Here is a 57,671-nt window from a genome sequence, read left to right as displayed (position 1 = left end):
TCCTCCAAGAGCACATGACCGTCCCCGAGCAGCGCGGCAAGCAGCAGATCGACCACCTCCTCCTTGCCGACGACCACCTCGCCGATATTGCGGCGAATCCGCCCGGTCAAATCCATCGCTTCCCGCAGTTCCATAAGTACCGACACCGCCTTTACCGATTTCTTCCTTTCTCCTTTCCATCTTACCAAAAAGCCCGGCCGCTTTATAGCTGAAGTCCGGGGGCTTCCTAAACCTTCAGCCGCTCCCGCAAATCGACGACCGAGCGCATCGCATACTCCTTTTGTACCGGCTGGCCGTCCCGCAGGACGATCAGGCAGGGAACGCTGGAAATTTCCCATTGATCGCGAAGCCGCGGACTATAGTTAATATTCAGCTTGGATACCGGGATGCTCGGCCCGGCCGCCAAAGCGATATCCAGCATTTTTTCCGCCAGTTTGCAGGTTCCGCACAGCGCCGTGAAGAAAAACAACGCCTCCTTGCCGGAAGCTGGTTCCGCGCGGTCGAGCCACTCCTGTTCCGTAATTTCGCGAATCGCCATAAGCCGCCTCTCCTTCAGGGGGTTAAATTTTCAGCAGGTTAAACAACAATCTAATACCGCGAATTGCCGCGAAAAAACTGCCGCCAATGCGGCCAAGCTTTCGAGAAAACACCGTCGATAGACGTATCTTACCACAAAAAGCGGCCCTGCTCGCATCTGCATGCGAACGGGCCGCTCCTTTCGGCAATCCGGCAGCGGGGATAACCCATCCTTTAAACCGGACGACTCGTGAACAGGTGGAAAGTCACTCCGAACTTGTCGGTAACGACGGCGTAAGCCGGGCTGAAATACATGGACTGCAGCGGAAAATCGACGCGCCCGCCCTCTTTTAGGGCCTCGTAAAGCTGCTGCGTATAATCCGCCGTACTCGACGTGAGGCACACCGTAACCTGGCTGCCCGGTTGATGCGGCTCACCCGGAAAAATATCGCACACATAAAGCTCCGTTTCTCCCAGCTTCAGTATGGAATGCGCTATGCGCTTCTTCATCTCTCCGGTCATCGGCTGCTGGGGTTCGGGCATTTCGCCGAAGGTTTGCTTAAACGCCACCTCGGCCTGCAGCGCCTGCTCATAAAAAGCAATCGCTTCTTCGGCTTGTCCATTCAGGGCAATCAGGGGGGTTGTCAACAGAATCATGTAAACACACTCCTTAAGGATCAAATTGGCGGAACCCGGGAAGCGAAAGAGACGATTTTCGTTTCCGCTTGATTCGATTCTTATTGTAGCCCATAATAGTGACAAGTATTGTCATAAATAAAAAACGCACAACGGCGTTTTTTTATTTTTTATTTTTTATGTCCAATAAAAGAAACGGAGCGCTCCCCCATGTCCAAATCGAAACGCCTGATGGAATTAATGATGACCGTCAACCGCAAGCGAAAATTCACCGTGAAGGAATTGGCCCGGGAATTCGGCGTTTCTCCGCGCACGATCCTCAGGGACCTGCAGGAACTGAGCGAACTGGGTGTACCGCTGTATTCCGAGGTCGGACCGCATGGCGGCTACCAGGTGCTGAACGAAAGAGTGCTGCCCCCCATCGCTTTTACCGAAGAGGAGGCGGTGTCTATCTTTTTCGCCAGCCATGCCTTGCGCCATTACCGCTTTCTCCCGTTTGAAACGGAAGCATCCTCCGCGCTCAGCAAGTTTTATCATTATATGCCCGGAGACGTCCGGGACCGCATCGATCAGATGAAAAACCGGGTCGACTTCGTGACGCCCGAAAGGCAGTCGGCTTTTCCTTATTTGGCGGTTCTGCTGGACGGCGCCGTCCGCCAAAAAGTGCTCCGCATCGGCTACGCCTCGCGTTCCGGCGCAACGAGCACCCGGCACATTCAGCCGATCGGGATCTACGCCAGCCGCGGTTTATGGTATTGCCCGGCCTATTGCTTCGAGCGCGAAGATTTCCGCTTGTTCCGCTGCGACCGCATCGGCTCTGCCGTCATCGAGGAAGCGGACGCCGCGCTAAAGCCGCTTGATTTGAGGCAGGTCCATCTCGGCAATTGGGAATCGTTCATCGGGAGAAAGCCGATGTACGTGGATTGCACCATCGAGCTGACTCCGCTGGGGATTGAGGCCTGCGAGGGCGAGATGCTGCGCCACTTCCGGCTTGAACTTCGCGAGGATGGCACGGGCCTGCTGCGGGGGCAAATTCCGCCGGGGGAAATTCCTTTTATGGCCGCCTTTTTCATCGGCTTGGGGCGGGAAGCGACCGTCATCCGGCCGCCGGAGCTTATCGCGGCGATCAAGCGCAAATTGACCGAACTGCTGGATCAATACAGCTGAGCGCAAAACCCGGGTGAGCCGCTGAACCAGCACGCTGGAGCGTGCTGGTTCATGCTGGATCATGCTGGGCCATACTGGCTCATGCCGGACCATACTGGCTCATGCCGGACCATGCTGGACCATACTGGCTCATGCTGGACCATACTGGATCACGGTGAACCATACTGGATCACGCTGGGCCATACTGGATCTCGCTAGACCAATACTGGATCACGCTAGACCATACTGGCTCATGCTGGACCATGCTGAACTCTCAGAGCTCAAGCAAGAACATAAGGACAAAAAATGGCGTTATTCCGGCGAGATTACCCACTTTAAGTGAAATAAAGGCAATTTATGCCGCTATTTTCTCGAACCGCAGATTGATGGCCGCCTTTTGTACCATTCATAGGAAAATAAGTACAAAAAATGCCGCTAATGGGGACAAGCAGGCCCGTATCCGAATAATAAGTACATAAAGTGCCGCTATTCTTGTGATATGGTGCTCCTCAGGCGGCCTGATCGCACACGATGATCATGCGGAGCCGCGGTTTCACTGCCCGCCCCGGTTCCGGTAGCCGCTGGGGGAATGGCCGGTAATTCTTTTGAACACCCGGGAAAAATAAAACATATCGTGATAGCCGAGCGCTTCCCCGATTTCCTTGATGCTCATTTCCGTATTGAGCAAAATGTTTTTCGCTTCGGCCACCTTCAGCCGGTGTATGAATTCATTTAACGGATACCCCGTGTATTCGTGGACGATCCTGCGCAGCGTCGACACGGAAATATGATGTCTGGCCGCCAGTTCCTCCGGCTCCCGGCGGGCGTACAGCGACCCGGAGATGTCCTCGATCACCTTGAGCACGAACCGCCCCCGGTTGCCCGTTTCGGCCTGGTCGGCCTGGGCGACCAGCTCGTACAGGAACGCTTCGAGCAGCAGCGAGGCGCGGTCCAGATTGCTCGGTACGCCGCTCTCCAGAAGCATGAACATCATTTCCATCCGGTTTACCGCCGAATCGTCGATCGCCGCCTTTTGGACCTGCGCCGGATGCTGCAGCCAGCTGCCCAGCCATTCTCCAACCCGCTCCCCCTCGACGGTAAAATAATACTCGTCCCAATACCCGTCCGCATGAGGGCCATAGTTGAACTCGGCACCGGGGAACAGGCAAAACCAGGAGCCCGCGGGAACCTCCTGCTTCTCCCCGCCGTCAACCTGGTAATACCCGCCCCCGCCGGTAATCACCACAAAAGCCCAATAGCTGAACTTCGCCTGAACGCGCCGCATCGTTCTGCCGGGTAAATGGCCGGCATTGACCACCGTCAGCGAGCGGATTTTCCGCTTGCTGGCGTCGACGACCGGGTTGAACACGCGGATCGGATGCGGACTGATCATATAATCCAGATATTTTGTCATCCTGCACATTCTCCCTTTAGAATTCCTGTGCTAAATTAAGGGTGCCTGAACAAATAAAACAAACTCGCGGCGAATTTTGCTTCATTGTAGCAAATTCGCGCCGCTGACGAAAGGGAGCGAAGTGCGGAATATGAGCGAACTCAAAATCGGACTGATCGGCGCCGGATCGATCTCGGAATCCCACCTGCTGGCCTATCAGGCCAACCCGAAAGCCGCGCTGTGGGCCATCTGCGACCTCAATGAAAGCAGAGCCCGGGCCATGGCGCGGAAGTACAACATTCCTCATGTGTACACTGACTATCGCGACCTGCTCGCGAACCCCGATGTACAGGCGGTCAGCATCTGCACCTGGAACAACAGCCACGCCGAAATCAGCATCGCCGCCCTCGAAGCGGGCAAAAACGTCCTTTGCGAGAAGCCGCTCTGCATTACCGTAGACGAAGCGCTCCAGGTACAGGCAGCGGTGGAGCGGACCGGCAAGCTGCTGCAGGTCGGCTACGTGCGGCGTTATGCCTCGAACATCGCCGTGCTCAAAAAATTCATCGCTGCCGGGGACCTCGGGGAGATCTATTTTGCCAAAGCGAGCCTGGTCCGGCGCCTCGGCAATCCCGGCGGCTGGTTTGCCGACAAAGCCCGCTCCGGCGGCGGCCCGCTGATCGATATCGGCGTGCACGTGATCGACCTGTGCTGGTATCTGATGGGCCGGCCCAAAGTGAAATCGGTTAGCGGCAACACCTATTACAAGCTCGGCAACCGCTCCAACATCGAGAATTACGCGTTTTACCAAGCAGCGGACTACGACGCATCCCTCAACACGGTGGAGGATATGGCCAATGCGCTGATCCGCTTCGAAAACGGGGCCTCCCTGCTGGTGGACGTCAGCTTTTCGCTGCATGCCAAGCAGAATGCCGCCCTGGTCAACATTTACGGAGAAAAAGGCGGCGCCGAGATTGAACCGGAGCTGTCGATCGTTACGGAACGCCATAATACGATCATCAATATCGATCCGCAAATCAGCACGCCCGCATTCGATTTCCAAGGCAGCTTCCAGAACGAAATCAACCATTTTGTGGACAGCTGTCTGGACGGCGTGCCGCCGATCAGCCCGGTGGAGGACGGTGTGGAGATCATCAAAATATTAAACGCGATTTACCAATCGGCCGAGGAAGGCCGAGAAATCCGGTTTTAGGAGGGCGCTGGCATATGAAGCTGAACAATAAGATCGGTATCATCGTCGACAGTTTGGGCCTGGGCGTCACGGAAGGCCTGAAAAAAGCGAAGGAACTGGGCGCCGAAGGCGTGCAAATCTACGCCGTGTCCGGCGAAATGGACCCGGCCGCGCTGACCGCGGCCAAACGCAAAGAGCTGCGAAGCTATATCGAAGGGCTGGGCCTGGAAATATCCGCCCTCTGCGGCGATCTGGGCGGCCACGGATTCCAGGACGCCGCCGCCAATCCGGCCAAAATCGAAAAGTCGAAGCGCATACTCGATTTGGCCGTTGAGCTCGGCACGAACATCGTGACGACCCATATCGGCATCGTGCCGGAGGACCTAAGCAGCCCGATCTACGCTGCTATGCAGCAGGCCTGCGAGGAGCTAGGCGTCTACGCCAAAAGCTTGAACGCCTATTTTGCCATCGAAACGGGGCCGGAACCGGCCGCTCATTTGAAAAGCTTCCTGGACACGCTGAGCACAAACGGCGTTTCCGTCAATTTCGACCCGGCCAATATGGTCATGGTGACGGGCGACGATCCGGTGCAGGGCGTCAAGACGCTGCGGGACTATATCGTGCATACGCATGTGAAGGACGGGGTGCGCCTGCGCCCGGTCGATCCCCGGGACGTATACGGCTTCCTCGGCTACGAGGCGATGGATCACGAAAAGATCGCCGACATGGCTTCCTCCGGCGGCGCCGGGTTTGCGGAGGTTCCGCTGGGCGAAGGCCGGGTGGATTTCCCGGCTTATTTTGCCGCCCTGCAGGAGATCGGCTACACCGGCTATCTGACGATCGAGCGGGAAGTCGGCGACAAGCCGGAGGAAGACATCAGAAAAGCGGTCGAGTTCATCCGGTCTTTCCGGGGATGACCCGAGGGCAAAGCGGATGTGATTCGCAAGAGCAGCAAGAGCCGTGAGCCGCAAGAGCCGAGCCGCGCACAGCGGCCTTAAGCCGGAACGATCTTAGGATGGAAGGAGACGCGCTGTAAAACATGAAACTCGGAATAAGCTCTTATAGTCTTTATCAGGCCATGCAGATGGACGGCATGACTATTCTGGAGGCGATCGACTGGATCGCCGGCATCGGCGGGGAGCATGTCGAAATCGTGCCGCTGGGTTTCGATTTGAAGCAAACCCCCGAACTCATCGGGCAAATCCGCGAGCGGGCCGCCAAAGCGGGAATCGCCGTTTCCAACTATGCCATCGGCGCCAACTTCATTACGGACACGGAAGAAGCTTACGAGTCGGAAATCCGCCGGGTCATGCGGGAAGTCGACATTGCCCATGCCCTCGGCGTCAAGCTGATGCGCCATGACGTCGCTTCCCGGCAGGACACCTCGATCATACGCTTTCAGGAGGATCTTCCACGCATCGCCGAAGCCTGCCGGCGGATCGCCGATTACGCTGCGCAGTACGGCATTACGACCAGCCTGGAGAACCACGGCTATTACGTTCAGGCCAGCGACCGGGTACAGGCGGTGCTCCACGCGGTCGGCCGGCCGAATTACAAGACGACGCTGGACGTCGGCAACTTTGTGTGCGTGGACGAACAGCCCGTGATCGCGGTGAAGAAAAACATCGCTTACGCGTCGATGGTTCACGTCAAAGACTTCTACATCCGTCCGGCGGACCGCAACCCTGGAGAAGGCTGGTTCCGCAGCGCGGGCGGCGGGTATTTGCGCGGCGCGATCGCCGGCCAGGGCGACCTCGATCTGCGGGAGATTCTCCGCATCGTCAAGCGCTCCGGCTATGACGGCTTCCTGTCCATCGAATACGAAGGCATGGAGGAGTGCCGCAAAGGAACCAAAATCGCCTTCGAGAATGTGCGGCGAATTTGGGAGGAAGTGTAGCCGCCCGCTTGGTCCGTGTTCGGCGGATTAAAGCGCAAACTTCATTGGAACTTGCGTTTATACGGACGAGGTATACTTTAGTATACCTCGTTTTTTGGGCGGTACATGGCCGCCGGGATGGCGGCTCCGGACTTCAGAAATTCGGCCCACAGCCGCCACATCACCTGGTCATAAGAGCGTTTGTCCTTTTTCCTATCTTGTGCATTTCGGGAAGAACCACTCCAATTAGAATCAGTATAACACCGCACCATTGTACCGGGCTGACGTTTTCATGAAGCACTATCGAAGAAAGCATTACGGCAACCGGCAATTCGGCAGCGCCCAAAATCCCTCCCATCGCCTCTCCGATATGAGGTATTCCGATGGCGAAGAGCAGCGGCGGAATAAACGCTCCAAATAAGCCTAACAGAAATCCGTACATTAGCAGCGGTCCGAACAGCAACCCGTTAAACAAGAAATAAGGCGGGAATAACACGATAAGTAAAATAAATCCGCCGGTAACCATCCAAGCGCTCCGGTATGCCGGATGAACGGAAGGAACCGCTTTTCCGCTGAACAGAAGAAACATGGAATAGCTCACTGCCGAAAATAAACCGAAAATAATGCCGGTTCGCTCGATGTTTGCCGAACCTTGCGCGTTTAGGCCGGCCGCCAGCAAAGTACCCACAAACAACACGAACAGGGTCGCCACCATCATCTTTCCGGGACGCCGCCGCTTGCTTACCGCTTGGATCAGTGCGCTGATCCACGTGAATTGAAACAATAAAATAATCGCCAGCGAAGCGGGGATATACTGAAGGGAATGATAGTAAAGCAATCCCGTAACAACTGTTGGGGCCCCCGCCAACATAAGCAGCAATCTTTGCTTCCACGTTAACCCTTTATCCGCAATGACGGCGGAAAAAGTCTCCGGTTGCCTCCGCTTTTTACGCAACGCCTTGCGTTTCGTGTACAAGGCCATCAACCAGGATAAAATTAAACCGATCAATAGCTGCGCTCCTACCACTTCCCCTAGTTTAAAACCTTCGCCGTAAGCCAACACGACAATGGTCGATAACACACCGTAACTCATGGCTCCTGCTAAAACGGAAATCCAATACTTCATAAAAACCCGATCCTCCTGCACCAAATTGTATCGATTTATGAACAACGCAAAAAATCCTAACCACGCGATAAGGAAGAAGTTCTGAATTCCTTGTCATCGTAGTTAGGAAGTAAAGGCTCCCTGTAGAAACCCCCGCCCTGTCGGCATTGGCCGATTACGGGGTTATACGAGAAAGTATGATTTTTTTCGCAACAGATTAGATATTAAACGAATATAAAATTACTGTCAACCGTGATGTCCGTGACGACTAAGTCCGGCTTGGGGCGGTTGAGCCTGTCCAAAGCTGTGAAACGGTTAACGCCGGGGCGATTACGGAATCAGGTCCAGCGCCTGCTGCGGCACAAAAGCTTCAACCCCGTTGTACACGACCACACCTTCCAGTTGCGTTTTCTTGCCGTTCAGGACAGCGATACTTTGGTGCAGCGGCAGTTCCAGCTTGTCGCTGCCTTTAGTAACGATGATCTTGCCGTTTTTGTCATCCAGTGTGTAAGTTGCGCCCTTGGCCGTGAAGGCCGGCTTGGCTTTAACAAACAATCTGTCCGTCGCTGCGTCCAAATCAAGCCCCATCACGCGCGCCATGTACTTGGCCACGTCGGTGTTTTCGATCACGCCCGTCGGACGGTCGCCGTTCGGCGCGTAGGTGTACAGAACCACATCGCCGCCCGTATGTCCGCCCGTCGTCCAGCCGATCCCCGACCGCTTGCTGATCATCGGACCTACCGTATAATTCAGGCTGCCGGCTTCGGCCTCTTTTATGGCTTTAATTTCTTCCGCCGTCAGGTCGGTAATGCCGAAATATCGGGCCATCACTTCTTTGATGTTGGTCCGCTTCGCGTTCAGCTTGGCTTCCAGTCCTTCGCCGGTCAGCTTCGCTTTTTTGAGCGGGCCGATGAACGTGGACAGCGGTTCCTTGTCATAGCTTCCGGTTGTCGACGAGTTGCCGATCGTCAATCCGCCGTTGCCATGGTCGGTTACGGCCACAATCGCGGTCTGCCCGTCGTCTTTGGCGAAATCGAGCGCAACTTTGACCGCCTCGTCAAAAGCCAGTACATCGCTAATGACTCCGATCGGATCGTTGGCGTGGGCGGCCCAATCGACTTTGCTGCCTTCCACCATGAGGAAGAAACCGTCTTCGTCTTTGGACAGAACTTCAATCGCTTTGGCGGTCATCTCGGCCAGACTCGGCTCCTTGGAAGGATCGCGGTCCATGTCGTAGGCCATCCCGGCAGGCGCAAAAGCTCCCCATATCTTGTTTGATTTGGAAGCCTTCAGCGCGGCCGGAGTCGTTACATAATCGTAACCGAGAGCTTTGATGGATGCAATCAGGTCGGCCCCGTCTTTGCGGCCTTGGGGGCTCAGATATTCGGCGCCCCCGCCCAGCACAACGTCCATTCCGTTATATACCTGCTGCATGCTTAGCGCGTCATAATTTTTACGGTCCGGATAATGGGCGGAAAAGTCCGCCGGAGTGGCGTGCATAATTTCAGACGTTGCGATAATCCCCGTGGCTTTGCCGGACAGCTTCGCCGCCTCGAGCACCGAAGCCACCGGCTTTTTCTCGTCCCCCGGTTGGATTTTTGCTTGTCCCGGCATCGTCGCTTTGTCCGGCAGCACGCCAACATAACCTGTATGCGATTTATGCCCGGTCGCAAAAGCGGTTCCCGCCGGAGCCGAATCCGCAATCGCCGCGTCGGCCGAATGGGTTCGTACGAGACCGCTCGCCATTTGATCCAGCGTCAGTCCGCTGCCTTTATACCATCTGGACAACGCCGTAGCGTCATTCGCCATTCCGTCCGGAATGAGAATAATGACATTTTTGATAGCCGTCCCCGTCTCCTGCGCTGCGGCGGAACCGCTTCCACCCGTCGAAACCGTCAAAACAAACGCCGAGGCGATTAACAAACTTGCCATCCTTTTCAAACCTTGTCCAAGCATGAACCATCCTCCATCCTATGAAATTCGTATGTTTTACATTTTTCAGTATAGAGGACGTATATTAGAATAACGTAAATTTATTCCCATATTCATGTAAAAATGCAAATTCCCTCCCGGATGATCTGACTAACGCCCATATCCAAAGCGGGCAAGATGAAGCGGACCGGATCGCATGATAATAAGCGCGGCAGTTATGAACGCGGCTATCTCTTAAGCGCAGAAATGTTAATAAAATAGTCAATGTTTTTAATGCAATTGTATTATTTTTCCACCCGCCTTAGACGATAAATACGGTGTCAGTACCACAATCATCAGGCAGTAAGGGGGTGAAATCAATGAATATACTTACGCCGGGAGTGATCAGCGGATTGTTGGGAGCTTCAAATTACATGCATGCGTCCAATACGCCTATGGCGATTTATAACAAGGAAGCCGCGAAAGTTAATCCGGATTTGGAAAAAATGGGCCGGGCTTTAGGCGTTGCCGGCAGCGCTCTCAACTCGGCCAGAAGCGAAAGCGATACTGCGGCGGAGGAACTGGAAAAGGCACAGGAACAAGCCAAAAAGCAAGAAAAAGCCGAGCAGGAAGCAAAACTGCAAAAGGATATGGAAGAGAAAATAAAGGTGCAGCAAGAGTATGCAAACCAACCTGCCGACACGGTAGAGATCAGCAAAGAAGGGCAGTTAGCACTCAATGGCAACGATCCGGCCGGCGCGCAACAAAATCCGGATGCTGTTGAGATCAAGAGCCAACCCGCAGTTGAGCCCAAAATATACACATCCGACGGTACGGCCTTCACAGTATCCGCAGACATAAATGTATCGCCGGCTATTTCGGTAAGGGTATAGCTTGGAGAAAAAAGAGGCTACGTCCCAATTCGGCGCCTGACCGATGGGACCGTAGCCCGTATTGTTTGTCCGCTAAAAACCTTCGTCCGGCAGCGTCAGCGCCGAATCCCGATCGTAACGATTTCGCAAGGTCCTGTCATCAGGGACAGACAACCGACGGCGTCTTTGCTCAGCGGAGTTCCCTCCTCTTCCAGAATCGTCGTTTTGTAAAAATGCTCATGTTCGAAATCCGCGCAAAATGTCAGCTCTCCCGGCTGCCGGCTCATATTGTACCAGCGGAACATCAGGTCGCCGGTTTCTTCGTTTATTTTCAGCGAAGAAAAGGCCAGCTCTTTGCTTTCCCAGCGGAACGGCGCTGAACTTGGAGCGAGCGTTCCTTCATGTATGCCGGTTTGGCACACGGTCCAAGGCACCTGGAACTGGTACGCCTCCGCAAATGCGCCGGAAACGATGCCGTCGCCTGTATGCGGGATCAGCTCCATACGCATCGTATGGGTACCGAGGCACTGGGCTTCCGGCGTCGGGAACAAGCCCCAGTCGCCAAGCTCGCCTACGCAGCGCAGCAGCGTGACCGCGATTGTGTTCCGGCCATCAAGCAGCACTTCGTATTCGTTCAGGCCGAGATTGGCGACCGTTAAACCGGCCTTCTCCCCGCTTACGTCCACAAAAGCTTGCTGATGCTGGGTATTGCTCGGATTTTCCCACTCCGGCGCCGGAACGTTGCCGCGCTCCGCGATTTCGAACATCGAATCGGCGCGATGCACGGAAGCTTCCAGGTCCGTAGGGAACAGCACCCGAATGCGGTGGTCTTTCGCCGTGTTGTCGATCGTCGTTTCGATCTCTACACCTCTGCTGCCGGCTTCAAGCGAAATGACCGTGCGCAGCTTCAGCGTCGTCAGCTTGCCGCTGCGCTGCGCCTTGCGCTGCGGATAATACACCAGCTCGCGCATCTCCTCGTCCAGCTTGTCGTCGGCGGAAGCCGGGATCTCCCATGCGTGGCACACTTCCACCGCGGCCCGGTACGGCGTATCCTCCAGCACGCGGATCTGCGCCGGCAGACCTTTGGTGGTTAGCGGCTGTTCGCCTTCCGGCTGCTTGTACATGTATTCGTTGCCGATATCGCCGGTATCCTCATAGATGCCGAGGTCGCGGTAGATTTGGCCGGTCGCTTTATCGGTCAGCGCAAACGATCCGTCGCCGGCGATCTCCACTTTCAGCCCGGCGTTTTCCATGACCAGGCCGCCGGTAAACAGCGAGGCAGGTGCTGCTGCGGCCGGTGCTGTGACGGCCGGTTGGCGGCGCACCCAGGCGTACGCGCGGTGCCCCAGCGCCGGTACCTGCTCCGCCTGGAACGTCAGCTTCACCCGGCGGCACATGTACGGCTGCCGGAACTTGTCGTCCGGCAGGTCGTAGCCGAACAGCAAGCCGAGGTCTTCCACCGTGCAAGGCACGGCGTTCCCCGCCTCGTCCACCAGCTCGCGGCCGGACAAGTCGACCGCCTTCATGCGGCGGGCGTTTTCCTCAAGGCCGAGCCCCTCGCGCAGATACAGGCGGGCGGCGTCCAGCTCCACGGTCACCGTGCCGGTGCGGTTCCAACCGGTCGTGTTCATGACGACCAGCGGCAGCGGATCCTTGCCGTACCCGGCGAAGATCGACGTGTTCACCGCCTCGGCGACGGCCCGCTTGCTGTCGTCGATGATCGCCTCGGCAACGTGGCGGCTTTTGGCGAAGCGGGTGACCATCTCGCGGTGCACCTCGTCCACGCTGCAGCCGCAGATGCTGTCATGCGGATGGTTTTGCATCAGCGTTTTCCAAGCATAGGTGAACAGATGATGCGGGTAGTTTTTGCCCAGCATATTCGCCACCGCAGCGAGCGGCTCGGCGACTTTTTCCAGCAAGGTCTGGCCTTCCTGGTTCATCTGCTTCAAATACACGCGCGAAGAAGCGGTGTTAACCAGCGTACCCCAGCCGTCGGTGCGCTGACTGCGCAGCTCGCCTTTGACGGTGGACAGCTCGCGGCCGCCCAGCGCCCCCTCCAGCGCCTGCAGATAGTCCGGCAGGGTCGAATGCACGAACTTCGTGTCCGGGTACAGCTTCTCGGCCGTGCGGATCGCCTCCGGCAAATCAAGCTGCAGCGGTTGGTGGTCGCAGCCGTTCATGAACAGCAGTTCGTCCGTCGCCGCGTATTTTTCCGCGTCCGCCAGCTTGCGGTCCCAGAACGCCTTCGCTTCCGCTTCGTCCACCGGCACCTCGTTGCCGTTGGAGTACCAGTTGGCGAACAAAATGCCCAGCACTTTCGAGCCGTCCGGCCCTTCCCAAATCAGCTCGGAGAAGGAGGACTCATACCCGCCGTCGGAAACGGTGTTGTTGAAGCCGGTCGGCTTCACGCCGCGGCCGAAAAAGGCGTTGTCGATGCCGGATTGCCGCATCAGCTGCGGCGTTTGGCCGACGAGCCCGAACGTGTCGGGGAAATAGCCGATTTTCGCCGGTGCGCCGTATTTTTTCGCGTCCTGATGGCCGATCTGCATGTTGCGGATATTCGCTTCCCCGCTCGTCAAAAAAGCGTCCTGCAAAATGTACCACGGCCCGATCAAAATGCGCCCTTTGCGGATATACTTCTCCAGCCGCTCCTTGTTTTCGGGGCGTACCTGCAGGTAATCCTCCAAAATGATCGTTTGCCCGTCGAGGTAAAAGCTTTTAAACGCCGTATCGCCGTCCAGCTTGTCGAGCAGCGCGTCCACCAGCTGAACGAGCCGGACATGGTGCTTCTCGTAAGGCAGATACCATTCTCGGTCCCAGTGCGTATGGGAAATGATATGCGCCGTTCTTTTCTTTTTCATTCCGTTGCCCCTCTTCCTCTCCATCGGTAATCCGTTGCAACCTGTTGAAAATCGGATGGGCAGCCGTCCGAAATGACACTGACTTTTTCGCACGCCTGCCCCTTGTTGCTGTTAAATTCAGTTCAACTTTTCGATTAAGCTTCTTCCAAAGGATACTCTTCCATGTAGCTCAGCAGTTCGTCCACGGTCGTGAACGCCAGGCCGGTCACCGTATCGGCGCAGCCGTAGTAAATGGCGATCCGGCCGGTTTCGGCGTCGGTCAAAGCCGCGCACGGGAACGTCACGTTCGGCACGTCGCCCACGCATTCATACAGCGTTTCCGGGCCGAGGATGTAATTGCGCGACCGCGCTTTAACGATCCAGGGCTTGTCGATGTCCAGCAAGGCGCAGCCCATGCGGTAAACGAATCCGTTGCACGTATTGATAACGCCGTGGTAGATCAGCAGCCAGCCTTTGTCCGTTTCGATCGGAACCGGCCCCGGGCCGATTTTTTTGGACTGCCATGCGGACGCGTCGCCGTTAATCGTCCCCATCACATAGCGGTGTTTGCCCCAGAACGTAAGGTCCGGGCTTTCGCTGTAAAAAATATCGCCGAACGGCGTGTGCCCGGTATCGCTTGGGCGGCTGAGCATGGCGTAACGCTCGCCGATCTTGCGCGGGAACAGCACGCCGTTGCGGTTATACGGCAAAAAGGCGTTTTCCAGCTGGTGGAACGTTTTGAAATCGGTCGTATACGCGATGCCGATCGTTGGACCGTGGTAGCCGTTGCACCAGGTGATGTAATAGCGGTCGCCGATTTTGCAGACGCGCGGATCGTAGCGGTATTCCCGCTTGGTCACTTCCTCGTCCCCTTCGAACTGAATCGGCGCGTGGTTGATTTTCCAGTTGATCCCGTCGTCGCTGAATCCGGCAAAAATGTCCATGCTCACCGAACGGGAATCGCAGCGGAACACGCCGGCAAATCCCCCTTCAAAAGGCACGACCGCCGAATTGAACACGCTGTTCGAATTCGGGATCGCGTGGCGTTCGATAATCGGGTTTTGCGAGTAACGCCAGACCGGGGCATTCAGGCCGGCCGGTTTGTCCTGCCATGGAATATTTTTAAGAGCTTCGCCAATAATTTTGCTCATCGTCGTCAGGTCTCCTTCTTGTATAAAAGGTAATTTATCAGATATGATGCCAGTTCCGGTCTGATCGAGTCCGATCGAGTCCGATCGAGTCTGATCAAGTCTGAACGAGTCTAATCGAGTCTAATCGAGTCTGATCGAGTCTGATCGGGTCTGATCGAGTCTGATCAGAGTCCGGTCGATCCGGTCCGCCGGCTTGCGTCTCTTCCTAGCAACGGAACCTAGCACCGGGTTTTCCGCACTAGCGTTGCGTTGCATTAACTTTTGCTCAGATTTCCTTAAAAGCTTAGGCTTTCGAATCGATACGGACGCCCTTCGGAAATCTAACGGTTGCAGCAGCGGCTATTTCGCAAAAAAAGCCCTTTTCCAAATTTTAACGGTTGTCAGCGTCGTTAATTGCCTGAATCCAAGCAAAAATGGCCGTTTTAAGCGAAATAAGCGCCATGGCAACCGTTACAATTTGAAATCAACGTTTTTTGAACAAATAGCGCTTGTGGCAACCGTTAGAATATTTGTTCCAACACGTTCCCCCCGATGCGCCCTATAGATATGGCTACAGATATGGCTACAGATATGTCCTACAGATATTTCCTACTGATATGTCTACAGACATCCCCTACTGACATCCCCTACTGACATCCCCTACTGACATGCCCAGCGGACACGCCCCTACAAAATGCCTTCCTGCATCGCCTTATACACAAGCTGCGAGAACAGGCTGTTCGACCAGGCGAACCATTTGCGCGTGAACGTGTTCGGATCGTCGGCGTGGAAGCCTTCGTGCATGTAGCCCGTGCCGGCGTCGGTCGCTTCCAGCATCGCGATCATCTCCAGCTTTTCTTCCTTCGTCCGCGCCGTCAGGCCCTGCATCGACAAGGCCATATGCCAGATATAATCCTTCGGCGTGTGCGGGCTGCCGATGCCTTTCGCCGCTTTGCCTTCGAAGTAAAACGGGTTTTCCTTGCTCAGGGCAAAGCGTCTCGTGTTCTGATAAACCGGGTCGTCCGCGCCGACATAACCGAGATACGGAATGGACATCAGGCCCGGCGTGCCGGCATCGTCCATCAGGCAGTAGTTGCCGAAGCCGTCGGTTTCGTACGCATAAATCGGGCCGAATTCCGGGTGGCGGTAAATACCGTACAGCTTAATCCCGTGATCGACTTCGAATTCCAACTCCTTGAGCTCGGCCAGGAAATCCATGTCGCGGAACACCCATTCGGCGAATTCCTGCATCTGGCGCAGCGCGACGACGGCGAACATGTTGCCCGGGATGTTGTAATGGAAATCGCAGGCATCGTCGCTGGAGCGGAAGCCCGACCAGATCATCCCGGTGTAATTGACCGGCATGCCGAGACCGCCGTTCCGCAAGGAATCGGCCGGTATCCCGTTGTTCCGGGTGAACCGGTATGGCGACTGCTCAAAATGGCGCTGCTCGGTTTTGAACAGCTCGTAGATTTTCCGCATCGCCGCTTTAAAGCCGGCATCGAAAATGTCGGTCAGCTCGGTTTCTTTCCAGTAAGCATACGCGAGCCGGACGACGAAGCAGAGGGAGTCGATTTCAAATTTCCGCTCCCACACCCAAGGCGACATTTCCGTTTCGTCCGTCGTATTCCAGTGCCAATCGTTGGCCGATTCGTTAAACGCGTTGGCGTACGGGTCGATATGGACGTATTGGATATGACGCTTGATCAATCCGCCGATGATCCTCTGCAGGTCGGGGTCGTTTTTGGCCAGCGGCACGTAGTGGATGACCTGTTCCACCGAATCGCGCAGCCAGGAGGCCGGAATATCCCCGGTGATGACGAAAGTCGTGCCGTCGTCCATCAGCTTGGTCGTCGTTTCCAGGGTGTTCGGGAAGCAGTTTTTGAACAGCTGCAAAAGCTTCGGACGAAACGCAAGCTTCACTTCGGCTTCGGCCAGCACATCCTGAACGGCCTGCGGCAGCTCCAGCTTCGGCATCGGGATTTTCGGGAGTCTAAATTGTTCCATGAACACTCTCGCTCCTTTAATGGTCTGGTTTATTCATCCGTTGATTTTAATCGTCTTGATCTCGTACGGAGCAAAATCGAGCCGGATCCGGCCTTTATCAACTGCCAGCGGCTCAAGCTCCCGTTCGAGCGCATTCGATACGTACACGCTGCTGTACGGCTGGTTCCAGCTCAGCTCCACGCGTTCGCGGCCGCCGGCGGATTCGTAGAACCGCAGGATAACGCCGCTTCCGTCCTCGGCCGGTTTCACCGTATCGAGCACGACATGCTCGCCGGTAAAGCCGATCAGCGATTGCGCGGGCGGCAGTGTTCCCGGATGCGCCTCTTCGGCAAGGGCCGCCGGGACAACGTTCAGCTCAGCCGCAGCACGTACCGTATGCGCTGTCTGCCAATCGCCGAGGTGGGGGTACAGTGAATACGTGAACTCGTGTTCGCCCAAATCCGCCGTGACGTCCGGCCATTTCGGCGCGCGCAGCAGGGACAGGCGGATGATGCTGCCCTGAACGTCATAGCCGTATTTGCAGTCGTTCAGCAGGCTCACGCCGTAGCCCCGTTCCGATACGTCCACAAAACGGTGCCCGCATACTTCGTACTGCGCCTGCTCCCAGCTCGTATTGCGGTGCGTGACGCGCTCAAGCGCGCCGAACGGAATTTCGTAGGTCGCTTTGTCGGTCACCACATCGATCGGGAAACCGACCTTCAGCAACTTATGGGCTTCATTCCAGTTCACCTTCGTCTTGAAATCGATCCGCCGGTCATGATGATACAGGATCAGCTCCTGCGTGATGTCCGACTGGCCGATCCGCCAGCGGAACTGCAGCACATCCTTGACCTTGCCGCGGGCTACGAGCCGGCTTTCCAGCAATTTCGCCTGCCCGGCCGGCTGCTGCTCGTAGCGGCTGTCGATGTCCCAGGCGTCCCACAGCGTTGGGCGGTCATGGAAAAAGTGGAAGCGGTTCGCCGCTTCGCCCGGTTTTACGATTTCACGGTCCGCCGCTTTGTCCCATAGGCTAACAATCTCGCCGCGCTCATTAAACGTTAAGCGGTAGTGGTCCGTTTCCCAACGGTCGGTGAACATCCGTTCCTTGGCGGCCAGGCCCTTCTCCTGCAGGATCTGGCCGACGGCAGCGAGGATATCCGCCTTATCTGCTTTATCCGCCTTATCCACTTTATCCGCCTTATCCGCCCCTCCGTCTGCCGCTCTTCCAGCCGGCGCCCCTGCCAACGTGTCCGCTTCACTTCTCAGCCAAATCGTCTTGTAGCCGAACGCCGGAACCTCCGGCACGCGCACCCAAGCCGCCTCGGCATTTCCGCCCGCTCCCGGCTGCAAGTCAAGCGCAAGCCGCGCGCCGTTTTCGTCATAGGTGGCGACGGAGCGGCCGAAGCCGTGCCCGGAAATCTCGATCACCGCGTCGCGGGTCCAGCCGAGGCTGTTAAACACGACGTAGGGCTTGCCTTCCCCCGCCGTGGCGATCTGCCCGGCCAGCGCTCTCAGGCCTTGCCGCAAACCGGAATTCCCTTTGGCGAAAATTTCCGCGTATTCTTTTTCCGACGTTTCGTACGCTTCCGTAATTGCCGAACCGGGGATGATGTCATGGAACTGATTCAGCAAAATCAGCTTCCAGCCATCATGCAGCACGCTTTGCACCTCGCGCTGACGTTCCGCCGCCAGCGACGAGGGCGCCAGTGACGAAGCCGCCAGCGTGTTCCAGACCTCCGCTTCGCGGTACAAAATCTCCGCTTTCCGGTTGTTCCGCTTGTTGCGGCCATGGGTCGTGTACGTTCCGCGGTGCAGCTCCAGGTACAAGTCTCCGTGCCATGACGGAAGCTGCGGCTCCGCCGCTTCAATCCCGGCAAAAAACGCCGCCGCCGTGCTGTATTCGCCGGCCGGCTGGCCGACCATCAGCCCGGAGCGGTCGATGTACTCCAGCATTTCGCGGGTAACGCCGCCTCCGCCGTCGCCGTGCCCGTACAGCAGCATCTGCTCGGGATGCACGGCTTTTTGCCGGTAAGACTGCCAGTGATCGTGCACGTCTTTCGGCAGCGTATTTTCGTTAACGCCGTGGTTCAAATATGACAACATCGGCGTGCCGTCGATCCCGACCCAATGGAACAGGTCGTACGGGAACACGTTCGTATCGTTCCAGCCCAGCTTCGTCGTCATAAAATAGCGGATGCCGCCATGCCGCAAAATCTGCGGTAAAGAAGCGCAGTAGCCAAACGTGTCCGGCAGCCATTCGATGTGCGAGGTTTGGCCGAACTCCTCCAGGTAGAAGCGCTGCCCGTACAGCATTTGCCGCATCAGCGACTCGCCGCTCGGCAGGTTGAGGTCGGGCTCGACCCACATGCCGCCGACCAGTTCCCAACGCCCTTCCTTGATTCTCGCCTTGACCCGCTCGTACAGCTCGGGGTCGTTGTCCTTCAAGTAAGCAAACAGCTGCGGCTGGCTTTGCGCGTACCGGTACTGCGGGTATTCGCGCATCAAAGCGTCGACCGTCGCGAACGTGCGGCTCGCTTTCCGCACCGTCTCGCGCGCCGGCCACAGCCAGGCGATATCGATGTGCGACTGGCCGATCATATGGATCAGGCCTTCGGCGTTGCCGCCGATCGCCTTGACCCGCTCCGCCAGCCGCCGCTCGATTTCGGCGATCCCCCCGCCATCTTGAATCGCATCAGGATCAAGCGCCGCAAACTCGTCCATCGCGGCGTGCAGCGCCTCGATCAGCCGCGTGCGCCGCATATCCTGCTCCGGCAGCAGCACAGCGGAATCGCGGATCACGGTCGCCGTGTACATCAGACTCTGCACCGGACGGTTGACCAACACCAGCTTGCTCTGGATCGAAGAAATCGGCGGCTGAATGACCGCCTGCCGGTTCAGCGGATCGACCGGCTCCGGAATCGGATCAAACAGTTCGATTTCAAGCTGAAGCGGACGATTCCCCCGCTCCCGGGGCAAAGTCACAAAAGTATGGTTCCGGTCGAGACCTTGATACGACTTTCCGTCGATTCTCAGCAGCCCTTCGCCCCCGGAAGCAAATACGAGGCCGGCATGGCCGCCCTGCCAGCGGTCCGGGATCGTTAACTCGTTCCTAAAAAAATACGTTGTTCCCTGCGTGCTCGGAAACCGTTCCAGCCCTTGGCCTTCCGGATAGCCGGTTTCCTCGGTGTATTTTCCGGGAACCAAATAGGCCGACTTCGTGATCTTCCAATTGCGCAATTCGATTTGCTCCAGCCATGCCGCGTCCGACAGTTCCCGAATAAAACGTCTGATCCGTTCCATCTAACATGAACCCTCCCGCACAAAAAACTTGGCGCCCAGCGTATCGTTTACGTTTTTGCCCACATGAACATGGAATTCTCCTGGTTCGACCACCGGCTTGTAGTCAGGACCGATATATTGCAGTTCCTCCGCGCCGAGCGTAAACTCGACCCTCCGGGTTTCCCCCGGAGCAAGCCACACCTTGCGGAATCCCTTCAGCTCCTTCGCCGGTCTGGTCACAGTGCTGGCCACATCGGTGATGTACAGCTGCACGACCTCCGCCCCGGCGCGCGCACCGGTATTCGTGACATCCACCGTCACTTTGACCGTTTCACCCGGCAAAATCGCCTCCGGCTGAACGGTCAATCCGGCATAGCTGAATTCCGTGTAGCTTAACCCGTACCCAAACGGGTAGCGCGGCTGCGAATCGTCCTCGAGGTATCTTTTGCCCCGTGAACGTTTGCCGTTGTAATACACCGGAAGCTGCCCGACATGCTTCGGAATCGAGATTGTCAGGCGTCCGGACGGGTTCACATCGCCAAACAAAATGTCGGCCACGGCGTGTCCGCCCTCCTGCCCCGGATACCACGCCTCCAAAATGGCTTCGGCATGCTCGTCGACCCACGGCTCGGCGATCGGCCGCCCGTTAAAGTAAACCACTACCAGCGGTTTACCCATTTTGTGGATTTCCTGAATCAACTCGAGCTGCACCCCGGACAATGCCAGCGACATGCGGTCGATGCCTTCGCCGCAGTCCATGTCGCTCCAGGAGTTCCCGGTCACCTTCGAGGCTCCCGTTTTCAAGTCGATGCTGCCTTCGCCGAAATCGCGCGCGCTGGAGCCCCCGACGACCATGACTATGGTGTCCGCCTGCTCCGCGCAGGCCAAGGCGGTTTCGAAGCCTTCCCGGGCATCGCCTCTAATCCGGCAGCCCGGGGCGTACAGCACTCGCTCCGGCGCAGCCGCCAGCTTGCCACGGATGCCGCCGAGCACGGTGGTCACCTTGGACTGCGGCTGCGGCGAGGTGTAGTCACCGAGCTGGTTGTAGCCGGCATCGGCGTTGGGGCCGATCACGGCGATTTTCCCGGCGTCCGGGGATAGCGGCAGCACGCCGTTGTTTTTCAACAGCACGATGCCTTCGCCCGCCAGCTTGCGCGCCAACGCCATATGCTCCGCGCTGCCGATCACCCGCTCCGCCCGGTCCGGGTCGCCGTACGGGTTCTCGAACAAGCCCAGCCGGAATTTCAGCGCCAGCACGCGGCGAACCGCCCCATCGAGCACCGCTTCCTCCAGCTCGCCGGAACGCACCGCTTCCAGCAGATGTTTGCCGAACATTTCGCCGGACATTTCCATATCGATGCCCGCGCGAATCGCCTGAACGGCTGCGTCCCGGCCGTCCGCGGCCACATCGTGGCCGGAAGCCAGCATGTCGATCGCGCCGCAGTCGGTGATGACCATGCCGTCAAACCCCCACTCGCCGCGCAGCACGCCGTCCAGCAGTTCCTTATTGGTCGTGCAAGGCACGCCGTCGATTTCGTTGTAGGCCGGCATGATCGATGCCGCTCCCGCCTGCACCGCCTTGCGGAACGGCAGCATATCCACCTCCAGCAGCTCGCGCCGCCCCATATGCACCGGGCCCGCGTTGCGGCCGCCCTCGGAGCTGCCGTAGCCGACGAAATGCTTGAGCGTCGCGGCCACGCTGTCGGCGCCGTCCAGGCTTTCGCCCTGCAGCCCTTCCACCGCAGCCACGGCCATCTCGCCGATCAAATAAGCGTCTTCGCCGAAGCATTCCTCGGTCCGGCCCCAGCGCGGATCGCGCACGACGTCAAGGACCGGCGAGTACGTGACCGCGCCACCTTGGCTGCGCGTCTCCCGGGCCACCGCCCGGCACATCTCCCGGTACAGGTCCACGTTCCAGGTGCTGCCGAGCGACAGCGGCACCGGGAACACGGTCGCGCCGATCGCCATATGGCCGTGCGAGCATTCCTCCCCGATCAGGATCGGGATGCCGAGCCGCGAGTGCTCGATCGCGTAACGCTGGATCGCGTTCACGGCCTCCGCGCCCTCGCGTGGCGACAGGCCGGTTTCGAGCGTGACGCCCGTCCACGGGTCGGCCCGCAGCACGCCGTACAGCGAGCCGATGCCGCCGTTTTTTACCTGCTCTTTAAACGACTCCGTCAGCCGGATCTCGCCGTTCACATGCTCGTAGGTTTGCCAGCCAAACGGCTGAACCAATTGCCCAACCTTCTCTTCCACGGTCATCAGCCCAAGCAGATGTTCGACCCGTTCCGGGATCGGCTTCGTGCTGTCTTTGTAAAGCAAACGCTCCACCTCGCTTAATTTTAAATGTGTGTTAAGAACAAAAAATGTCGCTATATCGGCAATATCAGTCCATTTGCGATAAATAGGGGACATTTATGCCGCTATTTTCCTCCATCGCAAGAAAATGACTGCGTTCTGGCCCATTCATAGGAAAATAAGTACATAAAATGCCGCTAATGGACCTGAGCACGCTAGGCTCCGCATAATAAGCACATAAAGTGTCGCTATTTTGATGTCCGATGGTCAGTCGTTCCGGCAGCCATTCTAGCTCTAGCCGGCTATCAAGCACCGATTTCTATATAAGCTGAACTATTGATTGTACGGATCAGGGCAGCCGTGTGAAATGTTCTTACGATCGCTGTTGTTCGCGGATTTCTATTGATTTTATAGATTCCAACAAGGAAGAAATCCGCTCACAAAGGCGACCACTGCCGTTTCTTCAGAATCATTTCACACTCTTGCCTAACTTCCGTATTTCTTTAGTTCAACATGTATAGGTCGGGCCGGTTCCTGGCCTCTATTTGTCTTATTCTTTAACGGCCCCAACCGTAAGCCCCTGTACGAAATAGCGCTGGAAGAACGGATAGGCGAAAATAATCGGCAGCGTCGCCAGCACGACCATCGCCATGCGCGCCGTGTCCTGCGGAATCGACGACAGCGCCTGCAAGCTCAGCGAGCTGTTTTGCGAGTTTTGCTGAATGAACTGGATGCTCGATTCGATCCGCATCAGCATCGATTGCAGCGGCACAAGGTTCGGATTGTCGATGTACAGCAGGGCGTTAAACCAGTCGTTCCAGTAGCCCAAGGTGCTGAACAGGCCGATCGTGGCCAGGCCCGGCAGCGACAGCGGCAATACGATGCGCAGGAAAATGTAGAAATCGCCCGCCCCGTCGATCCGCGCCGATTCGATGACCGCTTCAGGCACGCTGGTGCTGTAGAACGTGCGAAGAATCATGATATAGAAAGCGTTCATCGCCAGCGGCAAAATGAGCGCCCATAGCGTATCCTTCAGGCCCATGAGTTGGGACACGACCATATAAGTCGGAATCATCCCGCCGTTAAACAGCATGGTCACGATCGCAAACACGGAGAAAAACCGCCGGTAGCGGAAGCTTTTCCGCGAAATCGCGTAAGCGTACAGCGCGATCAGCACCAAGCTGAGGATCGTGCCCGCCACGGTAATCAAAATCGTCACCCCGTAAGAGCGGAGCAGCGAGTCCCCGCTTTCGAACACGAAACGGTAAGCCTCCAGGCTCCATTTGGCCGGAAACAACCGGTACCCGTCCGTGGCCAGCGTTTTTTCATCGGTAAACGAAATAATGACGACGAACAAAAACGGAAATACGCACATGAAAGAAAATAGGCCCGCAATCAGGTGCAAAACCGCGTTCCATCCGCGCGAGACATGATGAAAATCCTTGTGTTTTCTAACAACCTCCGCCATAACCTGACACTCCTTTCAGCTTGATTTAGAATAGGGCGCTGTCTTTGTCGATTTTGCGCACAATGAAGTTGGAAACGAGGACGAGCACAAAACCGACGACCGATTGATACAGCCCCGCCGCCGTACTCATGCCGATTTCCCCGGTCGTTTTCAAACCGCGGTACACGTAAGTGTCGATGACGTTGGTCACGGCGTAGAGCGTCCCGGAATCCCTCGGCACCTGATAGAACAAACCGAAGTCCGCGTAAAAGATCTTGCCGACCGCGAGCAGCGTCATAATAATGATGATCGGAGAAAGCAGCGGAATCGTGATGTTGCGGACCTGCTGCCATTTGCTCGCCCCGTCGATCATGGCCGCTTCGTACAGCGATTTGTCGATGCCCATAATGGAAGCCAGGTACACAACGCTGTTGTAGCCGACCATTTTCCACAAATTGACGAACACCAATATATACGGCCAATACTTCGCCTCCGAATACCAATTGATCGGTTCGGCGCCGAACCAGCCGAGGATTTGATTGAGCATCCCCCGGTCCATGCTCAAGAAGCTGAATGCAAAGTAGCCGACGATAACCCAGGACAGGAAATACGGCAGAAACATCCCGGTTTGATACACTTTGGCCATCACTTTGCCGGCCAGCTCGGAGAGGATGATCGCCATCGCCACGGACAGCACCAGTCCGATAAAAATAAAAGCAAGATTGTACAGCAGCGTGTTGCGCGTAATGGTAAAAGCGTCGTCCGTCATGAACAGGAACTTGAAGTTGTCCCAGCCGACCCATTCGCTTTTGGCCAGGCTGGCCCAGAAGCCTTCGCGGCTGAAACGGTACTGCTTGAAGGCGGCCACGGTGCCGACCAGGGGGAGATATGAGAAAAAGAAAAACCAAACGGCCCCCGGCAACACCATAAATAACATGACTTTGTTTTTTAGCACGTTTTTGAAAAATGCGGCCATCTTTGTGTTCCCCTCCTGTCTACATCATGAAAAAAGATCGGGCGCAACGTTCACCCGCCCGATCCTCAAATGTTCAGTTTCTGGAATGTTACTTGTTGCCCGCAGCTCTCCAGGCGTCTAGCTGCGCTTGGGCTTCGGCCATAACCTTGTCAAGACCCGCCTCTTTGAATTTTTGAATCGCTTTCGGAAGATATTCTTCCGGATCGACGGTCCCGGTCATCAGCGATGCCCAGAACTGCTCCTTCACGTTTTGCACGGCGGTCATTTCGGTAGCCACTTTCGTGCTGTCGAAGTTGAAGCTAAGGATCGGCGAATTGACGCCGGATGCGTTAAACTGCTTGAATTGCTCCCATTTGTCGTCGGGATCGTTCGGGTTCAAATAGAGCAGCATATTGTTGCCCAAGGAATAAGACGGCATATCGTAGTTTTTCGATTCGTCCAGGTTTTCAATATGCTTGTCGTCGACTTTCTTGTAGTGCACGCCTTCGATCCCGGAGTCGATCATGTTGCGCAGCACCGGATCGGTATTCAGCAGGTTCAGGAACTCCATCGCTTTCTCCGGATATTCGGAGTTGGCGGAAATGGCCATGATCGAGCCTTGCACCGACGTATTCGTAACGATAGCGTCGCTCGCCGGCGTGGATACGACAGGGTATCCGTAGCTCGCCGACCAAAGGTTGTCGGCCAGCGGCTGGGTTTGCGCGCGGTCCATAAACCATTTGCCGGAAGTCATCAGATCGCTGGTCGAACCGGTCGTGGCCGCTTCAGGCGCCACATAACCCGCTTTATAATATTTGTGCATCGTTTTCAGGGCTTCCTGCATTTCCGGAGTTTCCAAAATGTTCACGATTTTATAATCCGTGGTGTCGAGTTTCACGGCCATCGGCAGATTTTGAATTACATAATCGTATGGAACATAAGGAACATAGTTTTTATCCATCGCGAACGGGGTTACGCCCGGCTCGTTTTCCTTAATCGTTTTCAAAAGCGGCTCGATGCTGTCCAAGGAACGCATATTGGAGATGTCCAGCTTGTATTTGTCCAGCAGGTTTTTGTTAAAGCGCCATACTTCTTGCTGCGGAAGCTCTTTGTTGGCCGGAATGCCGTAGTTGTGGCCGTCGACCTTGGAGCCTTCCAGGAACGCCGGATCGATCGTGTTTTTCAGGTCCTTTCCGTATTGCTCAAGCAGATCGTCGAGCTCCATGAACGCGCCTTTTCTGGCATTTTGCACATAATCGAAGCCGCCGGCGGCGGTGAAAATAATGTCCATCGGCTCCCCGGAAGCGACGTTAACCTGCATCTTTTGCTTATAGTCGCCCCAGTCGATCATTTTCATCGTAACCGTGGCATTGATTTTTTCCTTCGTGTACTTGCTGACTTCTTCCATAACTTTGTCCACGTCTTTTTGCGGAGTGCCGATCGTGTACCAAATGAGGTTTACGGTTTTGCCCGAGTCCCCGCCGGCTGCCGGCGAGCCGCCCTCGGCGCTGTTTTTGCCTCCTCCGCAAGCGCTTAACACAAACACCAGAGCCATTAGCATCGCCAGTGCGAAGGAAAAGCTTTTTTTGCTGTTGCTCATGCTGGATCCTCCCTTTTGAATGATTTCTGTAATCTATCTAATACAACCTTACCGAATGAAAGCCGTTTCAAAAAGAAGCTAAATTTAATAAATCAGGGTACAAATTAAAGAAAAGATCCGCCGCAAAAAATACCCCGGGATAAAGAATGGAATCCCTTACATAAGGAGTTAGTTCCTTTTCTTTACCCCGGGTGTTTTCCCGTTGTATCACATGTTAATGAAGGGCTTTGAAATCGGTGGGCGAGATGCCGACATATTTCCGAAACTGTTTGTAAAAATAACCGATCTCCCAATATCCCACATTGCGGGCGATTTCATGCACCTTCAAATGGGTGTTTTTCAGCTGCTGCTTCGCTTTTTCGATCCGGTATTTATTGATATATTCCGCAAAAGAACCCCCCGTCTCCTTATGAAACAGCTGGCCTAAATAAACGGGGTGGATATGGTATTGCGCGCCCAGCGTTTTCAAGGAAAGCTCGTCGGCATAATGACTGTGGATGTACTCCAGCACCTGGCTCACCACCGGGTTTTTGGCATCCTGCAGCAGCGAGCCGACCGTTTCCTCCGCCACGCCCTGAAGATGCCGCACCAGTTCGGAGAACGCGGCGCTGCCCTGCACCCGGTCCAGCCCTTTGCGAAAAATGTCCGTCTCGTCGGTATGCTTGATTTCTTTTAGCTCCATTTTAAATCTGACGACGAGTTCAAGCGCGGCGTTGTGCAGGTCCTCCGGGCGGATGCCCGGCGTTTGCTGCAGCTCCTCGAAGCCGGTTTGGATCCGCCGCTTTAACCCTTCCGCGTCCCGGGCCAGCATAAGCTTGGCATACTCGTCCCAAGGCAGGGATACGGCGGCGCCGCCCTTATCTGCTTCCAGCGACTTATATTCCATGATCGGCCGCTCCGGATAGATCATAAAATACTCCAACGCCCGTTTGGCCTCTTTATAGCTTGCGGCGCCTTCTTCACACGGCGGAGACCCCTCTGGCCGCAATGGGCAGACTCCGCCGACGCCGATTTGCACCGGTATATTCCGGGCGGCAAGCGCTTCCTTGAGCTCCCGCAGCTTGGCGAGAAAATCCCGCTTCCCTTCGTCTTCGGTCCCCAGCATGCCGATCAGCACGATATCGCCGTCAACGTCGCGGAAAGGCGTAATGTCATTACCCGCTTCCAGAAGCTTGGCCGTTTCCTCAAAAGCTTCATTTTGGCCGCTGCCCGTTCGCAGCACAGCTACGGCGATGAACGGGCCGATTAACGAAAGGTTCAGCAGTTCGGCGCGCTCGGCAAATTCCCTGGCCGCGATCTGTCCGGTCAGCCAGCGGTATAACGTATTGTCTTTGAGAATCTGCACGTCATAAGCGTCGTACAATTCCTCGGACCGCTGGCTGTCCAGTTTTTCCACCGTGTTGCGCAGCGTGGATTCCAGTTCCTCCACGTTGATCGGCTTCAGCAAATAGTTTTCGATGCCCAGCCGCATGCCTTCTTTCAGGTAATCGAACTCATTGAACCCGCTCAGAATGATCGCCTTGAGATCCTTATGCCGCTTGCGCGCCTCGGAAATCAAGGTCAAGCCGTTCATCACCGGCATCGAAATGTCGGTGATCAGCACGTCGGCGGGGGTGGTTTGCAGCGCGTCCAGCGCCTGCCGCCCGTTTTCCGCGTGCCCGACAATCTCCAGGCCGAACGCCGGCCAATCCAAAATATCGTACAGCCCTTCTATGATAAAAGGCTCGTCATCGACAATAAACACTTTATACATTTTCAGCATCCGATCCTTCCCGATTTGGATAACGTACTACAATCGTCGTCCCTTCTCCAGGCCGGCTTTCGATTTCAATCCCGTATGCAGGCCCGTACAAAAACCTTAGCCGGCTGTGAACGCTGCGCAGCCCGAACATTTCCCCCGGCTCTTCCTTGCTCTCCAGCGCTGCGCGGATTTCGGCCAGCCTGCTTTGCTCAATGCCTTTCCCGTTATCTTGAATCACGGCTGTGATAATATCGCCCTCATCCTGAACTCTGACCGTCAAGCGGTTATCGTCCCGGTCGGTTCTGATGCCGTGGACGATGTAATTTTCAATGATCGGCTGCAGCGAAAGCTTCATCGCCGATTTGCCGAATAGGGCGGGATCGGCTACGATCTTGTAATTGAATCTATCTTTATAGCGGATTCTGAACAGCTCCAAGTAAAGCCGGCAGGCCTCCAGTTCGTCTTTCAGGGTGTAGATTTTTTTCTGCTGTACCAGGCTTTTGAACAGCACGGACAAGCTGTAGATCATCTCGCCGACGTCCCTCGCCCCCTGGGAGACGGCCCGCATGCGGATCACTTCCAGCGTGTTGTACAGGAAATGCGGGTTGATCCTGGCCTGAAGCGCCACCAGTTCGGTCTGCTGCTGCTTGATTTCGGCCTTGTACACCCTTTCGATGTATTGATTCAGCTCATCGAGCATCTCGTTGAAGCTGCGGGAGATTTGCCCCAGCTCGTCCTCCCGCGGATCGGCGATCCGCGCCGCCAAATCCCCGCCGCGCACCTTGCGGGTAAACCGGATGATCCCGTACATCCGTTTGGCGAAATTACTGATGAACAGCGAAGGAATCATAATCGCAAAAAAGATGCAGATGATGCTGATGGTGAGAATCGTATTTCTTAGCCCAACGTACGTATCGGCGAGTTCCTGTTTCGGCACGGCGCTCAGCACCGTAAATCCGCCCTGGCTTTGCGTCAGCTTGGTGACGATCGTCTTCCCGCCCAATACGCCGCTGTCGTAAATCGAGTTCAATTGCTCATTGTACGGGTACTTCCGGCCGTAGTAGGTGCCGGAGGAATCGAACAGCACGTCCCCGTTGGCCGAGATGACCAAAATGGAACCTTTCAATTCTTGTTTGTAAAAAGCCATGCTGTTCCAAATCTTGTCCGTATCGAAATAAACGACCAGCTGCCCGATATTCCGCAGCGACTGATTGTTGTTGATCGGCACGCGCACGGAATACATTGGCGTATCCGGCAAGCCCGCCGCTTTGCGCACCCAAATGTTGGCCGCCGCCACGTTTGCGCTGTCCTGCTGATACATGACGTCCGGAACGTACGAGCGGGCGGCGTTGGTGGGGATGATTTTGAACTGCTTGTCGTTGCCAAAGGCATACAGTTGCTGCTGGTCCGCGCTGTACAGCAGCAGGCTGCGGATATCCGGATTATCCTCCACCTGGTTGCGGAAATATATCACCGTATCCGTCAAAGAACTATTCTCCGTATAATAACGATCCAGCCGGTACCGCACGTAATCCTGATACGGGTGCTCCAGGAAATAGGACGTGTTGGAGGCGAGCTCGCTATCCCGGTAAATGTCCCGCACCATCGCCTGCACCGAATTGTATTTCCCGCCGATATAATTGCTTACGCTTTCAATCGCCCGTTTCTGAATATCCAGCTGTCTTTGCACCGCGGACTCCGACATGAATTTGAACATCAGGTAGGAGAACGTAATGATCGTAACGATCGTAATGACCGAAAAAACCAGAATGATTTTCATGAACAAATTGTTTTTGAAATAATTGCGGTAAATGCTGCGGATCATCATGACGCCCCTCCTCCCGCATAGGTCAATTATATCATGCCGAACGGAGCATGTGATTTGCATAACCTGGGAGCGGGCCTGGCCCGGGAGGAGCTTGGCCTGGGAGAGCCTGGCCTGGGAGAGCCTGGCCTGGGAGAGCCTGGACTAGGAGAGCCTGGACTAGGAGAGCCTGGACTAGGAGAGCCTGGACTAGGAGAGTCTGGACTAGGAGAGCCTGGACTAGGAGAGTCTGGACTAGGAGAGCCTGGACTAGGAGAGCCTGGACTAGGAGAGCCTGGACTAGGAGAGTCTGGCCTTGGCGGCTCTAGGCTGCCATCGGCGGACGAGAGGCGCGAGGCCGAGACTGAAATTTAAAGTACATATCGGCGTTGGCGTGATTTTCACGCACCATACACCTGATGAGCTCCCCGCTACCCAGTTGCCCCTTTACCTCTCATTGGAAATATCCAATAGATTGCCGGGGCATCGAGCGTAATTGGGGACTCTCATTGGAAAAATCCAATAGATCTCGACCAAATGGCATTTTCTGCGCCCTGCCACGCTTGATCTATTGGAAATATCCAATCAAACCGCTGTGTCTGCCACTGAATGTCCGTTCAATTGGATATTTCCAATCTGAACAGTCCATCAGGCGCGGAAACCCGCGTCCGGCTTACCCACGGTTAGAAAAACTCCTGACGGCGCACTAGCGTTGCATTAATTCCGACAAGATCCACAAGATACACCTCTAGCCACAACTAATCTAACGGTTGCCACAACCGCTATTCGCTCAAAAAACGTTGATTTCAAATTGTAACGGTTGCCATAGCGATTATTTCACTGAAACCCGGCTCATTTTGCTTAGATTCAGGCAAATAACGCTTCTCACAACCGTTAAAATTTTGAACAGGGCTTTTTTCGTAAAATAGCCGCTGCTACAACCGTTAGATTTCCTTCCTGCAAGCTCAATTTTATTTAGACACCTAAGCCTTTGCGGAAAACCTGAAATGTATCAAGGCAACAAGTTGTCTTGTGCAAGAGTTTGAGTTTATACAACGCCAGTGCTGACGGTGTCCTTTAATGGCGCTGACTTCTATTTTGGAGCGATTGGAGGCTCTTCCTAAACATTGGACGTTGCTCTAACGGACTCCAGCGGCCTTATACACCCATTTCCCGAGAATTTCCCAGCCTAACGGACCCACATGACCCTATTTCGTTCTAAACTCGTTCATCCACGCCGATTTGAGGTAAATAAGGTCATCTGTTTCCGTTACAATTTGCAAACCTCCGTTTTTCCGAAAATAACGGCACTGGTGTCCCTTAGCCCCCCAGATTCTCTTCTCTCCCCCTCTACCTGCGCTTCGCCCCCTACCACATCCGAAATTTTATAAGGTTGAATCAGAACCACCCGTATAACGGGTGGTTTGCTCTGCGGCTGAAAGCCTTTGTTACTGGCCAGCCCTAAAAGGGCATTGAATGGTTCGCCAACCGCACTACTTTTTCGGCTCCCCCTAAAGGGGTTTTTCTATTTCTTCTTTCGATTACCTTTGGTTTCTTCTCCTGTAAATGGATTGATGTATTCCTCCATCGTTATTTGTTCCGCGACGATATCTTCTTGCAGTTGATTGCGGATATATTCTTCTATCACTTTCTTGTTTCTTCCCACCGTATCCACGTAAAATCCTTTGCACCAAAATTTCCGATTCCCATACCGATATTTCAGGTTGGCATGTCGATCAAAAATCATTAAGCTACTTTTTCCTTTTAAATATCCTATAAATCCGGATACACTTAACTTCGGAGGGATACTCACGAGCATGTGTATATGATCCTTACACGCTTCTGCTCCTATAATTTCTACGTTCTTTCTTTCGCATAATTGTCGCAATATTTTTCCGGTATCTTGCTTCAATTTCCCATAAATCACCTGTCGTCTATACTTGGGGGCAAATACTATGTGGTACTTACAATTCCATTTTGTATGTGCTAAACTGTTCACATCAGATGACATCTGTATTCCTCCTATTGTCGATAAATTCGGTTGGCGAACCAAATTTATTGTAACATTAGGAGGAATTTTTTTTGATACATCGCTGTAAGCTCTCCCGAACCATACGCATAGCGTATGGTTTTCTTTTGACAAAAAAACGCCCGTTCCCGAAGGAACAGGCGCCGCTGCAAGCAGACGGGAGGTAAAAACACATATGCACTTTACCCCCGGAATTCCTGCAGCCCTTCATTCAGCGACCGGGTGGCCGCGTAAACTTGCTGGTACAGCTTAAAGAGCCGGGCGTACTTTTCCACGTTGGCCGGGATCGGCTCGTACGTGGCGGCGTAGCCGATAAACGCGTCGGCGCATTCCTTCAGGCTGGCGAACCAGCCGCTACCGACGGCGGCCATCATCGCCGCGCCCATCGCCGGGCCTTGCTCGTTCTTCAGCGCGACGACCGGCTTGCCGAAAATATCGGCCTGCATCTGCAGCCAGACCGGATTTTTCGCGCCGCCGCCGATGGAAATGACGCGCTCAACCGCGATGCCGGCTTGGCGGATCAGATCCAACGACTCCTGCAGGGAGAACGTGATCCCCTCCATGACGGCGCGGGCCAGATGCTCGCGGCGGTGCGTGCCGGACAAGCCGATGAAGCTGGCGCGAATGACGCTGTCCGCGTGCGGCGTACGTTCCCCAACCAGGTAAGGGGTGAACAGCAGCCCCTCCGAGCCCGGAGCGATGCCGCCCACCGGCTTCAGCAGCTCGTCGAAGCTCAGCTCCGGTGCCAGCGACTCCTTAAACCAGCTCAGGGAGTACCCCGCGCCCAGCGTCACGCCCATCGCGTAAAACGCCCCCGGATGGGCATGGTTAAAGAAATGCACCTTGCCGCCGAAGTCTTTGCTTTTGTCCTCTTCGTAAGTTAGGACAACGCCGGAGGTTCCCACGCTGCACAGCGCGTCGCCCTTGCGGACGATCCCCGCGCCAACCGCGCCGCAGGCGTTGTCCGCGCCGCCGCCGAACACCTTCGTCGCCGGGGACAGGCCGGTTTGCGCCGCAAACTCCGGCAGCAGCGTCCCCGTCTCCTCGGTGCTGCCGACGAGCGGCGGGCAAAAGCCTTCCGGAAGGCCAAACGCGGCGGCGATTTCATCGCTCCACTTTCCTTCCGGCACGTTCAGCATCAGCGTTCCGGCGGCGTCGGAGATTTCCATCTGCACCTTGCCGGTCATCCGGTACCGCAAATAATCCTTCGGCAGCACGAAACGCGCCGCTTTGGCGAACAATTCCGGTTCATGCTCCTGCACCCATAAAACCTTCGGCAGCGTAAATCCTTCCAGTGCCGCATTGCGCGTAATTTCTAGCAACCGATCGCCCAGCTTCGCCTCGATTTCCCGGCATTGCTTGGTCGTGCGCGTATCGTTCCACAAAATCGCGTTGCGCAGCACGTTGTTTTGCTCGTCCAGCAGCACCAGTCCGTGCATTTGACCCGAGAACGACACGCCCTCGATGTCCGCCGCCGAAACGCCGCTCTCCTGCAGCAGCCGCTGCAAACAATCAACCGTGCCGTTTACCCATTCCTCGGGATTTTGCTCGCTGTACCCGGGACGCTCCTGAATGAGCGGGTAAGCCGCGGAGGCTTCCCCTTTGATTTCCCCGTCTTGGCCGACGAGCAGCGTTTTGACCGAACTTGTGCCAAGATCGATGCCGATCACATATTTCATCCGTTCGATTCTCCTTTCATATTTCCCCGGCAGGCAGGGGCGTACGACCACAAAAAGGGACGGCAAGCGTCCCTTTTCATACATACTAAGACGGACAAGGCGTCCGGCCACCCTGATTACTTCGCGCTGAAAATATATTCGTTCAGGCGGGCTTTGATCAGTTCAAGATGGTTGGATTTGTTGACGATTTTGCTGTTTTGCAGCGCGTAAGCTTCCAGCGTTTTGAAGTTGGCTTTGCCGGATACGATCTCGGCGCCGATGCCGGTTTTGAAGCTGGCGTAACGCTCATCGAGCAGCTTGTCGAAGAATTTGTCCTCGATCAGCTTGCCGGCCACCTTCAAGCCTTTGGCGAAGCTGTCCATACCGGCGATATGCGCATAGAACAAATCTTCCGGCTCAAAAGATCCGCGTCTTACTTTGGCGTCGAAGTTCACGCCGCCGGAGCCGAGTCCGCCGTTTTGCAAAATTTCGTACATCGCCAGGGTAACGGCATAGAGATCGGTCGGGAATTCGTCCGTATCCCAACCGAGCAGCGGATCGCCCTGGTTGGCGTCGATCGAACCGAGCATGTTGTTGATGCGGGCTACGCGCAGCTCATGCTCGAACGTATGGCCGGCCAGCGTCGCATGGTTCGCTTCCAGGTTCAGTTTGAAATGATCCTGCAGGCCGTATTTTTGCAGGAAGGCAATCGTCGTGGCCGCGTCGAAATCGTATTGGTGTTTGGTCGGCTCTTTCGGCTTCGGCTCGATCAGGAATTGGCCTTTAAAGCCGATTTCTTTGGCGTAATCAACCGCCATGTTGAAAAATCTTGCCAGGTTATCGAGCTCCAAGCCCATATCCGTGTTCAGCAGAGACTCGTAACCTTCGCGCCCGCCCCAGAACACGTAGTTTTCCGCGCCCAGCTCAAGCGCCGTTTCCAGGCCTTTTTTCACTTGCGCCGCGGCGTAAGCGAACACGTCGGCATTGGAGGTCGTTGCCGCGCCGTGGACGTAACGCGGGTTGGAGAACATGTTGGCCGTGTTCCACAGCAGCTTCACGCCGGTCGCTTTCATGCCTTCCTTGATTTTTGCGACGATCACGTCGAGGTTTTCGTTCGATTCCTTCAGCGTTTCGCCTTCCGGTGCAATGTCCACGTCATGGAAGCAGAAGTACGGTGCGCCGAGTTTTTCGAGGAATTCGAAGTTGACTTCCACGCGCACCTTGGCCAGGTCCAGTCCGCTTACGGTTTCCCACGGACGGATCATGTTGCCTTGGCCAAACGGGTCGCTGCCGTTCATCGTCAGCGTGTGCCAATAAGCCACCGCGAAACGCAGATGGTCTTTCATCGATTTGCCAAGCACGACTTCGTTTTCGTTATAATGTTTGAATGCCAGCGGATTTGTGGATTCTGCGCCTTCATACTGGATTTTGTTCACGTTTTTAAAATAACTCACAATAAAGTCCTCCCAACCGGTTTGGTTTTTAAGTAAGCCTTTACATCCATTGGTTTATAAGGAGCATGCTCGCCGTTTCCAGGCGGCATGCCCTGCACAACTAGATCGTATCACGTTCAACTTAGTTTGTCTAGCCAATAAACTAAGTTGTTGTTTTTTGTTGATTTTTCGGGGGACTGTTGTGTATGATGCGTATAAAGTACGTAAATAAGGTATACGGAATATACGCAACGTGACTGTGGAGGAAAAAGATGAAAATAACAGGCGACCAGCAGCTGATTAAAAAAATGAACAAAACGATCGTCCTCGACACGATCCGGCAGCGCCAGCCCTTGTCCCGGGCGGATATTTCCACCGCGATCGGTCTCAACAAGGCGACGGTGTCGTCCCTCGTGTCCGAGCTGATCGACAGCCGGCTCGTCGCCGAAATCGGCCCCGGCGAATCGAGCGGCGGCCGCAAGCCGACCCTGCTGCTGTTCAACCGCAGCGCCGGATACGCGATCGGCATCGATATTCGCGTAAACGATCTGCTGGCCGTGCTCGTCGATTTGGAGGGCAACGTCCTGCAGGAGAAAACCGCCACCCTGGCCGACTCTTCCCCGGACAGCGTGCTGGAGCAAATCCGCAAAGCGATCCGCCAGCTGGCCAAAAAACTGCCCGATTCCGCCTACGGCATCGTCGGGATCGGCATCGGAGTTCCCGGGCTCGTCGACGAGAACAGCCGCGTTGTGTCCGCCCCCAATCTGGGCTGGAACCAGGTCGACTTGCTCGGCCCCCTCGCCGCCGAATTCGGCGCCAACATCCATATCGATAACGAGGCGAACGCCGGCGCGATCGGGGAGAAACTGTACGGGGCCGGCCGGGACGCCCTCAACCTGATCTACTTGAGCATCGGGATCGGCATCGGCTCGGGGATCATCGTGGGCGGGGAGCTGTACCGCGGCACCTCGAATTTCTCCGGCGAGGTCGGCCATATGACCGTGGCCGAAGACGGGCCCCTCTGCCGCTGCGGCAACCGCGGCTGCTGGGAGACCTTGGCCTCCGAAAAAGCGCTGCTGGACCGGGCCGGCAAGCTGTGGGGCCGCGCGGTTCCCGACCTGGAGCAGATCGTCCGGCTGGCCCGCGAGGGCGACCCGAAAGCGGTCCGGCTCCTGAACGAAACCGGCGCCCAGCTTGGCGTCGGTTTGGCCAACCTTGTCAACATCCTGAACCCCGAGCTGATCGTCATCGGCAACCGGCTGTCGCTGGCCGGCGATCTGCTGCAGGAAGCAATGCTCGAAACGCTGGAAAACCGCAGCCTTTCCTATCATCGCAAAAAATCGCATGTCGCCTTCGCCAATCTCGGCATCCGCTCGACCGCTTTGGGCGCCGCATCCATGCCGATCACCGCTTTTTTGGCGGACCCGCATATCGAACCGGCGGATGCCTAGGCACAGGCTTAACATAATCCGGAGGATCCATCATCCTCCGGAGCAAAATTATCTTGAATCACGTATTCTCCGGAGCCTAATAACCTTGAATCACGTTGTCCTTCGCCCGCCTCAAATGCCGCGGCGGCTCCACGGTTTCACGCCTCCCCCGCACCTGCAACCTCCTTTTGCGCTTCGAACCAAATTATTTTCTAGGCAACGAAATCAATGTTTGTCTTGCGGAAGATCGCCTGCCTCCTGGGCATCCAAATAAGGCTTGTTCGCGAAGTAATACATAAAGCCCATCAACATCACCCCGCCGATCAAATTGCCTATTGTCACCGGGATTAAATTGTGAACCACGCCGGCAAAAGAAATCGTCCCCGGATGGTTCAGCACCAGCGCGATGGCGAAGGTGCACATATTCGCGATGCTGTGCTCGTATCCGGAAATGAAAAAACAGAAAACAAACAGCATCATGGCGAACATCTTGGCGCCGTCGCCCTGCAGCGACATCGGGATGAAGAAGGCCAGGCAAACAAGCCAATTGCACAGGATGGCGCGAAAAAACAGCTCAAGGGTAGGCGTGGCCATTTTATGCTCCACAACGCTCAACAGAAAACTGTTGACCGAGGCATCGGTAAACAGGCCCGTCAAATAAATCAGTAAAGCAAAAGCGGCGGCTCCCATGATATTTCCGATATAGCTAAGCCCCCAGAGCCGGCCGACATCCGACCATTTCAGCTTCTTCCTTAACGCGGCAAAGGTATAATAAAACGTATTCCCGGTAAAAAGATCCCCTCCGCCGTAAGCGATCAGAATGATGGCCGCGCCGAACGTAATGGCCGCCATCGGGTATGTAAGCGGAGAATGCTCAAGATAGAAATAGTTGCCGCTTTTGAAGGCGACGATAACGCCAAACCCGATAAACATGCTGGCCAGCATCGCCCTGGCGATATAACGGATTTGACTTTGGCGAAAAATTTTGTACTTCTTGAGTGCCAGCTCTTCCACTTTTAATAACGATTCGGTCTCCATAGCGCCTCCAGTCGATTTCCTTCAATTTTTATATATCTTAATATTTTGTCCGGTGCCGGTCAAAACAAAATCTTAACTACCTAACGCTCCGGGGAATTGTTCCCAGCCGATAGCGTATTTACAACCGGCCGGCAAATATGCATAATGATATCAGGATATGTGATAATGATTATCATTATTAGATAATAGATGGAGGAGCTGAAGGCCGCGATGAGATTATCCGCTCGGAGAAAAACAGCGCTGTGCACCGACGATTACCTCGATTTGCTGAATCTCGCCATTCAACTAGGCGACAAGCAATGGCAAAAGGAAATCATCCGGAAGCTGGAAATGATGCAGGCAGAGACCTGCGACGTTGCGATATAAGGAGTGGTCGTCCGCCGTCGGCGTCATGCAGCGCGACACCGCGCTAAGGGGAAGCCCACGAAATGCAAAAGTGCAGGCGGTTTTCGTCGAAATTCCTCGAAACAGGTGGTTCAGATGTAAAAGTGCATTTCATTTCGGGTCAAAAGCTACTTTTTTATCAGATAGCCCTGAACGAGATGTATTTTTGCATTTCAACCGCTCTAAAACGCAAATTCACGGAAAATAAAATGCATTTTTGCAGTTGATCCCATCGGATCGCCCTTCTTCCTAGTGAAAAACGGCCAACTGCTGGAACTGATCAACGAAGGTAGGTATAAAAAGGAATTAGCCCATCAAAGCAAGAAGCCCCTTTGATCAAGGGGCTTCTTGCTTTGATGATCCTCCGCTACGCCTTGATGGTCTCACCCGCAGTCTCTTCCACCAAGCCGGAAATCACCAGATCGGTTTTGCGCATTAAATCCACTTCGTAGGGGGCGCTTACGAGGCTGCCGTCGGCTTCGCGGATAATTTTGACGACGGGCCGGTGCACCAGACTCGTTTCCAGGGAGGTTACGACCCCCAACTGGCCGCTGCTCAGCCTGACTACGCTGGAGAGAGGATAAATGCTGATATGCTTTAAGTAGGTTTGAATCAGATCGAGGCTGAAATACCGGTCTCCGGCGGCCAGCAAGTATTCGACCGCTTCTCCGGGCGTATAAGCCAGCCGGTAATTTCTGCGGGAGATCAGCGCGTGGTACGTATCGGCGATCGCCACGATTTCCGCATATTCATCGATCTCCCCGTGTTTAAGCCGCGAAGGATACCCCGTGCCGTTAAACCGTTCGTGATGCTGCAGCGCGCATAATGCCGAGCGCGGGGAGACCCCTTCCATCCGGCTGATGATGCGGTGACCTGCCTCCGGATGCAGCCTGACCGCGGCCCGCTCGGCTCCGGTCAGACTGCCGGTGCTGCTAAAAGTATGGGCCGGCAGCTCCGTCATCCCGATGTCGAACAGCAGCGATCCGACGCATAGCTCGAGCATTTCGGCGCCGGCATAGCCATTTGCCAGACCGAGAATAGCCGTATACGCCGTGACGTGAAAAGAATGCTCCAGCAAGTAAGGGTCGGCTCTCTCCAGGCGGAGCAAACCGTCAACCACCTCGTCATGGCGCGTAATCTCATATAAAGTGTTGCGGAACATCCGGCGAAACGGCTCCTCCATCTGCGGGCTCGACGGCCGGCCGATCCCCAGCTCCGCGTCGGCCAGCCGGATCAAGGCCTGCCTCATTTCCTGGCGCTTTTCCCACTTATCTCTGATTTCCTGAACAGGCACGGGAGTGAGCGAGCCTTCGGCGGCTGGCGCAAATTGGAGCTCGGCTTTGGCTGCGGGCCGTTTCTCCTGCGGCTCTTTATTGACGATAAACGCGTCTTTGATCCCCAGTTTTTTTAAACGGTTGATATGGACTTCGTTCAGCGCCGTTCCCGGGCCCAACATGACGATTCCGCGTTGATTCAAAATCGGCTCGGCCAAAACGTCCCCCGGCTCAAGCATGGCGATATGAACCTGTTTCATGGCAACACCTCTTTATTAAACAAGCTAAGCCGGCCAGCAAGCGGCGAAATCCAGCCTCCCTTCAGGTTTCGCTAAATGCAGTCCAGACCACAGAAACTTCCTATTCGACAGATTCAAATTTATCATGGTCATAACAGCCGAGAACATTACCCCAAAGTATACTTTCAGAGCCCGAGTTTTCGACAAGACTATACAAAAAGTCACTATTCCTTTACATAATTCAACGATATCCTTAAAGATAAATGGAAAATATCTACGAAATTTGAGGGTGAATAGCCATGAGTATGCAAATGCATGAGAGGGCGGACACAGCGCGAGGCTCCCGTTTGCTTGGCAGGGAATGGGAGCTGGAGACTTTTTCCGTTTATTTGAGCCACTATTTGAAAATGGAACGGATCATAAGCATCTATGGGGCCGCCGGAGTCGGCAAAAGCGCCCTGGCCGAAGAATTCCAAAAACAGGCCATCCGGCAAGGCGCCGCTACCGTTGCCCTGGATGCCGCGCGTTTTAAGGCAAAGCCCGCTGATTTCTGCCGGCAAATACTGAAGCAGCTCGGGCTTCTGGGTACGCTTCCTCCCTCTTCCGATCCCGCTTTTGTCGTCAGAGCCGCCATCGAAGCCATTCAGCGGAGAGCGGAAACGGGTCCGACCATTCTCTTTCTCGATTCGTACGAACTGCTGGAGGATCTGGACGACTGGTTGCGCGATTTCTTTTTTCCGCAGATTAAAGCCGGCTGTCTTACCGTCATCTCCGGGAGGAATCCGCTATCCGAGCATTGGCTGAACTCCATGGTCTGGAAACGCAGCATTTACCGGATGCCCTTGGGGAATTTGGACTACTGCAGCGTTGTTGCTTATTTGCGCGGATACGGTATCACCGACCAGGAACTGATCTTCCGGCTCTGGAAACAGACCGACGGACACCCGATGGCGCTGACGGCTTTATACGGCGGCCGGGAAAACGGCGGTGAACCGGAAGCCGGACAAGGGGAACCGTCTGCCGCAGACCTCCTCCTTTCTCCGGGATCTTCCCTGGAGCACCTGCCCAAAGCGAAGCCCGAGGAGGTCATTTACGCCCGCACCGATTTAACCCGCCGGGAGAAGGAGGTTGCAGCGCTGGCCGCCGAAGGATTGACCAATCGGGATATCGCTTCCAAGTTGTTTTTGAGCGAGGTCACGATCAAAAAACATATGCGCTCGATTTTCCAAAAAGTCGGGGCCAGCAACCGGACACAGCTGCTAAAGCTGCTTATGGACTGAACTTCCGTAACTAAAGAAATCCATTGCTTTCCTCCTTATGACGCATGTATGATGAGTATATAAGTTTTGTTACGGATATTCTCCCGTATGCCGGACATCGTCAGAGTTCTTGTTAACACCATTTGCGGTTCATTTCGAGGAGGCTTTTAAAAGTGGACGACCAGCTAGCCTTTCAATCCAGTTTTGAGTCAATCATCGACGCCTCGGCGCTGCTGCGCGCCATCGATTTGATGGGTGTGGGGCTTGCGATAACCGATCCTCGTTTGCAGGACAACCCTCTCGTATACGTAAATCGGGGCTTCGAGGAAATCACCGGTTATTCCCGCGAGGAAGTTTTGCTGCGGAATCCCCGGTTTCTTCAGGGTGCGGAAACGAACAAAGAGCAGTTGGAGGTTATACGCCAAGCAATCTTAAGCGGCCGATCGTCAACCGTCACGATCAAAAATTACAAGAAAGACGGCAGTACCTTTTGGAACCAATTTACCATTAGCCCCATTTTTGATTCGGATGGGCAACCCCTCTATTTTATTGGGCTTCAGTTAGACGTCACCCAGGAGATAGAAGAACGAAGAGCCTCTACGGAGCAGATCCGCCAACTCTCGAATTTGGATCCTATCACCCATTTGTTGAATATGAGCCGCTTCCGGGAATTGATGCACGCTGAACTCCTCAAGGCGGAAGCCGAGAAGAAAACCGCGGCCGTGTTTCACGTCAACCTGAACCGGTTCCGGTATATCAATGAAAGCTACGGGGAAAGCACGGGAAACGAACTGCTCCGGCAGGTCGCCGACCGGCTGCGGAGCTCCTTCGCCGAAGAAACGTTGATGTGCCGCAGCTTTGCCGACGAATTTATCGTGCTTGTTTCCGACATATCCGATCCTTTGTTTATACATACTTTAGCGCTCGGTCTGAGCGATGCGCTGCATGAGCCTTACGTTTTGGCCGGGGAAGAAATTCAAATCGGTTTCGGCATGGGCATCAGCCTTTTCCCGGACGACGGTCCCGATGTTACCCAATTGTTAAAGCATGCCGAGCTTGCTCTTAAGGAAGCTAAGGAGGAAGCGCTTAACGGACCGCACTATTTTGACTACTACTTAATGGACAAGCTGCTGGAACGGGTTTCTTTAGAGCAAAAAATGGCCCGGGCGCTTGCGGAAGGGCAGTTTGAGCTGCATTTCCAGCCCAAGGTGGACTCCGCCACCGTGAACCTTACCGGTTACGAAGCGTTGATCCGCTGGAATGACCCGGTTCAGGGCTATATCCCGCCGAATACGTTTATTCCGATCGCCGAAGATACCGGGTTTATCGTCGAGTTGGGAGAATGGGTGCTGCGCGAGGCCTGCCGGGCCAACAAGCAATGGCAGGACAATGGCTTTCCGAAGCTGCCGATCTCCGTAAATGTATCCGCTGTCCAATTCAGGCATCCCCAGTTTTTGCGCACCGTCGAGAACGTGCTGAAGGAAACGGGGCTGAAGCCGCAGTATCTGGAACTGGAGGTCACGGAGTCGCTGCTGAACAATCCGGTGATCATCAAAGAAACGCTGGTCGCCTTGCAGGAGCGGGGAATTTCCCTCTCCGTCGACGATTTCGGCACAGGTTATTCCTCCATCAACTATTTGAAGTCCCTGCCGCTGCAGGTGCTGAAAATCGACCGGGCGTTCATCCAGGAAACCCCTTGCTCCGAACGGGACAGCCTGCTGCTGCTCTCGATCATTCAATTGGGGAAGTCGCTGGGCATGACGGTTTTGGCCGAAGGGGTGGAAACGAAGGAACAATTCGATTTTTTGCAAAAGCATGGCTGCGACCAAATTCAGGGGTTTTATTACAGCCGCCCTTTAAACGTTTCCGATATGGAAAAATTGTTGAAGGAGCGAAAAATAAAGCCGCTGGATCACATGGATTCGGCTTAGATTAAAAAGATAACGGCAAGGCGGGCGGAATGAAGTTCCTCTCGGCCTTGCCGTTTTTTATACTTCGGCGTTATTTGGACAACAAATTCACGGCCGGATTGCCTGATCTGTAGGCCACCTTCCGCAGCTCCGGCTTGGATGCCTGAGCCTTAAACCGCCTTATCCGTTCCCCTCCCCCGTTGGGTGATCCGCCTGGCCTGTTGTTCCTTTCGTTTGGGTAATCCCCCTGGCACGTTCCTTTCGTTGGATAATCCGCCTGGCACGTTCCTTTCCGTTGGCTAACTCCGCTTCACCCCATCTTCCCGCTGAGTAACGCGCTTCATCGATTTCCTCTCCGTTGGCCGTTCATGTACATTACCGGTGCTGCTGCAGCTTCCGCAAATCCCGCCACCGGATCATGACGATGCCTTCCGAGCTGATGGTTTCCCGCACTTCCGGATCGCGGAACAAGTCAAAATCCCACTGCCGCTTCTCCCATTCCCCGTGAATAGCCTTCAATTCCTCCGACGCCAAAGCCGGATGAATAATGATCTCGGAGACGCCGGGCCGCAGGGACCGCAGCACGCGGATCATGTCCCGTTTATAGCTTTCGTACGTTTCCCCCGGCTGCTTGCCGAAGGGAAGGCCGATCAAATGGTCGAGGATCACGACGCCCATCCGGTCGGCGAGTTCGGCGGCTTGCCGAGCCATTGCGGCGGCTTCCGCCGGCAGCTTGCCGAGATCGGGCAGCGTCCGCGGCATGCGGAACGGCAGCTCATAGCGGGCGCAAACCTCAAACGCTGCATCAAGGAAATGATGTCCGGTCGCAAGGCCGTACAAACTGCCCATATGGTTGTCGAGGTGGGTTGGCGCAAGCCCCAGCGCCAGCGCCGTTTCAACCTGGTTGACCATCTCCAGGCGCACGTGATGGCGTGCGGCCTGCCGTTCAAACGCGGCGATATCGGCGGGAAAATACCCCTCCTCCGTCACAAGCGTGCTGACATCGCCGTTCCTCGTGACCGGTCCCCATTTATAGCCGCTCCATTCGCTGGTAAACGTCAAATGCACGCCGACATCGTGTTCGGGACGCGCGGCGCTCCAGGCCGCCGCCTCCTTGGCCCAGCCGCAAGGAATCATCACGGTGGCCGAGGATACGGCCCCTTCCTTAAGCAGCTGCATGATAGCCGCGTTTTCGGCATGGCACATGCCGAAGTCATCGGCGTTAACGATCAGCAGCTTCGCTCCCGGTTCATATCCCAACTGCTCGGCCAATGTCATCGCAAAGCCTCCGTTTCGTCAGTGGATTTTGTCGAAGCGCTTACATTGTTAGTGGAAATCACGGTTGCCGTTCCAGGATACCCTTAGATCAAGTCTGCTCTTCCTGAAAATGTATTCGTCCGCCAATGCGAACATTCCTGCTTGCGCCCATCAAGCTTTTTTCGGGTGAAGGATTTCAGGCAGAAGCAAGGAGGTTACAGGTTAGGAGGTTAGGAGGTTAGCAGGTTAGCAGGTTAGCAGGTTAGCAGGTTAGCAGATTAGCAGATTAGCAGGTTAGCAGGTTAGCAGATTAGCAGGTAACTAGTGTAAGGAGCACGGAGTCGCAAGTAAGGCAGATAAACAGGTGTGGAGGTATAGTTGCAGGCAGTCCACCTCACATTGGAAATATCCAATAGATTGCGGGAAATCGAACACCCTTTGAGCTCTCATTGGAAATATCCAATAGATTTCGCTCAAAGCTCCCTTTTTCGCCGTGCCGTGTCTAATCTATTGGAAATATCCAATAAAACGCTGTATCTGATCACTCAACTACCAGTTCTATTGGATATTTCCAATGAGCGGGCGACTTGGGCCGATCTTAGCTGATCTAGTCCAGTACTTACGGGCCAGTCCCCCTCCCTGCTATTTGCCAATCCGGTAATGATATCCCGACACGGCGGCAAAACCAAGTTTCCCGTAGAGCTCCAGCGCCGGGGCGTTCTTCTCAAGCACCTGGAGGTACATGCCTTCCGCCCCCGCTTCGGCCGACCAGGCCGCGAGGGCGAGCAGCATCCGGGCGGCCGCTCTCTTGCGGCGGTGGCGCGGATCGACGACAACATTGCTGATTCCGGCCCAGCCGGCCTCGACCACCGCCGTGGCCACCCCTATGGGCTCCCCTTGATCTACGATCGCAACAAACGCTTTAGGGGAAGGCATAGCGGCAAAGATCGACCTGTAGCCTTCACGCCGTAATTCGGGAAACCCTTCCATCCGTAAAAAATCGTCCAACCACGGCTCGCTCACCTCCGGCGCAAGGATGACCCCGGTTCCAGGGAAACGGAATTCCTCTGTCCCTTCCTCCGCGGCCATAGCGGAGCAAACAAGCCCAAAGTCTGCGGCGCGGTTTATGATTTCCCGGCAGGAAGCCGCCAGCATCAGGCAGTGCATCGCCTCTTCATAGTCCGCAGCCGCGAGCAGACTATCCAACTCCGGAGGCGAAAAATCGCTCACATGAAAGCAAGGCGGCAGCCCCCGGTCGCGATAGAAACGCTCCGCCTCCTCCAGCCAATCCCCTTCCGGGAACGGGCCAGCGGCAAGCACGCTGTTGGCCCGCCTCGTTACGCCGCCATTGGCTCGAAGCTGCCAGGAGCCTAGACGCCGCGATTCGCGCGGCGGCCAGCCGCTCGCAGCCAACTCCTCAAGCCGGTGACCCAGGGCGCTATCCGCCATCCGTCCGCTCATTTCAACCACCCCGCAAAAAAGTCCCGGTAGCCCCGCTTCATCACCGTGGCCGAAAACTTCGCAAAGGCGTACTCGCGGTTGTCGGCGGAGAATCTCTGCGGCGCGGCCGCCGCCATATTGACCAGCTCGAACCAGTTTTGCTCGTTGCCCGCAAAGGCGTGGCGGGAGCTGATATGGTCGTAGCAGGGATGTTCGGGTTTGACGACGATTTTCCCCATCGCCAGCGCTTCCGTCAGCGGCATGGCAAAGGTATCGAATTTCGAGCAGCTCCAATACACCTTGGCTGAATTCATCAAGGCGAAAACCTCTTCCTGGGACAAAGCGAACCGCAGGGTTACGTTGCCGGGGATGTCGTATTTTTTCACGCTCTCCCGGTAACGCGCCCCGCCGAAAACCATGACGACATCTTTGTCCGGGTTCTGCCGCGCATACTCCAGCACCAGATCCGGGCGCCGGTTCTCCTCGTCCCGGCCGATCCAAAGCACCCGGTTGTCCACGATGGCCGCCGGATCAAAATGCTTCCGCGCCAGCGTCTCGTCAAAGCCGATCGGGATCACGTCGACGTCCGTCACCCCGAACACGTCACGAAGCTGCCGCCGCAAAAACTCCGTCTGCACGACCGCCTTGTCCACGATCCCGTAAAACGGCTTCATCATTTCGTAGCCGGTCAGCGCCGGATCGGGAAAGCTGTGCGGGAACAGCACGCTGTTTTTGATGAACATTTTGAGAAACGTAAACCCGGAGACCGTATAGATCACGTGCTCGATCCCCTCCGCGTAAATTTGGTCCAGCACGATGTCGTAGTTGACCAAATCCCCTTTTTCATGCTCGTAACCCGGAATCCAGTCATGTCCGCTGACATGGCGCTCCGGAGAAATAAACACGATCTCGACGCCAAGCTCCGCCGCAATGTTGCGCAGCCGTTCCGCAAACACGCGAGGCCCCTGCGCCTCCGTAAACTGGATTTTCCGCATGACCAAACCGACTTTTTTCATATGATCCCGCCTTATTTTCTGTGTCAAATACCTTGTGTTGTGATGCTTGCAAACTTCCATCTATCCAAGCTTGCGCTAACTGCCCATAAGAACCATGCAGCCGGCCAAATTGGCCGCCGTTTCCTCCCGCTGGGCCAGCAGCCGTTCCCGGGGCCAAACGCATTCCGCCCGCTTAAGATCGCTTTGAATCAGCAGCAGCATCCAAAGGGCGAAAAGCACGGCAAAACTCCCGTATTCGCGGACGAACGCCCTCCGCTCCCACTCGGCCCCGTAAAGCCGGGCTTGTCCCAGGTACTCGCCAAGAATCCGCTCCCGGTCGGAAGCGGTCATACGCTTGGCAAACATCGGATGCGACATATCGATCAGGTGAAAGAGATCCCCAAACGGAGAGCTCAGGTGGGCGTGTTCCCAATCCAAAATATACAGCCGCCCCTCGTCCGTGACGGCGTAATTCCCTTGGTGGAGATCGCCGTGCGACAACACCCGCGGCCCGCCAAACCGCTCCCCCGCGCGAGCCGCGCGGGCCGCGGCGAATATTCCCGCCGGCTGGCCAAGCCCAAGCTCGCTTAAAACCGCGGCGGCCTCGTTTTGCCGGTCCAAAAGCTCGGCGGCGATGGCCTCGATGCCGGGCTTGGGCCCCTGCATGGACAAACCGCTCCATTCGGCCGCCGGAAGGCTATGCCACCACGCCATCCGCTGTGCAACCTTCAAAGCATTCTCCAAGCGATACGCGTGTCCCAGGGCGCCGAGATCCTCAAAAATCGCCCAGCCGGCCGCTCCCTTGCCCTCCCCGGAGGTCGCCAGCATCTGCGGATAAATCGGCGGGAAAAAGGGCAGCACATGTCTATACACCCAAATTTCACGATCGATCGACTCGCCGTTCGTTAACGGCTTAAAAATGCAGCTTTGCCCCTTCGCCGGATAAAAGCGCTCCACAAACCTGCCGTTCATCCCCCGGTAAAGCGGCTCTCTTCTCCATATTTTGCTGTCGTCGAGCGTTCCTTCCGCCCGAACATATTCACACAAATTCCCCATCATGCGGCTCCCGTTTTTTTCCCTGCGTGTCCTTAAAATACATATCGCAAACTATCGCCGAACGCAGTCTGTCTTCTTTGAAGGTATAGCGATAGATGTTTTTCTTACTAGGGTACATAAAATTTGAAAAGAATGTCAAACGGTTGCCGCAAATTCCGTAAGTTTAATCCAACGCACGAAGAGCGGCCCAACATATTGGGCCGCTCTTCGGTCTTGTTTATTATCCTGCCTGGCACGGCATCACTTCGCTTGCGGGGTCGGCTTCGCCGTTCTCGCAGGCTGGGCTGCCTGGACCTTCGGATAGGCAAAAGATGCGGATAAATTATATTGCTTCGCATTTGTCATATCGGGTACCGACAAAATATAGATGCTGTAGGCCGACTGACTGTTAATCGCTTGACCTGCGAAATCCTGAGTAAGCTTAATGTTGGTAAGCGGCCCTGCTTTGAGTACCTTAGTGCCTTTATCCACAGACGCCTTAGCCGACGCAAGATCGATGGAACCGCCGGATGGAACGGCGAAAATAACGTAGGAAGCGATATATTCATCGCCTTGCGGCGCAGTGAAGCTCACCGATATCTCGGAACCATTGGCTTGTACCGACGCCTGGCTTACTTTCGGAACCGTTACCTCCTCCGGACTTGCTGGTAACGTAAATTGATTTGACGCGGCGGACAAAGCATTTTCGTATCCGGAGCCCGCTTTCGTTACCGTGAGCACGAACAACTGATAATTCGTCCCTGCTTTGATTGGATCGCCGAATGCGTCTTTGTCTTTCTGCAGTGTGATCTGGACATTGGACCCGTTCGGTTTTACCTGGGTGTAATTGTCCGTAGGCGTTACGTCGTTGGCGTTCGCCACTTTAAAGTTCGCGGCTTTGGCTGCCGGCACGACCATAATTCGGTACTCCTCCACTTTGCTTTCGTCGTTCAGCTTATTGAATCCAACGGAGATATCGTTAACTGTGCCCTTATTCCCGATGATGTCGAAATGCAATCCGGTCACGGCCTCTATGACTTTAACTTCAGTCTTCAAAGTAATCGCGCTGGATGGCGAAGACAAGGCGTTCGGGCCCGAGTAATTGCCGCTGCCTACCGTCAGGACGAACACATTATAGCTTACGCCTTCTTTAATCAGATCCCCGTCAACGTCATGGGCGCTTGCGCTCAGTTCTTCCGTCAGTGTATTTCCGCTTTTGATGACACGCGTATAGTTATTACTGGAAACGTCATTCGCTTTGGACAAAGTAAAGCTGCCCGCCTTCGATGATTTGACGACCATAATCCGGTAATGATCGACGTACGACTCATCCGAGGCCCGGGTAAACGATACCTGCAGGTCACTGCCGTTCCCCTTATCTCCCACATCGCTGACCTTCAGGTCCGAAACAGCCTCAATATTGGCTTTCTTAGGTAACGTGATCTCGCCGGATGCTGCGGACAGCGCGTTTGTGCCTGAGTAATTGCCGCCGCCTGCCGTCAGGACGAATACCTTATAGCTTACGTCTTCTTTAATCAGATCCCCGTCAACGTCACGAGCATTCGAATCCAACACTTTGGTTAACGTATTTCCGCCTTTGTTGACAAGCGTATAGTTATTGCTGGAAACGTTATTCGCATTGGACAAAGTAAAGCTGCCCGCCTTCGATGATTTGACGACCATAATCCGGTAATGGTCGACGTACGACTCATCCGAGGCCCGGGTAAACTCGACACGCAGGTCACTGCCGTTGCCATTATTGCCCACGTCGCTTACCGTCAGGTTCGAAACGGCCCCAATGGTAACTTGCTTCGTCAGCGTAATGTCGCTCGATGCACTCGACAGCGCGTTCGTTCCCGAGCTGCCTTTGCCTACCGACAGGACAAACACCTTGTAGCTTACGCCTTCTTTAATCAGATCCCCGTCAACGTCACGGGCGCTTGCGCTTAGTACTTCCGTCAGTGTAGTTCCGCTTTTGTTGACACGCGTATAGTTATTGCTGGAAACGTTATTCGCATCGGACAAAGTAAAGCTGCCCGCCTTCGACGATTTGACAACCATAATCCGGTATTGGTCGATGTACGATTCATCCGAAGCCCGGGTGAACTCGACGCGCAGGTCACTGCCGTTGCCGTTATCCGCCACATCGCTGACCTTCAGATTCGAAACGGTCCCCGCTCTTTTGTCATTCTTCAGCGTAATCTCGCTGGATGCATAGGACAGCGCGTTGGAGTAACCGCTTTTGCCTACCGACAGGACAAACACCTTGTAACTTACATCCTGTTTAATCAGATCTCCGTTGACGTCACGGGCGCTTGAGCTCAGCACCTGCGACAACGTTTTTCCGTCCTTGTAGACGCGCGTATAGTTATTGCTGGAAACATCATTCGCTTTGGACAAAGTAAAGCTGCTCGCATTCGACGATTTGACGACCATAATCCGGTATTGGTCGATGTACGACTCATCCGAAGCCCGGGAGAACTCTACCCGCAGATCGCGGCCATCCCCATAATTGTCCACGTCACTGACCGTCAGATTCGAAACGATATCAACCTTACCGTTTTTGCCGCTGCCGTTATTGCCTCCGCTGTAGCCGTTAACCAGCGTTATCGAGCTTGATGCCGAGGACAGGACGTTGGCATTTGACCCGTTTCCTACCGCCATGACGAACACCCGGTAATTTACATCATTGCGGATATAATCTCCGTCGACGTCCCTGGCGCTGGAGGACAAGCGGTAATCGTTAATGTTGTACCCTGTTTTGCTGACCTGGGTATAATTGGAGCTCGATACGTTATTCGCCTTCGACAGGGTAAAGTCGCTGTAGTTTTTGCTTTTCACGACAAAAATCCGGTAAGAGCCGATTTTGGCCTCATCGTTCACTTTTGAAAAGCTCACTTGCAAATCCCGGCCGTCCCCATAATCGTTCACGTCCTCCACTTCGGTGACTACGGGGTAATTCAAGGAGCCGCTATCCAGCCTGATTGAAGACGATGCCGCCGACAGCCTGTTGGCTTTAACGCCCGTATTGTTGCTGACCGACATCACAAATACGGTGTACGCTGTTCCGTTTTTGATATAATCCCCGGACGTGTCGCGGGAAGACGACGTAAGATCCACGCTAAGCGTTTGGCTGCTCCCGGACTTGTATACGACCGTTGAATAAGAATTTGACACGTTGTTTGCCGTGTTCAGGTCAAATTTGTTCGCGTCCGCAGTCTTCACGACGAACACACGGTAGTTCGCAATGTCGCTCTCATTTTGCGCCCGGGTAAACTCGACGCGCAGATCGCGGCCGTCACCGTAATCGCCGATATCGGAGACTCTGACATTCGTAGGCGCCGCTACCGACGAGTCACGCTGCAGCGTAACGACCTGTGAAGCGCTCGACATGGCAATTTGGCCGCTCGTTTTTCCTACCGACAACACGATCGCGACATAAGATTGGTCTTCCCGGATATAATCACCGTCCACATCCCGCGAGTTGGACGTAAGCGTGAGCACCTGATCCGAACCGTTAGGATACAGGGTCGTATAGTTTCCTGAAGTCACGTTTCGCGCCGCAGCCAGACCGAATTGAGACGAATTGGCCGATTTAACGATCAGAACACGGTAATGGTCTATATTCGATTCGTTGTAGGCTTTGGAGAAACGGACTTCCAAGTCGCGGCCGTCCCCGTTGTCCCCGATGTCACGCGCTGAAACGTTGGCTACCGGGCTCGGCAAGGTCACGTTGCCGTCGCCTCCGACGTTACCACCGTTACCACCGTTGCCGCCACTTCCGCGGGAGCCCGACGTGGTGATTGTGACGATTTTCGTTTTGTTGGTATAACCCACTTTTTCACCCAGCGCCTCGGTGACGAAACGTACGGGAACCATCGTTGTGCCCCTTAAGTTTTGCGCCGGAACATCAAGTTTCACGGTTTTGTTGCCGATGGTCGCCGTTTTTGCTTTGATTTTGAGCTTGATCGTCTTTCCGTTCTTTTTCGCCGTTACCGTTTGCGATTTCTGGTTCCAATTGATCGATGCGCCCAGCGCTTCGAAAATAGCGCGCATTGGCAGCATTACCCGGCCTTTAATGGCAATCGGCGCCTGCTTTGTCGCCAGCCGGCTGCCGTCAATATAGACGGAGATCGGTTTGGCCGCCTGAGCAGGCGGCGGTTGCAGCAGCGGAACCGCTATTATCGCAGCAAAAATTCCAGTCCAGATTTTTTTCACGAACTCATCCTCCAAACTCCTAATCATCATATGGAAAATCATTCCTCACTAATCAAAGACGAACCGGAACGGAAAAAAGTTTCCGTTTTTGGGTTTTTGCCAAAAAAATTTTTGGCGGTATGGTCCGGTTTCACCGGTATTAGAAGAAGCAAAAAATCCGCCCTCCCTTTTCAAAAAAGGGAAAGCGGATCTTCCTCGGCGGGTTAAATCGGCATATGTATTTTTCCGTTCCGTCCGTTTACTAGGCTTCTGCCCGCTGAAGCCGGGCGGTCAACGTCTCGCGCCAGCTGGCCGATAGTGCGTCCACCTCCAAAATGCGCTTCAGACCATCGGCATTTTCTTTGTCCAAAAACATGATCCGATTGGCAAAAGACAGCGTCACGCCCGCAGGATGCCTTTCGGTCAATATCAGCGAATCGCCGGAAACGACCTGTCCCTCCCGTACCACCCGAAAGTAGTAGCCGGTATAACCGGTCTGCTGGACTTTCAAGGAGAGCTCGGGCATTCCATGTTTAACGCCCAATTTGAAGCATGGCTGTCTCGGCTGACTGACCTGCACGACCGCCTCGCCCAGCCGGAACATATCTCCGATGCAAATATCGTCCTCCAGCATCCCTTCCGTCGTTAAATTTTCGCCAAAAGCGCCGAAAGCCAGCGTCTTCCCTAGCTCCCGCTCCCAATACGCGTATCTTTCGAAAGGATAAACGCAAACGGCTTTATCCGTACCGCCATGATGAACGAGATCGGCCTGACCGTCCCCCGCAAAATTCACCGCCGACAGAAACAGCGGACCGGAAACCGGGGTTTTGTATATCCCTGTCTCGATTTCCTTGCCGTGATGCTCCACCTGCACCGGTTTTCCCACATTGATCGACCGGACCATCATTTGTTCCGTCAATTGTTCCGTCATAACCGCACCATTCCCTCCTGCTTCGAAAATAAATCCGCTTCCCCCTGCCGTTTGGCCTCTGTCCGGACAGCTCATGAAACCCATTATACCGACTACTCTTGTACCAACACCACCCTGAATCCGGAAAAGCAACTGAAACTTCTTGAAGGGCTTATTCGTAATAATAATAGTTATGACAAATTCAAACAGCAATCCAACTACCCGATCGGAGAGGATCTCTCATATGAAACTGAAAAAAGTCGTCATCGTCGGCACCATGGCCGTTGTCATTACCATCACCCCAAGCTTGTCCGGTTACCTGGCCAGCATCGCCTTTGCGGCTCAAGCCTCCAAGGCGTCCAGTCTTAGCACCGCAACGCTGAGCCCCCAGAGTGAGTTGAACGATGTGCTTGGCGTCTCCTCGGACAAGGAGATCTACGATTCCCTGCTTGAAGGCCGGTCGCTGGCCGATATCGCCGAAGCCCATGGCCAGGACGCGGACAGCGTCATCGCCCTGCAAGTAAAGGAAATGCAGGAACAGCTGCGGCAGCGGCTGGAGCAGGGGAGCCTGACGCAGGAAGCGTATGAACAGCAGCTCCGGGAACTCCCCGAGCTCATCTCGGGCAGCGTGCACAGCAAGTACAGGATATTGACTTAACCGTCACTTTGGCGGGGCGGGCACCGTTTAAATCCATCGTCTAAAGCTCCCCCCTGTCTAAACTCATTCGAGGAAAATAGAGGAACTTTTTGCTCCTATTTCGGCAATTGGGTGCGCGCTTGCGGCAATAGTGGAATTTTTTGTTCTTATTTTCTCTATCGGAGCGAATAACCGGTAAATGGCCTTATCCGCCATGCAAATAACGGAATAATTTTCCCCTATTGTGTGCAAAACCTCAAAACCTCAGAAAATAGCGCCCTTTTTTGTGCTTATTTTAGGGGTCAAAACCGGAATCGGGGCTAGACGAGTGTTGCACGAGTATTACATAGGTGTTGCACAGGGGCTGGACAGTAGTTGGACAAAACGATTCGAAGTACCCGGGGCGGGCTAACGAACCGAGGTAACCAACCTTATTTCGGCATTTCGTCAAAATTAAGCGGTTAGCACTAGCGTTGCATCAAATCTGATCTGACAAAGATACATTTTCTAGCCACACAAATTTTCTAACGGATGCCACAAACGATATTCGTTCCAAAAACGTTGATTTCAAAATCTAACGGTTGCCATAGCGCTTATTTCACTGAAATCCGGCTAATTATGCCTAGATTCAGGCAAATAACGGCGTTCACAACCGTTAGAATTTCGAAAGGGGCTTTTTTCGGAAAATAGCCGCTGCTACAACCGTTAGATTTCCGGTCAGCTTTTACAGAAAAGCCCTGAGGCATATGCCTCAGGGCTGTTTGCATCTCACTGCCCCCGCTTGGGAAGCAGCTTCACGTATTTGTCCGAGAGCTTCATCAGCTCCGTGACATAATCGTAGTCGCCGCGGTAAGGCGAGATATCCGTCACCGGCTGCAGCGTCTTCAGCGACACGGCCGTGCCGTCGTCGAAGCCTTGACCCGGCACGAACATCACCTCATCGTTGAAAAACGATCCGGTCGGTAAATAATAGCGCATGCCGATCACGTTCCGGTCGATGTTGAGCAGATCCTGGCCCAATGCGGTAAAACCTTCGTCCGCCAGCGAAACGCCGAGCAGACCCACGATCGTCGGCAGAATGTCGACCTGGCCGCCGGTACGCTCCACGACCTGCCCGCTCTTCGCTCCGGGAACGTGGACGATCAGCGGAATGTTGAAGCGGCTGATCCGCTCGTCATAAGCGATGCCGAGCTTTTCGCGGATCTCCCCGGCGCTGACGTCATTCGGCTGTAAACCGAAATGATCCCCGTAAAACACCAGCATCGTATTGTCCCATAAGCCGGCTTGCTTCAAACGGTCGATCAATGTCCCGATCGCGTAATCGGTATAGTTGACGGCCTGGATGTAATTGCCCAGCATCGTCCCCTCCATGCCGGCGGGCAGTTGGATATGCCGGCGGTCCTGCGGCACGACAAACGGAGAATGGCTCGACGTCGTCACAAACTGAGCGTAAAACGGCTTGGACTGCGCCTTGATTTCCGCCAGCTTCTCCACGCCCACCCGGTACATCTCCTCGTCGGAGGCCCCGAAGTCGTTAAAATGATCGTTCGTATAGTACGGCTTGTCATAATACTTGTCAAAATGGAGCGCCGGGTACAGCTTGTTGCGGTCCCAAAACGTCACATTATTGATATGGAACGTATTCGCCACGTACCCGTGCCCCTGCAAGAGCCGCGGCAGACTCGGCAGCTGGCGGTCGCCGAAGCTCGTCGACATCGCGGCCGCGGCCGTCGGATAAATCGACGTGTTGGACATAAACTCGGCGTCCGAGGTATTGCCCGGCCCGATCTGCTGGAATACGTGCGGGAAGTAGAACCCTTCCTTGGCCAGTTTGTTCAACACCGGCGTGACCTCCTGCCCGTTCAGGGTCAGGTTGATCGGGAAGTTCTGGAACGACTCCATCTGCACGACGATCAGGTTCATCCCCTGAGCAACGCCGAAAAAGTCGGGAGCCCCTTTCGCAGCAGCCGTAACCGCCGAAGTGTTTGCAGTGTTTGCAGTGTTTGCAGTGTTTGCAGTGTTTGCAGTGTTTGCAGTGTTTGCAGTGTTTGCAGTGTTTGCAGTGCCTGTAGCGCCAGTATTGCCCGTAGCCTCCGGACTTTTTGCGTCCGTAGTTTCCGCAGTTGGGGTTCCCGCAACGCCCGCTCCGCCGGTAGCCGGGGTTCCCGCTTTATCCGAAGCACCCATAGCGCCAGCGCCCGCCGATTCCCCCGCTTCTCCCGTATCCGCCCGGTAAGGGTACGTGCTTTGCAGCTGCCGGATCTTGGCGATCGTCTCCTGCAGATTTCCTGCCGCGATCATCCGTTCCTCTTCCTGGTCGCGGATGGCCGCGTCCACCTGGAAATTGAGGAAGCCGACGCTTTCGGCCCGCACCAGCTCGTTATCGATCCCTTTGCCCGCGCGGATGTAGAGCCCGGACAGCAGCAGGCTGGCGATCAGGATAAAGGCCACGCCCACCTTCCAAACCAGCCCTGCTCGCGGACGGTCGGTGCGGAAGTTCAGCCCTCCCCGCGAAGTCCGGGTGCCGAAACTTAAAGTTCCCTGCGGCCGCCCTGAACGGAATGCACCGCCGCGGCGGACAAGCCCGATGATTTTGACCGGGAGCAACACCGCCAGATCGGCAAAATACAGAAACTGCCCCGGCCGGATTAAAGCGCCGATGCTCGCTTTCACCTCGGGCACCTGGCCCAGTCCGCTAAGCACCTTATAAGTCGGCACTGTCCCGAAGTAGGCGAAGTACACCGTGGCGGCAAACAGAATGAACGACAGGACAAAATTAAATCCGAAGAATGTCCACCATTTGCCTTTGGCCGGCGTCACCAGCTCCACCAGGCAGAGGAGGGCCAGCACCGACAGCAGCTCGCCGGGCAGTCCCGCCGGATGGAAGCCGCCGTAAAAAAAGTACCGCAGCAACAGCAATTTCACGCCGATCAGCACGAACGTTTCAACGATTTTGTAGCGACTGGATGTAAATATGTTTCGCATCTTTTTACCTCGATTTTATTCCCGTTTTACAAAAGCACGGTTTTCTATCTGTTTATTATAGCACGGTAAAATCGAGAGTCGAACTTCCATAAATTGCAAGACGGCCGAACCTATACAAAATCGGCCATGGACCGGACCCGGATTTCCCCCGGAGCTCCCGGAACAAACGCCTCATCATCTGCGGCCGCGCCGCGCCGGCGGAACTCCACGGTCACCGGCACGCCAGGCATCATATCAAAGTAATTGTCGGAGAAGATGCCTTCCCGTTCGGCTTGGATCCAAACCTGACGCGCCAGTAAGCCGCTCACAAGCGTATACTTGGCGCCGCCGCTGCCCGGAACTTCCCGCACCTCGATTTGCGCCGCTGGCAAAATAAGGTCTTTGCCGGAAACAAAGTAAAACGGCTTGCTGTCCGCAGGTGCCCCGTCCAGTTCCAGGCTGGCGAGCAGGACAACCTGCCGCGGGTCGCGGTTTTCCAGCCAAGCTTCTCTAGAGAATGAGACCGCCTCCAGAGCGGAGTCCGCTGCGATGTCGACCGCCTGCGCCATTTCTTTAAGCACTCCGCCGCCCACATCGTAAAGCATTAGGCGCAGCGTTCCCGAAACGTTCTCCCGTTTGTCGGAAACGATGCTAACGGCAATTTTGCCGTCCTCCGGTTCGTACACCGACAGCATCACGTCTCCGAAGCTGCGGCGGACCGCATACTGCAGCGCTTTCCAGCGGCCGTAATAATCCATGCCCGCCCAGGAGGCGACCGGCCAGCAATCGTTCATCTGCCAATATAGCGTGCCCATGCAATAAGGCTTGTTTCGGCGGTGCGCCTCGATCGCCGTGCGGATCGCCTCCGCCTGCAGCACCTGGCTCATGTACAGGAACGCCTTGAAATCCCGCGGCACCGGCAAATAGATGTCCATGTATTCCTTGATGAGCTGATTGCCCCGGCCGTTTTTCTGATGCGCCAGCATAATGTCCGATTCTAGCTCCAGCGCGCTTTCCGGCGCGTATTTCAGTACCGAATCCAGCTCGGGGAACGATTGAAAACCGTATTCGCTCATAAACCGGCCGAGCCGGGTGTTGTAATTGGCGAACGGCTCGACCGCGTGCCACACGCCCCAATAATGGATATCGCCTTCGCCGGACACCTTATAGGCGTGCTGTTCCGCATCGCCCGTCAAATCGCGCAGCGGCGACGAAGGCCAGTAAGCGATTCCGCCTGCCAGCCGCTCCACCGCCCGGGGCAAAATATCGTGGAATACGGCCTCATAATCGGCCCAAATCCGCTCGCGGACATCGGCCGCATAGGTTTCCTTCCAGCCCCAGCCGGCATTTTCCGCATAATGCGACCAGGCCGAATCGATCTCGTTGTTGCCGCACCACAAAGCGATGCACGGATGATTGCGCAACCGTTTGATATTATGCTCCGCTTCCCGGGCGACATTTTCCAGGAACGCCGCGTCTCCCGGGTACATGCTGCAAGCAAACATAAAGTCCTGCCACACCAAAAGCCCGTATTCGTCGCACAATTCGTAAAAAACATCCTGCTCGTAAATCCCGCCGCCCCAGACGCGCAGCATGTTCATGCCGCTTGCGGCGGCCGAAGCGATCTCATGCCGGTAGCGCTCCGCCGTCACCTCCGTCACGAAGCTATCGTTCGGAATATGGTTGGCGCCTTTGGCGAACACGGAGACGCCGTTCAGTTCAAAGCGGAAGGAAGCTCCCGCCTCGTCCTTCTCGCGGACCAGCTTGATTTCGCGCAAGCCCGTTCGCACCGCCGCGTCGGCTTCCAGCTTACCATTCGCGCCGATCAACTCCGCCTTAAACGTATACATCGCCGGCT

At 55.2% G+C, this 57,671-nt stretch carries 39 protein-coding genes and 1 riboswitch (2 of these 40 running past the window's edge); of the genes, 10 read left to right on the top strand and 29 right to left on the bottom strand.

Annotated features, from left to right (window positions below):
* From NYE69_RS05970 to NYE69_RS05960, 3 genes are all read right to left on the bottom strand, one after another.
* Positions 1–134, bottom strand: the 5' portion of a protein-coding gene (locus tag NYE69_RS05970; protein ID WP_340925102.1) for an AAA family ATPase. Its footprint begins 889 nt before the window's first position; 134 of the gene's 1,023 nt are visible here — the first part of the coding sequence; its start codon is at positions 132–134; its stop codon lies off the left edge, out of view.
* A gap of 92 nt (positions 135–226) precedes the next feature.
* Entirely contained in the window at positions 227–538 is a 312-nt protein-coding gene (locus NYE69_RS05965) for a thioredoxin family protein (RefSeq protein WP_051985754.1), read from the bottom strand.
* A gap of 212 nt (positions 539–750) precedes the next feature.
* Positions 751–1,173 carry a VOC family protein gene (locus NYE69_RS05960; protein ID WP_155620970.1) on the bottom strand — a complete coding sequence of 141 codons (423 nt, stop codon included), beginning with the start codon at positions 1,171–1,173 and terminating at the stop codon, positions 751–753.
* A gap of 189 nt (positions 1,174–1,362) precedes the next feature.
* Between NYE69_RS05960 and NYE69_RS05955 the strand changes: the two genes are divergently transcribed.
* Positions 1,363–2,319: a helix-turn-helix transcriptional regulator gene (locus tag NYE69_RS05955; RefSeq protein WP_155620971.1), complete on the top strand. Its 957-nt coding sequence runs from the start codon at positions 1,363–1,365 to the stop codon at positions 2,317–2,319.
* Positions 2,320–2,851: 532 nt separating this feature from the next.
* Here the strand turns inward: NYE69_RS05955 and NYE69_RS05950 are convergent.
* Complete coding sequence (locus tag NYE69_RS05950; protein WP_328272209.1) at positions 2,852–3,712, bottom strand: helix-turn-helix domain-containing protein; 861 nt, start codon at positions 3,710–3,712, stop codon at positions 2,852–2,854.
* A 130-nt stretch (positions 3,713–3,842) separates the two neighbouring features.
* Between NYE69_RS05950 and NYE69_RS05945 the strand changes: the two genes are divergently transcribed.
* The 3 genes from NYE69_RS05945 (at position 3,843) to NYE69_RS05935 (ending at position 6,777) form a co-directional block, all read left to right on the top strand.
* A complete protein-coding gene (locus NYE69_RS05945; protein WP_340925097.1) occupies positions 3,843–4,901 on the top strand; it encodes a Gfo/Idh/MocA family protein in 1,059 nt (352 codons plus the stop codon).
* Between the two features lie 14 nt (positions 4,902–4,915).
* A complete protein-coding gene (locus NYE69_RS05940; protein ID WP_036626599.1) occupies positions 4,916–5,797 on the top strand; it encodes a sugar phosphate isomerase/epimerase family protein in 882 nt (293 codons plus the stop codon).
* A gap of 122 nt (positions 5,798–5,919) precedes the next feature.
* Positions 5,920–6,777 carry a sugar phosphate isomerase/epimerase family protein gene (locus tag NYE69_RS05935; protein ID WP_036626600.1) on the top strand — a complete coding sequence of 286 codons (858 nt, stop codon included), beginning with the start codon at positions 5,920–5,922 and terminating at the stop codon, positions 6,775–6,777.
* A gap of 160 nt (positions 6,778–6,937) precedes the next feature.
* On the opposite strand, the gene NYE69_RS05930 is transcribed toward NYE69_RS05935, so the two are convergent.
* Both NYE69_RS05930 and NYE69_RS05925 read right to left on the bottom strand, forming a co-directional pair.
* Positions 6,938–7,882 (bottom strand): EamA family transporter, encoded by a 945-nt coding sequence (locus NYE69_RS05930; protein WP_036626601.1) that lies wholly within the window; start codon positions 7,880–7,882, stop codon positions 6,938–6,940.
* Between the two features lie 79 nt (positions 7,883–7,961).
* Positions 7,962–8,072: riboswitch (purine riboswitch) on the bottom strand.
* A gap of 119 nt (positions 8,073–8,191) precedes the next feature.
* Positions 8,192–9,817 carry an alkaline phosphatase gene (locus NYE69_RS05925; protein ID WP_445744755.1) on the bottom strand — a complete coding sequence of 542 codons (1,626 nt, stop codon included), beginning with the start codon at positions 9,815–9,817 and terminating at the stop codon, positions 8,192–8,194.
* Positions 9,818–10,152: 335 nt separating this feature from the next.
* Here NYE69_RS05925 and NYE69_RS05920 point away from each other — a divergent pair, with 335 nt between their 5' ends.
* Positions 10,153–10,665 (top strand): hypothetical protein, encoded by a 513-nt coding sequence (locus NYE69_RS05920; RefSeq protein WP_340925090.1) that lies wholly within the window; start codon positions 10,153–10,155, stop codon positions 10,663–10,665.
* 95 nt (positions 10,666–10,760) lie between these two features.
* Here the strand turns inward: NYE69_RS05920 and NYE69_RS05915 are convergent, their stop codons facing one another.
* From NYE69_RS05915 to xylA, 13 genes are all read right to left on the bottom strand, one after another.
* Positions 10,761–13,505, bottom strand: coding sequence for an alpha-mannosidase (locus NYE69_RS05915; protein WP_340925088.1), 2,745 nt, complete (start codon positions 13,503–13,505; stop codon positions 10,761–10,763).
* Positions 13,506–13,639: 134 nt separating this feature from the next.
* Positions 13,640–14,635 carry a glycoside hydrolase family 130 protein gene (locus NYE69_RS05910; protein ID WP_328269637.1) on the bottom strand — a complete coding sequence of 332 codons (996 nt, stop codon included), beginning with the start codon at positions 14,633–14,635 and terminating at the stop codon, positions 13,640–13,642.
* A gap of 666 nt (positions 14,636–15,301) precedes the next feature.
* On the bottom strand, positions 15,302–16,621 hold the full coding sequence (locus tag NYE69_RS05905) for a glycoside hydrolase family 125 protein (protein ID WP_340925086.1): 1,320 nt from the start codon (positions 16,619–16,621) through the stop codon (positions 15,302–15,304).
* A gap of 33 nt (positions 16,622–16,654) precedes the next feature.
* The gene (locus tag NYE69_RS05900) at positions 16,655–19,900 is read right to left on the bottom strand and encodes an alpha-mannosidase (protein WP_340925084.1); all 3,246 of its coding nucleotides are present in this window, start codon (positions 19,898–19,900) and stop codon (positions 16,655–16,657) included.
* Positions 19,901–22,201: a glycoside hydrolase family 3 N-terminal domain-containing protein gene (locus NYE69_RS05895; protein WP_445744754.1), complete on the bottom strand. Its 2,301-nt coding sequence runs from the start codon at positions 22,199–22,201 to the stop codon at positions 19,901–19,903.
* 526 nt (positions 22,202–22,727) lie between these two features.
* Positions 22,728–23,645: a carbohydrate ABC transporter permease gene (locus tag NYE69_RS05890; RefSeq protein WP_036626610.1), complete on the bottom strand. Its 918-nt coding sequence runs from the start codon at positions 23,643–23,645 to the stop codon at positions 22,728–22,730.
* 25 nt (positions 23,646–23,670) lie between these two features.
* The gene (locus tag NYE69_RS05885; protein WP_340925081.1) at positions 23,671–24,600 is read right to left on the bottom strand and encodes an ABC transporter permease; all 930 of its coding nucleotides are present in this window, start codon (positions 24,598–24,600) and stop codon (positions 23,671–23,673) included.
* A gap of 88 nt (positions 24,601–24,688) precedes the next feature.
* Positions 24,689–26,179, bottom strand: a complete 1,491-nt coding sequence (locus NYE69_RS05880; protein WP_340925078.1) for an ABC transporter substrate-binding protein — start codon at positions 26,177–26,179, stop codon at positions 24,689–24,691.
* A 214-nt stretch (positions 26,180–26,393) separates the two neighbouring features.
* Positions 26,394–27,932, bottom strand: a complete 1,539-nt coding sequence (locus tag NYE69_RS05875; RefSeq protein WP_340930292.1) for a response regulator transcription factor — start codon at positions 27,930–27,932, stop codon at positions 26,394–26,396.
* Positions 27,925–29,748 carry a cache domain-containing sensor histidine kinase gene (locus NYE69_RS05870; protein ID WP_340925076.1) on the bottom strand — a complete coding sequence of 608 codons (1,824 nt, stop codon included), beginning with the start codon at positions 29,746–29,748 and terminating at the stop codon, positions 27,925–27,927. Before NYE69_RS05870 ends, NYE69_RS05875 begins: the two co-directional genes overlap by 8 nt.
* A gap of 1,501 nt (positions 29,749–31,249) precedes the next feature.
* Positions 31,250–31,735, bottom strand: a complete 486-nt coding sequence (gene tnpA / locus NYE69_RS05865) for an IS200/IS605 family transposase (protein WP_340925074.1) — start codon at positions 31,733–31,735, stop codon at positions 31,250–31,252.
* A 200-nt stretch (positions 31,736–31,935) separates the two neighbouring features.
* Entirely contained in the window at positions 31,936–33,432 is a 1,497-nt protein-coding gene (xylB, locus tag NYE69_RS05860) for a xylulokinase (RefSeq protein ID WP_340925072.1), read from the bottom strand.
* 116 nt (positions 33,433–33,548) lie between these two features.
* Positions 33,549–34,865, bottom strand: a complete 1,317-nt coding sequence (gene xylA, locus NYE69_RS05855; protein WP_340925070.1) for a xylose isomerase — start codon at positions 34,863–34,865, stop codon at positions 33,549–33,551.
* Positions 34,866–35,116: 251 nt separating this feature from the next.
* Here xylA and NYE69_RS05850 point away from each other — a divergent pair, with 251 nt between their 5' ends.
* Positions 35,117–36,295 carry an ROK family transcriptional regulator gene (locus NYE69_RS05850; protein ID WP_340925068.1) on the top strand — a complete coding sequence of 393 codons (1,179 nt, stop codon included), beginning with the start codon at positions 35,117–35,119 and terminating at the stop codon, positions 36,293–36,295.
* 204 nt (positions 36,296–36,499) lie between these two features.
* Here the strand turns inward: NYE69_RS05850 and NYE69_RS05845 are convergent, their stop codons facing one another.
* Complete coding sequence (locus NYE69_RS05845) at positions 36,500–37,312, bottom strand: formate/nitrite transporter family protein (protein WP_326043877.1); 813 nt, start codon at positions 37,310–37,312, stop codon at positions 36,500–36,502.
* Positions 37,313–37,522: 210 nt separating this feature from the next.
* On the opposite strand from NYE69_RS05845, the gene NYE69_RS05840 reads away from it, so the two are divergent.
* Positions 37,523–37,678 (top strand): hypothetical protein, encoded by a 156-nt coding sequence (locus NYE69_RS05840; protein WP_340925065.1) that lies wholly within the window; start codon positions 37,523–37,525, stop codon positions 37,676–37,678.
* A gap of 385 nt (positions 37,679–38,063) precedes the next feature.
* Here NYE69_RS05840 and NYE69_RS05835 read toward each other — a convergent pair whose 3' ends face one another.
* Positions 38,064–39,230, bottom strand: a complete 1,167-nt coding sequence (locus tag NYE69_RS05835) for an HD-GYP domain-containing protein (RefSeq protein ID WP_340925063.1) — start codon at positions 39,228–39,230, stop codon at positions 38,064–38,066.
* 278 nt (positions 39,231–39,508) lie between these two features.
* Between NYE69_RS05835 and NYE69_RS05830 the strand changes: the two genes are divergently transcribed.
* Positions 39,509–40,489, top strand: a complete 981-nt coding sequence (locus NYE69_RS05830; protein ID WP_340925061.1) for a LuxR C-terminal-related transcriptional regulator — start codon at positions 39,509–39,511, stop codon at positions 40,487–40,489.
* 152 nt (positions 40,490–40,641) lie between these two features.
* On the top strand, positions 40,642–42,399 hold the full coding sequence (locus tag NYE69_RS05825) for a putative bifunctional diguanylate cyclase/phosphodiesterase (protein ID WP_340925059.1): 1,758 nt from the start codon (positions 40,642–40,644) through the stop codon (positions 42,397–42,399).
* Positions 42,400–42,753: 354 nt separating this feature from the next.
* Here the strand turns inward: NYE69_RS05825 and NYE69_RS05820 are convergent, their stop codons facing one another.
* The 6 genes from NYE69_RS05820 to NYE69_RS05795 form a co-directional block, all read right to left on the bottom strand.
* A complete protein-coding gene (locus tag NYE69_RS05820; RefSeq protein ID WP_155620723.1) occupies positions 42,754–43,656 on the bottom strand; it encodes a polysaccharide deacetylase family protein in 903 nt (300 codons plus the stop codon).
* A 621-nt stretch (positions 43,657–44,277) separates the two neighbouring features.
* Complete coding sequence (locus NYE69_RS05815; protein WP_155620724.1) at positions 44,278–45,096, bottom strand: GNAT family N-acetyltransferase; 819 nt, start codon at positions 45,094–45,096, stop codon at positions 44,278–44,280.
* Entirely contained in the window at positions 45,093–46,091 is a 999-nt protein-coding gene (locus tag NYE69_RS05810; protein ID WP_155620725.1) for a glycosyltransferase, read from the bottom strand. The genes NYE69_RS05815 and NYE69_RS05810 overlap by 4 nt, the downstream gene beginning before the upstream one ends.
* A gap of 75 nt (positions 46,092–46,166) precedes the next feature.
* Entirely contained in the window at positions 46,167–47,126 is a 960-nt protein-coding gene (locus NYE69_RS05805) for a phosphotransferase (RefSeq protein WP_230877179.1), read from the bottom strand.
* Positions 47,127–47,366: 240 nt separating this feature from the next.
* Entirely contained in the window at positions 47,367–51,323 is a 3,957-nt protein-coding gene (locus NYE69_RS05800; RefSeq protein WP_340925054.1) for a copper amine oxidase N-terminal domain-containing protein, read from the bottom strand.
* A 241-nt stretch (positions 51,324–51,564) separates the two neighbouring features.
* Positions 51,565–52,233, bottom strand: coding sequence for an MOSC domain-containing protein (locus NYE69_RS05795; protein ID WP_328271077.1), 669 nt, complete (start codon positions 52,231–52,233; stop codon positions 51,565–51,567).
* 223 nt (positions 52,234–52,456) lie between these two features.
* Here NYE69_RS05795 and NYE69_RS05790 point away from each other — a divergent pair, with 223 nt between their 5' ends.
* Positions 52,457–52,870: a hypothetical protein gene (locus tag NYE69_RS05790; RefSeq protein ID WP_036626629.1), complete on the top strand. Its 414-nt coding sequence runs from the start codon at positions 52,457–52,459 to the stop codon at positions 52,868–52,870.
* Between the two features lie 747 nt (positions 52,871–53,617).
* On the opposite strand, the gene NYE69_RS05785 is transcribed toward NYE69_RS05790, so the two are convergent.
* On the bottom strand, positions 53,618–55,834 hold the full coding sequence (locus NYE69_RS05785) for an LTA synthase family protein (protein WP_340925051.1): 2,217 nt from the start codon (positions 55,832–55,834) through the stop codon (positions 53,618–53,620).
* Positions 55,835–55,944: 110 nt separating this feature from the next.
* Positions 55,945–57,671 carry the 3' portion of a beta-mannosidase gene (locus NYE69_RS05780; RefSeq protein ID WP_340925049.1) on the bottom strand. The gene runs 820 nt beyond the window's last position, so only the last 1,727 of its 2,547 coding nucleotides appear in the window; the start codon falls outside the window, past its right edge; its stop codon occupies positions 55,945–55,947.

It is taken from the genome of Paenibacillus sp. FSL R5-0527, from assembly GCF_038008055.1.
GTDB classification, from domain to species: domain Bacteria; phylum Bacillota; class Bacilli; order Paenibacillales; family Paenibacillaceae; genus Fontibacillus; species Fontibacillus macerans.
This window is presented reverse-complemented; position numbering and strand designations above follow the sequence as displayed.

Bases quoted from the DNA above. Each gene is read 5' to 3' on its own strand.
- NYE69_RS05915 (WP_340925088.1), bottom strand. From the start codon at position 13,505: ATGAAAAAGAAAAGAACGGCGCATATCATTTCCCATACGCACTGGGAC.
- NYE69_RS05815 (WP_155620724.1), bottom strand. From the start codon at position 45,096: ATGAGCGGACGGATGGCGGATAGCGCCCTGGGTCACCGGCTTGAGGAG.
- NYE69_RS05805 (WP_230877179.1), bottom strand. From the start codon at position 47,126: ATGGGGAATTTGTGTGAATATGTTCGGGCGGAAGGAACGCTCGACGAC.
- NYE69_RS05885 (WP_340925081.1), bottom strand. From the start codon at position 24,600: ATGGCCGCATTTTTCAAAAACGTGCTAAAAAACAAAGTCATGTTATTT.
- NYE69_RS05840 (WP_340925065.1), top strand. From the start codon at position 37,523: ATGAGATTATCCGCTCGGAGAAAAACAGCGCTGTGCACCGACGATTAC.
- NYE69_RS05790 (WP_036626629.1), top strand. From the start codon at position 52,457: ATGAAACTGAAAAAAGTCGTCATCGTCGGCACCATGGCCGTTGTCATT.
- NYE69_RS05875 (WP_340930292.1), bottom strand. From the start codon at position 27,932: ATGTATAAAGTGTTTATTGTCGATGACGAGCCTTTTATCATAGAAGGG.
- NYE69_RS05810 (WP_155620725.1), bottom strand. From the start codon at position 46,091: ATGAAAAAAGTCGGTTTGGTCATGCGGAAAATCCAGTTTACGGAGGCG.
- NYE69_RS05795 (WP_328271077.1), bottom strand. From the start codon at position 52,233: ATGACGGAACAATTGACGGAACAAATGATGGTCCGGTCGATCAATGTG.
- NYE69_RS05850 (WP_340925068.1), top strand. From the start codon at position 35,117: ATGAAAATAACAGGCGACCAGCAGCTGATTAAAAAAATGAACAAAACG.
- NYE69_RS05870 (WP_340925076.1), bottom strand. From the start codon at position 29,748: ATGATGATCCGCAGCATTTACCGCAATTATTTCAAAAACAATTTGTTC.
- NYE69_RS05930 (WP_036626601.1), bottom strand. From the start codon at position 7,882: ATGAAGTATTGGATTTCCGTTTTAGCAGGAGCCATGAGTTACGGTGTG.
- NYE69_RS05945 (WP_340925097.1), top strand. From the start codon at position 3,843: ATGAGCGAACTCAAAATCGGACTGATCGGCGCCGGATCGATCTCGGAA.
- NYE69_RS05910 (WP_328269637.1), bottom strand. From the start codon at position 14,635: ATGAGCAAAATTATTGGCGAAGCTCTTAAAAATATTCCATGGCAGGAC.
- NYE69_RS05925 (WP_445744755.1), bottom strand. From the start codon at position 9,817: ATGCTTGGACAAGGTTTGAAAAGGATGGCAAGTTTGTTAATCGCCTCG.
- NYE69_RS05940 (WP_036626599.1), top strand. From the start codon at position 4,916: ATGAAGCTGAACAATAAGATCGGTATCATCGTCGACAGTTTGGGCCTG.
- NYE69_RS05905 (WP_340925086.1), bottom strand. From the start codon at position 16,621: ATGGAACAATTTAGACTCCCGAAAATCCCGATGCCGAAGCTGGAGCTG.
- NYE69_RS05955 (WP_155620971.1), top strand. From the start codon at position 1,363: ATGTCCAAATCGAAACGCCTGATGGAATTAATGATGACCGTCAACCGC.
- NYE69_RS05965 (WP_051985754.1), bottom strand. From the start codon at position 538: ATGGCGATTCGCGAAATTACGGAACAGGAGTGGCTCGACCGCGCGGAA.
- tnpA (WP_340925074.1), bottom strand. From the start codon at position 31,735: ATGTCATCTGATGTGAACAGTTTAGCACATACAAAATGGAATTGTAAG.
- NYE69_RS05900 (WP_340925084.1), bottom strand. From the start codon at position 19,900: ATGGAACGGATCAGACGTTTTATTCGGGAACTGTCGGACGCGGCATGG.
- NYE69_RS05820 (WP_155620723.1), bottom strand. From the start codon at position 43,656: ATGACATTGGCCGAGCAGTTGGGATATGAACCGGGAGCGAAGCTGCTG.
- NYE69_RS05950 (WP_328272209.1), bottom strand. From the start codon at position 3,712: ATGACAAAATATCTGGATTATATGATCAGTCCGCATCCGATCCGCGTG.
- NYE69_RS05935 (WP_036626600.1), top strand. From the start codon at position 5,920: ATGAAACTCGGAATAAGCTCTTATAGTCTTTATCAGGCCATGCAGATG.
- NYE69_RS05845 (WP_326043877.1), bottom strand. From the start codon at position 37,312: ATGGAGACCGAATCGTTATTAAAAGTGGAAGAGCTGGCACTCAAGAAG.
- xylB (WP_340925072.1), bottom strand. From the start codon at position 33,432: ATGAAATATGTGATCGGCATCGATCTTGGCACAAGTTCGGTCAAAACG.
- NYE69_RS05835 (WP_340925063.1), bottom strand. From the start codon at position 39,230: ATGAAACAGGTTCATATCGCCATGCTTGAGCCGGGGGACGTTTTGGCC.
- NYE69_RS05785 (WP_340925051.1), bottom strand. From the start codon at position 55,834: ATGCGAAACATATTTACATCCAGTCGCTACAAAATCGTTGAAACGTTC.
- NYE69_RS05890 (WP_036626610.1), bottom strand. From the start codon at position 23,645: ATGGCGGAGGTTGTTAGAAAACACAAGGATTTTCATCATGTCTCGCGC.
- NYE69_RS05920 (WP_340925090.1), top strand. From the start codon at position 10,153: ATGAATATACTTACGCCGGGAGTGATCAGCGGATTGTTGGGAGCTTCA.
- NYE69_RS05880 (WP_340925078.1), bottom strand. From the start codon at position 26,179: ATGAGCAACAGCAAAAAAAGCTTTTCCTTCGCACTGGCGATGCTAATG.
- NYE69_RS05960 (WP_155620970.1), bottom strand. From the start codon at position 1,173: ATGATTCTGTTGACAACCCCCCTGATTGCCCTGAATGGACAAGCCGAA.
- NYE69_RS05830 (WP_340925061.1), top strand. From the start codon at position 39,509: ATGAGTATGCAAATGCATGAGAGGGCGGACACAGCGCGAGGCTCCCGT.